Source organism: Nonomuraea sp. NPDC049695 (assembly GCF_040674955.1).
GTDB lineage: Bacteria > Actinomycetota > Actinomycetes > Streptosporangiales > Streptosporangiaceae > Nonomuraea > Nonomuraea helvata.
The window spans coordinates 1-55,148 of the sequence record NZ_JBFANV010000074.1; the positions used below are offsets into that span (position 1 = coordinate 1).

Consider the following 55,148-nt stretch of genomic DNA (forward strand, 5'->3'; position numbering starts at 1 on the left):
GGGAAACTCCAGACCTGGCCCCGGTTCGGGGCCGAGCAGTTCGGGGCCGAGCAGTTCGGGGCCGAGCAGTTCGGGGCCGAGCAGTTCGGGGCCGAGCAGTTCGGGGCCGAGCAGTTCGGGGCCGAGCGGCAACGACCTTTCGGGCCGGAAGACGGGGCGGCGGCGGGGAAAGCGGGTCGCGGACCCGGCGGATCAGGCGTCGCGGTCGAAGCGAAGGCGGACCTCGGCGGCCAGGGTCTCGTCCTCGTGCCCCAGCCCGTACGACCACACCCGCTCCGCGTCGTCGTCGCGCCCCCGTAGCGGCAGGATCCGGGCCAGGAGCTCGATGGCCAGGGCGCTGGTCTGCGGGTCCGCGCCGGACTCGACGCTCTCCGCGAGCTCCGCGCAGGCCAGATCCAGGTGCGCGATCCCGAGCTGGACCCGCAGCCCCGGCACCTCCTCGGCCGGAGCGACCTCGAGGGCGTCCATCAGCACGTCGGCCGCCGCCCCGGGCTCCCCCTGCTCCAGCAGCAGGCCGGCCAGTTGCTGGGCGGCGTGGGCGCCGACGTGCGGGTCGCGGCCCTCCATGGCGGCGCGCAGCTCGTCCTCGGCCTCGGCCGGGTTGCCGGAGTCCGCGGCCAGCCGGGCCAGCGCGAGGTGGGCCAGCGGCACGTACGTGGGCGTACCGACCCCCAGAACGGCCTGCCAGGCGGCCCTGGCCTGCTCGGCCCGGCCCTCCCGTTCGAACCCCTGAGCGAGGTGGCAGGCGGCCTGCGCGGCGTACTCGGGGTGTCCGGTGGCCAGCGCGGTCCTGGCAGCGGTCCTGGCGGCCTCCACGTCGCCGCGCTCCTCCAGCACCACGGCGAGCCCGACGGCCGCCTGCGCCCTGTCGGGTCCGTCGGGGTCGGCGGCCAGCTCGGCGAGTATGGCGGCGGCGCCGTCGAGGTCGCCGCTCTCGGCCAGGCGGCGGGCGGTGTCGAGAGGCGGGGTCTCCAGCTCTGAGGACGTCAAGGGAGCTCCTTGTGGCGACGGTCGCACCGAGCCTAACGACTTCTGGCGATCATGTCTGCTCAGTTGACGCGGAAGGATTGACCGGCTTCGTACCTTGACGCAACAGCAGGCGCGGCAGCCCCGTCAACACAACGGGACTGCCGCGCCTGAGGGCTGCCTGGTCCTCGTACGCGAAGCGACGAGGACCAGGCAGGCCACTAGTCCTCGTAGGCCTCGAGGGGCGGGCAGGAGCACACCAGGTTCCGGTCCCCGTACGCCTGGTCGATCCGCCGCACCGGCACCCAGTACTTCCCGTCCCGCAGCGACGGCACCGGATAGGCCGCCTCGCTCCGCGAGTAGGGGTGCGGCCACTCGTCCGCGCTGACCGACTCGGCCGTGTGTGGGGCGTTGCGCAGAGGATTGTCCGTCTTGTCGTACTCCCCGGACGCCACCTTGGAGATCTCCCCGCGGATGGCGATCATCGCGTCCACGAACCGGTCGAGCTCCCCGAGGTCCTCGCTCTCGGTCGGCTCGATCATCAGCGTCCCGGCGACGGGGAACGACATGGTGGGCGCGTGGAAGCCGTAGTCGATGAGCCGCTTGGCCACGTCGTCCACGGTGACCCCGGTCTCCTTGGTGATCTGCCGCAGGTCGATGATGCACTCGTGGGCCACCAGCCCGCCGCGGCCGGTGTAGAGCACGGGGTAGTGCGGGGCGAGCCGCCTGGCCAGGTAGTTCGCCGACAGGATGGCCTGCTCGGTGGCCGCCGTGAGCCCTTCCGAGCCCATCATCCTGACGTACGCCCACGAGATCGGCAGGATCCCCGCCGACCCGTACGGCGCCGCCGAGACCGGCCCGACCGGAGTCCCGTTGTGCAGGGGGTGACCGGGCAGGTAGGCCGCCAGGTGGCCGCGTACCGCGACGGGACCGACGCCGGGACCGCCGCCCCCGTGCGGGATGCAGAACGTCTTGTGCAGGTTGAGGTGGGACACGTCGGCCCCGAACTCGCCCGGCTTGGCCAGCCCGACGAGCGCGTTGAGGTTGGCCCCGTCCACGTACACCTGGCCGCCGGCCTCGTGCACCTTGGCGCAGACCTCGGTGATCGACTCCTCGTACACGCCGTGCGTCGAGGGATACGTGACCATGATCGCGGCCAGGCGGTCACGGTGCTTGTCGATCTTGGCGTCGAGGTCGGCCAGGTCGATGTTGCCGTCGGAGTCGCAGGCCACGACCACGACCCGCATGCCGGCCATGACGGCGCTGGCCGCGTTGGTGCCGTGGGCGGAGGACGGGATGAGGCAGACGTCGCGGCTGTCCTGGCCGCCCGCGCGGTGGTAGGCGCGGATGGCCAGCAGCCCGGCGAACTCACCCTGCGAGCCCGCGTTCGGCTGGATGGAGACGCGGTCGTAGCCGGTCACCTCGGCCAGCCAGTCCTCCAGCGTCCCGATCAGCTCCCGGTAGCCCGCGACCTGGTCGTCGGGCGCGTACGGGTGGATCCCGGCGAACTCGGGCCAGGTGATCGGCTCCATCTCGGTGGTCGCGTTCAGCTTCATCGTGCAGGAGCCGAGCGGGATCATCGAGCGGTCGAGCGCGATGTCCTTGTCCTGGAGCTTGCGCAGGTAGCGCAGCATCGCGGTCTCGGAGCGGTGGCTGTGGAAGACCGGGTGGGTCAGGTACGCCGACTCGCGCAGCAGCGAGGCGGGCAGCGCGTCGGAGTCGAGCTCCGCGCCGGTGCGGTCGATCCCGAACGCGGCCCACACCTTGGCCAGCTCGGCGGCCCCGGTCTTCTCGTCGCAGGAGACGGAGACGTGGTCCTCGTCGGCCTGCCAGAGGTTGACGCCCCGCTCGGCGGCGGCGCTCACCACGTCGGCGGCCCCACCGGGAACGCGGACGAGCACGGTGTCGAAGAACTCCCGGTGCACGACCTCCAGCCCCGCCTCGCGCAGCCCGTCGGCGAGGGCCACGGCGTGCCGGTGGATCCGGTGGGCGATCCGGCGCAGCCCCTCGGGGCCGTGGTAGACGGCGTACATGCCGGCGATGACGGCGAGCAGGACCTGCGCGGTGCAGATGTTGCTGGTGGCCTTCTCGCGGCGGATGTGCTGCTCGCGGGTCTGCAGGGCCAGCCGGTACGCGGGGTCGCCGTCGGCGTCCACCGACACGCCGACGAGCCGCCCGGGGAGCTGGCGCTGCAGGCCCTCGCGTACGGACATGTACGCGGCGTGCGGCCCGCCGAACCCGAACGGCACGCCCAGCCGCTGTGAGGACCCGATCGCGATGTCGGCGCCCAGCTCGCCGGGGGCGGCCACGAGCGTCAGGGCCAGCAGGTCGGCGGCGGCCACGACGAGCGCGCCCGCCTCGTGCGCGGCGGCGGCCACGGCGCGGAAGTCACGCAGCCGGCCGGACGCGCCCGGGTACTGCACCAGCAGGCCGAAGCACTCGGGCAGCTCGCCGTCGAGGGAGTGCTCCACGAGCTCGATGCCGAGGGGCTCGGCGCGGGTGGCGAGCACGGCCTTGGTCTGCGGCAGCGCGTCGGCGTCGACCACGAACACATTGCTCTTGGACCTGCCCGCCCGGCGGGCCAGCGTCATCGCCTCGGCGGCGGCCGTGGCCTCGTCGAGGAGAGAGGCGCCCGCGACGGGCAGACCGGTCAGGTCGGTGACGACGGTCTGGAAGTTCAGCAGCGCCTCGAGGCGGCCCTGCGAGATCTCCGGCTGGTACGGGGTGTAGGCGGTGTACCAGCCCGGGTTCTCCAGCAGGTTGCGGCGGATGACCGCGGGCGTGATCGTGTCGTGGTAGCCCAGGCCGATCATCGAGGTGAGCACGCGGTTGCGCCCGGCCAGGGCGCGCAGCTCGGCGATGGCCTCGTCCTCCCCGACGGCTGCGGGCAGCTTGAGCCGGTCCTTGGCCCTGATGGCCTCGGGGACGGCCACCGCCACCAGGTCAGCCACGGACTCGAAGCCCACGGCCTCGAGCATGCGCTGCTGCTCAGCCTCCGACGGGCCGATGTGCCTGGACGAGAACGGCGGAGCTGACAGGTCGGTCATGGAAAGTGCCTCCCGAGGCTATGGAGACCGGCGCCAGGGCGCGGGCGAGTGCCGGATCTCCCCCTCTGTCAGCGCGGCGGGACCGCGACCTGAGAGCTTCACCCCGGTAACGGGGCTTGCACCGTCGGTGAGACGCGCCTGGCGGGCGCGCCTGCTTTCCAGAGTTGCCTCGCCCGAGCGGTACGGGGTGCCTGAGAGATTCCGGGGAGGGTTGCTCCTTCGGCGCCCGGGGGCCCGTGGGCCCCAGGGACTCTCCCGCACGGGGTCGTCAGCCTTGCTGTCCTAGGGTACAACCCTATCCGTTACGGGCGAATTTCCACGACACGGGGCAAAGAGAACTTTCCCGGTATGTTTCCCGGGCCCACCACAAGCGGCGGCGGGCCACTCAGGCAACGGGGCGTGTGAGTCAGCCCATGCGCCGGGCGCGGCGACGGCGGGCCAGTTCGTCAGCGGGGTGGTCGGCCGGGACGCTGTCCTCGACCGCCGCTCGTTCCCCCGGCAGCTCCGCGAGGGAGCCCTCGACCTCGCGCCAGACCCGGCCGAGCGCGATGCCGAACACGCCCTGGCCGCCCTGGAGCAGGTCGATCACCTCATCGGCCGAGGTGCACTCGTAGACACTGACACCGTCGCTCATCAGCGTGATCTGCGCGAGGTCGGCCACCCCGCGGTCACGCAGGTGCTGCACGGCCGTGCGGATCTGCTGGAGCGAGACCCCGGTGTCGAGGAGCCGCTTGACGACTTTGAGCACCAGGATGTCGCGGAAGCTGTAGAGCCGCTGGGAGCCGGAGCCCTGCGCGGCTCTTATCGTGGGCTCCACGAGGCCCGTGCGCGCCCAGTAGTCGAGCTGCCTGTAGGTGATGCCGGCTGCCGCGCAGGCCGTCGGCCCGCGATAGCCGATGTCGGCCGGCAGCGCCGTCGGCTGCTCGTCGAAGAGCAGACCCTGCTCTCCGGCACGCTGCCGCGCACTCTCGCGCCGTACCGGATCTTCCTGGCCGGCCGTCTTTCCCTCGCCGCTGCTGACCGCCACGCGGACCTCCGGCTTTCTCTCATCCCGTGGTCTGATCTGGGGGTTCGTAAAGGGCGACCACGGGTTTCACTTGCACCGTAGGACCGTGACCATGCTCAGTCAACGATCCGGCTCGGCGCGTCGTGAAGCGTAAATGCACCGAAATACCTACCCCGCCCTGCCGAAGTCTTCGGGCGTGATCGTGTCAAGGAACTCCCTGAACTTCTCCACCTCGTCTTCCTGGTCGTCCGGGATGATGACACCGGCCTCCTGGACGACCTCCTCGCTGGCGAAGATGCGCGCTCCGGTGCGCAGGGCGAGCGCGATCGAGTCGGACGGGCGCGCGCTCACCTCCACGCCGTTGGAGAACACCAGGTCGGCGAAGAAGATGCCGTCGCGCAGGGCGACGATGTTGACCGCTCGCAGGCCCACCCCCAGAGCGCTCAGCACGTCTCGGAAGAGGTCGTGGGTGAGCGGCCGCGGTGGGGGCTCCTCCGCTTGGGCCAGGGCGATGGCTGTCGCCTCGGTCATGCCAATCCATATAGGAAGGAACCGCTCCCCGTGTGCCTCCTTGAGCAAGACGATCGGCTGATTTGTGGGCATTTCTACTCGAACGCCCACGACCTCCATCTGCAACACGGGCTGCTCCGTATTCCTGACCGGTCACCCGGCACAGCTATTTGGCTCGTCGCTTCTGCACTGGCTACTGCAATTCAACGTAACACCCGGCGGGCCTGAAGTGCTCCTCCACCTCCCGGCCCGAGGCACCCTCAGCGCCCCAGGACGGAGCGGATCCCCGACCGCACAAGGGATGCGTGCAAATCGAGCAAAAGGGTGGAAAGCTCCCGCGCGACCTCGTCGGCCTCCCCGATGGCGCCGGGGGCTCGCCGCTTGAGTATGGGGGCGACGGCCTGCTCGACCAGGCCGCACTCGCGCTCGGCCGCCGCCTTGACCGCGCGCAGGTGGCGGGCGTGCAGGCCGAAGCGGGCCAGGGAGCCGACGCTGCGGGCCACGTTGAGCGCCTCCTCGTCGTAGCGCCTGGCCACCGGGGCGAGCAGCCCGTAGTCCTCCAGCTCGGTGAGCGTCTCCTCGTCGATCCCGGCCGCCTCGAGCAGCTCGGCCCGGCTGAGCCGGACCTCCTGCTTGTCCTGCAGGGCGCGCGGGCGGCCGAAGCTCTCCGTCATCCTGTCCTTGATCACCCGCAGCGGCAGGTAGTGGTCGCGCTGCTCGGTCAGGATGAAGCGGAGCTGCTCCACGTGCAGGTGGGTGAACTTGCGGTAGCCGGACGGGCTGCGCTCGGGCTCGATCAGCCCCTCACCCTCCAAGAACCGGATCTTGGAGATCGTCACATCGGGGAACTCGCCCTGCAGCAGCGCGAGCACCTCCCCGATGCTCATGTGCGAGCGGGCCGCCTGTGCGCTCATGCGGCCTCCCTCGGGGGCCCCATGAGCTCACATGAGGCTGTGCTTGTCGGTCGCTCGCTTCGCTCGCTCATGTGCCGGCGGTGGTCCTCATCAGGAAGAGGAGGCGGAACTTGCCGATCTGCACCTCGTCTCCGGAGTGCAGGGGGACCTCCTCGATGCGCTCCCTGTTGACGTAGGTGCCGTTGAGGCTGCCCACGTCGCGCACGGAGAACTGGCCACCGCGGTGCCGGTAGAACTCGACGTGGCGGCGGGAGACCGTGATGTCGTCGAGGAAGATGTCGCTCTCCGGATGGCGCCCGGTCGTGGTGAGGTCCTTGTCGAGCCGGAATCGGCTCCCCTGGTTGGGGCCCCTGGTCACCGTGAGCAACGCCGTGCCGGGCGGCAGCTGCTCGACGAGCGCCCGCTCGGCCAGGAGCATGTCGCCTGTCTCAGCCTCGTACGCCTCGATTCCCGCGATGGAGATCGTCGATGTGGTGTCCCCGGAGACCTCGGGTCTGGTCAGCGGTGACCCACAACGGGAACAGAAACGGGCATCCTCGGGGTTGGCGTGCCCGCACTGCGTGCAGTAGACGCTCGGCATCGATCGGCTCGGCCTCCTACCGCGAAGACGCGGCGACGGTGCTCATGGGCGCGCCTCGCTTCGCTTTTTCAAGTTTGCGAATGCCGCAACATACGCTGATCAGCGGCAAAGGTCAAGGCGGGGCACTGGACTGTTGGTTTGGACGCAGACAAAGTTACCGCCGCCCCCGCCCCGTGGTCCATGCCGCCGCGCGTTTCTACATTACGATCTTGCGGCACTCTGTGCGCAAACCGAAAGACGTATTCGGGGACTGACTGTGAGCAGCGGGCGCCCGCACCCGTCATCCCACCACCTCCCTCACCCTGCGTGAGCGCTGGTGACAGCACTGATCCACTGGGCCGATCAACCGGCGGCCTGCTCGACGATGCGGGCCCACCGCTCGAGCAGCGCCTGGGCGCTGTCCATGTCGTTCGCCTCGGCCCACAGGTCCGTGACGGGCTCGGCGGCGGCCGGCAGCACCAGCACCCAGCTCCCGTCCTGATGGGCCAGGCGGACGCCGTCGGTGGTGTCGATGCGGCCGCCGTCCTGCTCGGCCTCGGCCGCCTCGATGACCGAGCGCATGACGGCGCCCTTGGCCGCCCACGGGGTGGGCACGGTGCGCTTGAGCATCTTCACCTCGGGGATCCTGGCGTCGATCTGGCTGAGCGACAGGCGGGTCCGCGCCACCAGGCCGAGCATGCGCATGAACGCGGCCAGCCCGTCGATGGCCGGGCTGAACTCCGGCACGACGAAGCCGCCGCGCCCGTCGGCCGCGAAGATCATGTCGGCGCCCGCGGCGGCCGAGGTGAGGGCGTCGAGCGCGGTGGAGGTCCACTGCACCTCCACGCCGTGGAAGCGGCAGACCTGCTCGGCGACCCTGGTCGTGGTGACCGGCAGCGCCACCTGGCCGCCCCTGCGCTCGGCGGCGACGAGGTCCAGCACGACGAGCAGGGCGCGTTCCTCGCTGATGAGGTGGCCCATCTCGTCCACCAGCGCGATGCGCTCCCCGACCGGGTCGAACCGGACCCCGAACGCCGCCCGCGACGAGCTGACCAGCTCCGACAGGCGCTGCAGGTCGCGGCGGCGCTCGGCGAGCGTCTCGGTGGGCGAGACGTCGTCGAGGCGGGCGTTGACGGTGAGCACCTCGACGCCGACCCGGCCGAGCAGCTTGGGCAGCACCAGTGAGGACGTGCCGCCGGCGCAGTCCACGACGACCTTCATGTCCCTGACGTCGTCCACGTCGATGTGGCGCAGCAGCTCGTTGGTGTAGTCCTCGACGGTCCTGGCCGGGTAGGTCAGCGAGGCGATCTCGCCGGGGAAGGCCCGGCGGTACTCCTGGCGGGAGACGACCCGCTCCAGCTTGCGCTGGGCGGCCGGGGGCAGGTCGGCGCCGCGGCCATCCATGATCACGATGTCCACGCTCTGCGGGTCGCCCGGCGTGGTGCGCAGCGCGATGCCGCCCGCGGCCGACTCCCGTGCCGCGTGGAAGCGGGCGACGGGCAGCGGGGCGGCCTCGAGGTCCAGTACGTTGATCGCGCCCGCGGTGAGCGCGCCGATGACGGCCCGCTTCAGCGCCCTGGCCGCCAGGGAGCAGTCCCGGGAGGTGACGACGTACTCGCCCTTCTTGAGCGTGGTGGCGTACGCGCTGGCCAGTCGGACGCAGAGCTCGGCGGTGATCTCGACGTTGACCAGGCCGCTGACGCCTCTGGGGCCGAACAGGCTGCGCTGGCCGCGCGACTCCCAGATGACGCTGGTGTTGACGACCGCGCCGGCCTCGATGGTCTTGAACGGGTAGACCTTGACGCCGCTGGAGACGTACGCCTCGGCCTCGATGACGCACTCGTCGCCGATGACGGCGTTCTCCTCGATGCGGGCGCCCGCCATGATGTCGGTGCTCTTGCCGATGACGCAGCCGCGCAGGTGGGCGCCGGGGCCGAGGTAGACGTTGTCGTGAACGACCGCGCGGTGCAGGACGGCGCCCTCGCGGACGACGGCGTTGTTGCCGAGCACGGTGTACTCGCGCAGCTCGGCGCCGGCCTCGACCTTGGCGTAGTCGCCGATGAGCAGCGGGCCCTTGAGCACGGCCTCGGGGTCCACGGAGGCCGAGTCGGCGACCCAGACGCCCGGCGAGAGCTCGAAGCCGTCGATGTCCAGGTCCACCTTGCCCGACAGGGCGTCGGCCTGGGCCTTGAGATAGCTGTCGTGGGTGCCGACGTCCTCCCAGTAGCCGTCGGCCACGTAGCCGTAGATGGCGGCGCCGCGGTCGAGGAGGGCGGGGAAGACGTCGGAGGACCAGTCGACGGGCTCGTCCGGGGCCACCTCGTCGAGGACCTCGGGCTCCATGACGTAGATGCCGGTGTTGACGGTGTCGGAGAAGACCTGGCCCCAGGTGGGCTTCTCGAGGAACCGCTGAACGCGCCCCTCGTCGTCCACGATGATGATCCCGAACTCGAGGGGGTTCGGCACGCGCTTCAGGCCGATGGTCACAAGCGCCGAATTTTCACGATGAAATCGGATCATGTCCGATAAATCGATATCCGTCAGGGCATCGCCGGAGATGACCAGGAAGCGGTCGTCGCGGAGGCGGTCGGCGGCGTTCTTGACACTGCCCGCCGTGCCGAGGGGCAGTTCCTCGGTGGCGTACTCGAGGCTCATGCCCAGCTCGTCGCCGTCGCCGAAGTAGTTGCGCACCAGGGCGGCCAGGAACTGCAGCGTGACCACCGTCTCGGTGACGCCGTGCCGCTTGAGCAGGCGCAGCACGTGCTCCATGATCGGGCGGTTGGCCACGGGAAGCAATGGTTTGGGCTGGTTGGCGGTCATGGGACGCAGCCGCGTGCCCTCTCCCCCTGCCATGACGACCGCCTTCACCCGATCACTCCTTTTTGGCCGAGGTTACGAGTTGGAGCACCTGCACCACGTACAGCACGCCCGCCCACCAGTACAGGCCCGTTCCCCACAGCGCGAACGCCCACCCGACAATTCGCGCTATATCGGCATACCACCCCGTGTGGGAGGCAAGGAAGAGGAGGGGGAAGGCGTACATGAGGTTGAACATGGCGGCCTTGCCCAGGAAATGCACCTGAAGTGCCTTGTAGCCATGTTTGCGTAGTACTGGGATGAAACTTCCGACGAAGAGCTCGCGCCCCAGGATGATCAGCACCAGCCACCACGGGATGACCTCACGGAGCAGCAGGCCGACGATGGTGGCGAAGACGTAGAGCTTGTCCGCCGCGGGGTCGATGATCCGGCCGAGCCTGCTGGTCTGGTTGAACGCCCGAGCGATCTTCCCGTCGAGCCAGTCGGTGAACCCGGCCACCGCGAGAATCCCGATGGCCCACCCGTCGGCCTTGGGTCCGAGAACCAGCCAGAGGAACACGGGGACGCCCAGGAGGCGCAGGAAGCTCAGGACGTTGGGAACCGTCCAGATTCGGTCCTCGGCGGAAGTTTCGCTCACGGAGCAGACCCTACTGCGTGGAACTCCAACACAGCGGCCCCGCAGGTGCCCACCTGTTCACCCCCGCCCCGGCGCGGCATACGGCCACCCCTGCCGGACGCGGCCGTCCCTCCGCTGGAGGCCCGCCTGTGCCGGACGCGGCCGCCCCTCCGACGGTGGCCGCCCCTCCCCCGGAGGTAGCCGTCCCGTGCGCCTTGCCCCGGGCCGCACGAGCGCCGGGTCGGCGAGACGCCCGACGGCGCGACCCGGCGCAAAGCGTACGGCGGCGCGCCCCATCCACGTGGCACGGGGCGGCGGATCGGCGCACCGCAAGGGCCAACGTCCCGTCGCCCGCGGGTCGAGACTCGGCCGACGCTCGTCAAGCGGCGGGCGCCATGCCCCACCAGAGCCGACACGTCTCCCCATGGTGCGGGGCGTGGCCGGACGTGACTGTGGCGCCCATGACGGCGACCCGGCCGGGCGCGGCGGGCGAGGCCGCCCACGTGGAGGACCGCAGCAGCGTGGCAGCCCGCCGTCCATGGAGCGCGGGGTCCGAGGGACAGCGCGCCACGCCCAGCGGACACGCAGTGGCCAGGTCCGAGGGACAGCGCGCCACGCCCCGCGGGCGCATGGCGGTCAGGTGCGGAGGAAGGCGTGGGTACGGCCCAGCTCCACGAAGCCGAGCTTGGCGTAGAAGTCCTTGGGCCAGTCGGACGCGTCGGCCACCAGGAAGATCAGCTCGGCCTCGGCCGCCTGAGCGAGCAGTGCCGTCATCAAGGCGCGCGCATAGCCCATGCCCCGATGCTGTTCGCCGGTGAAGACGCTCTCGATCTGGGCGACGCCTCCGTGCACGTACAGGTCGGCCCTGGCGGCGATCTCCCCGTCCGGGGCGCGTACCCCCCAGAAGCTCACCGCGTCGGCGCCGTGCAGCCGGACCTCCACCCGCCGGGCGAGCCGGTCGATCGCCTCCTCCGGCGCCTGGGGCAGCGTCGCCCGCCAGTCACGCCGCACCACGGGCAGCAGCTCAGCCAGCGAGAGCCGCTCAGCCTCGGGCAAGCCGGGCAGGCCGGGTGGGAACTCGCCGTGGAAGGCCATGATCAGGTTGATCTCCTGCTCGTAGCCCGCGGCGGCGAACGCAGGCGCGAGAGCGGTCCCGAGCCGGTCGTCGTCCACGCACACCAGCCGGTGGTCCCGCCCCTCGAGCACCTCGTCCGCCGCCCGCAGCAGCCTCGAGGCCGCCTCCGGCGCAGCACCGGACGCCCCCAGCGCGGCAGCACCGCCGGAAGGCTCCAGCGCAGCACCGCCGGACGCCTCAGGGCCGGGGCCGACGATCAGCTTGTTGTCGTCGTACGAGCCGGGAAACCGATCGTCCAGCACCGCGAACCCGCCGGGCACCGCCACCACCCGGGGCGCCTTGCGGCGGGCGAAGGCGTGCTGGAAGTCCACCGCGCGACCCAGGTCCCCCACTGCCGCGGCCGCCCGGTGCGGCGGAAGATCAGCCGGCATCGCGGACGGCCCGCAGGAAGTCACGGATGAGGGCCGAGTCCTTCGCCCCGGGCGAGGTCTCGACGCCGCTGGACACGTCGACCCCCCAGGGGCCGGCGGCCGCGATCGCCTCCGTCACGTTCGCGGGCGTGAGTCCGCCGGCCAGCAGCCACTGGCCGGAAGGGCGGCCGCGGACGGCCGCCCAGTCCCACGCCTGGCCCGAGCCGGCGTGCGGCGCGTCCACGAGGAGCAGGTCCTCGTCATAGGCCCCGCACCGCAGGTCGGCCTCCGCGTCGACGGCCCTGATCAGCCGGAGCCCGAGGTCCTTGAGTGCGGTGAAGTCGCCGTGCGGGTGCCTGCCGTGGAGCTGGATGGCCCGCACCCCGGACGCCAGCGCCGCCGCCCGCACCGTGTCCGGGTCCTCCCCGCGGAACACCCCGACGGTCAGCACGTGGCCGGGCACCGCCGCGGCCAGTTCCGCCGCCCGCTCGGGCGTGATCCTGCGGGGGCTCCGGGTCATGACGAACCCGATCGCGTCCGCGCCCGCCTCGACGGCGGTGGCCACGTGCTCGGGCTCGCTCAACCCGCAGATCTTCACATACACCACACCCATGACCCTAGCGGCGGCGGGAGGCTGCCGGTGACCATGCCCAGACGAGTACGGCGACGATCAGCCCGAACAGGAGCACCCCGTTGGGCAGGTGCGCCCCCAGCCACGGCCAGGTGAAGTGCTGGGCGAGCCCCACGACCAACAGCGCGACGCTGGCCAGCGCGGGCCAGCCCGCCCCGCGGCCGGGGCGCCAGACGAGGACGGCCAGGACGATCTGGACGAGGGCCACGAGGTGGACGACCATGCCGGCCATGACATGGGTCTCGATCATGGAGTCGGACTCCACGGCCTGGCCGGCGAACGAGGCGGCCACGAGCAGCGCGGCGGCCTGGGCGGTGGCGGCGACGCGCAGGCTGTAGAGCAGGCCCGGTGAGGTCCGGCCGGCCGTCTTGGGGGGCTGGACCATGGTTTCCCGCATGGTGATCAGAGGTCCTTCCTGGAGAGGGAGCGAGTTGAAGGACCCATGTTCGGGGCGGAGATGGTGAGTGGTCGTCAGCCTGCGGGATGACCCGGGTCCGCCGCCGGGCGGACCCGGGCACCGCTCAGGAGGGCGGGCGCGGCTGGCGTACCGGGCGGAAGGAGGCGTCGACCAGCCCCGTGCGGTGGGCCACGACCGCGGCCTGGATGCGGTTGCGCAGCCCCAGCTTGTCCATGGCCGCCGCGATGTGGGTCTTGACCGTCGTCACCCCCACGTGCAGCTCATCGGCGATCTCCGCGTTGGACAGCCCCGTGCCGACCAGGGCGAGCACCTCGAGCTCGCGTTCGGTCAGCCCGGCGGGCGGGGGCGCGGCGGCCTGCTCCTCGGCCGACAGGAACCGCTCCACGACCCGCCGCAGCACGGACGGCGCCAGGAGCTGTTCCCCCGTGGCCGCCCGGCGGACGGCGTCCACCATGCGTTCGGGCTCGTCGTCCTTGACCAGGAAGCCGACCGCGCCGGCCCGCAGCGCGGCGTAGACGTCGGCGTCCTCGGCGAACGTCGTCAGCACCACGATCCGGATGCCCGGCCGGGCGGCGAGCACGCGCTTGATCGCCTCCAGCCCGTCCACCCTGGGCATGCGCAGGTCCATGAGGATCACGTCGGGCAGGTGGCGCTCGGCCAGGCGCACCGCCTCGGCTCCGTCCTCGGCCTCGCCCACGACCTCCATGTCGCCCGCGGCCTGCAGCAGCATCCGCACGCCTGCCCGTACGAGCGCCTGGTCGTCGGCCACCAGCACCCGGATCACGCGGCGCTCCTCGACGGCAGGCTGGCGGCCAGCAGCCAGCCGCCCTCGCCGTCCGGCCCGGCGCTGAGAGTGCCTCCGAGGGTGCGGACGCGTTCGCGCATGCCGGCCAGGCCGCGCCCGGACGAGGGCAGGCGTTCGACGACGCTGGGCGGGCGGCCGTTGCGGATCTGCACCGACAGCCCCTGCTCCGATGGGGTGACGCTGACGCGGACCCGGGTTCCGGGGCCGGCGTGTTTGAGCACGTTGGTGAGTCCTTCCTGGACGATGCGGGCGGCGGAGGCCCGGGCGATGAGCGGAGCCTGGTCGGTGGCGGGATCGAGGTCGAGGTCCACGACGAGTCCGGCGGCGGCCATGCGTTCGGCGGACTCGCGGACCACGTCGGAGGGGTTGGCCAGCAGGTCGGGCTGGCGTTCGGGGTCGCGCATCAGGTCGAGCAGGTCGCGCAGGTCCTGCAGCACCTGGTGGCCCGTCTCGCGGATGTCGGTGAGGGCGTCGGCGACGGGGCCGTCGGACGCGGTGAAGCGGGCGGCGGAGGCCCGCAGCACCATCGCCCCCACGTGGTGGGCCACGATGTCGTGCACGTCGCGGGCGATACGCTCGCGCTCGGCGAGCTGGTCGGCACGCACCTGGGCGACGGCCGCCCGGGCGGACTCCTCGGCGCGCAGCCGCTCCGCGGCGGCCGCCGCCTGCCGCATCCCCAGGTAGCGGCCGATCGCGATGGGCGTGGCCACCAGCGTCATGAGGATCCCCACGCGGATCTCGGTCACCTGGACGCCGGGGCCGACGACGGCGATCGCGGTCAGCATGCAGCCCGCGAAGTACGCGACCACCGTCCACGCCCACGAGTTCACCCGCATGGCGAACACGCCGATCGCGATCAGCGTGAGGATCACGCAGGTGTTGACGGCCTCGTTCAGGTAGGTGTCGGTGACGACGAGCAGGACGCCCTGCGCCAGGAACACGAGCCCCGGCAGCCGCCTGGCGACGCCCAGCGACAGGCCGCCGACCACGGCGAGCAGCCCGACCACCCAGACGGGCTGGCTGCCCAGGTGCCAGCTGGTCCAGGTGCTGAGCACGGTGATCGCCACCCCGCCGGCCGCCAGCAGGGCGTCCGGTGTGACGTCCGGCTCCTCCAGCCGCCCCGCGGAGCTGCGCAGGTAGGCCCCGAGCAGGACGGGGAAGACCGGCAGGAAGACCGAGTACATCCAGGAGTTCGTGGTGAACGCGATGCCGGGATCGGCCAGGTTGACCGATGTCGCCGTGATCGTGGCGGCGACGGCGACCGCGACGGCCCGCCACCCGGATCGGTAGGCCGCCGCCCCGAGCGCCACGCAGACGAGCATCTGCGCCGTGTTGGCGGTGAACGAGCCGAGCTGGTCGGTCACGATCAGGAACCCGGCCAGGTAGAGGGTGACCGGCACCGGCCAGCGCCGGACGAACCCCATGGGCAGGCCCACCAGGAGCGCCATCGGGATGTTCATCTCGGCGGGCAGGTATTCGGTGTCACCGGCATGTGCCGTCGTCAACAGATCCAGGCCCACGCCCGAGGCCGCAAGCAGGACATCCAGCGGCAAACCACGCCAACGCATGCCCCTCACGGTATCCGTCCAGGCCGGCGACCTGATCCTCCGCGCGGAGGACCCCGCCTCCTCCATCTGGCCGGAGGTCCGCCCCGATGACGGAGCGCCCGGAGGCGATACCGGCCCTAACTTTCCGGACATGTCCCACGACACCGCACTTTTCCTCGGCCAATTTCTCCGCACCCCGGCCACGATCGGGGCGGTCGCGCCCAGCTCGCGGCGGCTCGCCTCGGCCGTCTGCGCGCCCATCCCCGAGCGCGGCGAGCCTACGGTGGTGGAGCTCGGCCCCGGCACCGGCCCGTTCACGGCGGAGATCCAGCAGCGGCTGGGCGGGCGCGGTCACCACCTGGCCGTGGAGGTCAACGAGCCGATGGCGCGGCTGCTGGCGGCCCGCTTCCCGGCCGTGGACGTGGTGCACGCCGACGCCGCCCGGCTGGGCGAGCTGCTCGGCGAGCGCGGGCTGCTGCAGGCGGACGTGGTGGTGAGCGGACTGCCGTGGGCGGCGTTCCCTCAGACGTTGCAGCACTCGCTGCTGGACGCGGTGACGTCGGCGATGAGCCCGGGAGCGGCGTTCACGACGTTCTCCTACATTCACGCCATCCCGCTGAGCTCGGCCCGGCGTTTCCGCGCGCTGCTGGCCGAGCGGTTCGAGGAGGTCGTGCCGGGACGTACGGTGTGGCGCAACGCTCCCCCGGCCTTCGTCTTCCATGCGCGCAGGCCGCGGACTTAAAGTGAGGGGAGGCGGCCATGGTGCGCGCAGGCCGGGGTGAGTCTCTGCCTCGTCCCCGGAGCAACGTTCTCGGCCTCGGTGAACAGGCCCTCGACATCCGCGCGACCACAGGCCGCCCCGTCCTCCCCCCGCTACCCGAGCCTGGGGGAAGCACACCCCCGATTCAGCCGAACGACGGGGGCCGCTTCTCCCGCAGCGCGCGCACGCCCTCGGCCACGTCCGGTCCGGTGAACCCGAGGAACTCCATGGCCAGGGAGGCGTCGAAGGTCGGCCCGGCCAGGCGCAGCCAGTTGTTGAGCGAGTACTTGGTCAGCCTGATCGCCTCCTGGGCGCCCGAGGCGAGCCTGACCGCGATCTCCATGGCCTTGTCGTGCACCTGGTCGTCGTCCACGCAGAGGCTGACCAGGCCCATCCGCTCGGCCTGCTCGCCCGTGACGGGCTCGCACAGCAGCAGGTGGTATTTCGCCTTGGCCAGGCCGCACAGCAGCGGCCACACGATCGCCGCGTGGTCGCCCGCGGCGACGCCGAGCCTGGTGTGCCCGTCGATGATGCGCGCGGTGCGGCCCGCGACGGAGATGTCGGCCAGCAGCGCCACGGCCAGGCCGGCTCCGACCGCCGGGCCCTGGATGGCCGAGACGATCGGCTTGGAGCAGTTGAGCACGTTGTAGACGATGTCGCGGGCCTCGGCGAACACGCGCAGCCTGGTGGCGTGGTCGCGGGTCATCTCCTCGATCATGGACAGGTCGCCGCCGGCGGAGAACGCCTCACCCTCTCCCCTGACGAGCACGGCCCTGACGCCGTCGTCCCGGTCGGCGTCGCGCCAGATCTCGCCCAGCTCACGGTGGGCGGTCGTGTTGACGGCGTTGAGCCTGGACGGCTCGCTGATCGTGACCCGCAGCACGCCGTCGGCCGGGGTGTCGATCTTGAGTTTGGCGTACGTCAAAAGGACTCCCCCAGCGTCAGAACGACTCCCGCAGCCGCTCGGCAACGTATTCGCGGGCCTCGAGCGCCTGGTCGAACAGGCCCGGCAGGACGAAGAAGCCGTGCACCGCGCCGTCGAACCTGCGCAGCTCGGCCGGCACGCCCGCGTCCGCCAAGCGGTACGCGTACCGCTCGCCCTCGTCCCTGAGCACGTCGCACTCGGCGGTCACCACCGTCGCGGGCGCGAGGCCGGTCACGTCGGGCAGGCGCAGCGGCGACAGCCGCGGGTCCTCCGGGTCGGCGCCCGGCGCGTACTGCTGGACGAACCACGCCATCTCCTCGGCGTCCAGCCCGAACCCCCTGGCGAACTCGCGATAGCTCGGCGTGTCCATGCCCACGTCGAGGATGGGATAGAACAGCGCCTGGTGGGTGAGGGTCAGCCCGGCGTCGCGGGCCTGCCAGGCGGCGACGGCCGCGAGGTTGCCGCCCGCGCTGTCGCCGACGACGGCCACGCTGCCGTTGCTCTGGTAGAAGGCGGGGCGGGCGAAGATGTCGCGCACCACCGTCCAGGCGTCCTCTGCGGCGGCCGGGAACGGATGCTCCGGCGCCAGGCGGTAGTCGACGGAGACCACCACGGCGCCGGTGCGGATGGCCAGGTCGCGCCCGGTCGCGTCGTTGCGCCTGACGCTGCCGAAGACCCAGCCGCCGCCGTGGAAGTAGACCACGACCGGCAGCAGGCCGTCGCCCGGGTCCGCGCGGTAGATCCGGATGGGCACGCCCTCGGCCAGCTCGTCCCGGACGAACGGCAGTTTCGTCAGCGGCCCCCGGTGGGCGGCCAGGCCGTCGTGTGCGCGCAGCTCCTGGATGCCGGCCAGGTCGAGCGAGGCCGGATCGGTGTTCAGATCCGAGGGGTAGAGGGCGACGTACTCCCGGGCCTGGGGGTGCAGCGGCATGATCGCAGCCTAGCGGGCTGCCTCGATGAACGCATCGAAGAGCCGGCCGTCGCCGTCGCGTTCGGGGTGCCACTGGACGCCCACGCCGAACCTGTGGCCCTGCAGCTCGATGCCTTCGACGATCTGGTCCTCGGCCCAGGCCACGGCCAGCAGGCCGCTGCCGAGGCGGCGTACGGACTGCTGGTGGGGCGCGGAGACCTCGACCCGGTCGCCCACGGCCTTGCCGAGCTTGCTGGAGACGCTGACCTGGATCGTGTGGCCGGCGCCCGGCTCGCCGTGGCGGTCGTTGTCGAGCACCTCGGGCAGCCAGGGGATCAGCGTGCCGCCCTGGGCGACGTTGAGCACGTGCATGCCCCTGGCGATGGCGAGGACGGGCAGGTCGGCCCGGACGGCGGCCCTGGCCAGGGCCAGCTCGAACCGGTCGCGGTGCTGCTGCGGCTCGGCGACGCGCTCGTCGTGCTCGCCGCCGTAGGTGTCCGCGCCGAGCTCCGCGCCCCCGGCCAGCACGATGCCCTGGAGGCCGCGTACGTAGTCGTCGACGGCGGGTGTGCCGATCGGCGGCAGCATCACGGGCGCGCCCCCGGCCCGTCCGACCGCCCTGGCGTAGGAGGGAGGCGACAGCACGGCCTCGCGCACGTAGTCACTCCAGCGGGCGGCCTCGAAGTAGGAGGTGATACCGATCAGCGGTCGGGACATGCGATCTCCAGGGGGCATGGGAGCCGTGCCGCCGTCAGCCTGTCGAGGTGACGGCCACATGGCCCCATCATGGCGCAGACTCTTTCCGATATGTCACCTCTCCCAAAGATCTACTCCTTCTGTCCCGGCGGAGTGACGCGCCGCCCTCGTCCCAGGATCTTCAGGCGGCACGGCGTCAGGGCATGCGGCACTGGCGACCTGGCCACCGGTGGCGCTGTGCCGGGGGTGACAGGGCCGTCGACACCGCCGCCCGCACGATCGGCGGGGCTCAGGCCAGCGCGGGCGTGACGTAGACCTCGGCGCCCGGGGGCAGGGCGCAGTCGAGGTCGCCGAACCCCGTGGCGTTCTCACTGCACACGATCATGCTGATGTGCCTGCGGATGCGCCCGTACTCGTCGCGCAGCCGCTCCTCCAGCAGCGGGTGCGTGCGCCGGAGCATGTCGAGCGCGGACCCCAGGGTGGGCGCGGAGCCGCGCTCGGCGGCGACGGCGAAGACCTTGACCTCCGCTCGCCCGCTCACCCACCGCCGCAGCATGACCGGGAGCACGAAGACCACCATCGTCACCATCATCTAGAGCACCGCCGCGCGCACCGTGAGCACGTCGGGCAGGTGGCGGCCGACCAGTGACCAGGTCTCGCCGTCGTCGCGGGAGCAGTAGACCTCGCCGTCGCGCGTGCCGAAGAACAGCCCGGCCTCCGACGCGGTCATCGCGTCACGCAGCACGCTGCCGTGCACGGGCCCCTCGGGCAGCCCCTCGCCGAACGGCCGCCACGTCTGGCCCGCGTCGTCGCTGCGGAAGACGCGGTAGCGGTGATCGACCGGGGTGCGGTCCATGTCGGCCGTCAGCGGCAGCACGAAGACCGTGCCGGACCGCGACGGGTGCGCCGCGATCGGGAAGCCGAAGTCCGACGGCAGCTCCGAGCCGATGTCGTGCCAGCTCCCGCCGAAGTCGTCGCTGCGGTAGACGCCGAAGTGGTGCTGCAGGTAGAGCCGCTCCGGCCGGGACGGGTCCATGGTGACCTTGTGCACGCACTGCCCGAACTCCGGGTACTGCTGCCCCTCCGGCATGAACGGGGCCCGGATGTTCTGGTTGGCGGCCTCCCATGACAGGCCGCCGTCGGTGGAGCGGTAGAAGCCGCCGGTGGAGATCGCGACGCCGATGCGCTGGGGGTCGCTCGGGTGCAGGACGATCGTGTGCAGGCACAGCCCGCCGCCGCCCGGCTGCCACTGCGGCCGGTGCGGGTGCTCCCACAGCCCCTCGACCAGCCGGTAGGTGATGCCGCCGTCCTCGGAGCGGAACAGCGCGCCCGGCTCGACGCCCGCCCACACTACGCCGGGCTCGGACGGCGAGGTCGCGAGCTGCCACACCTTGGTCAGGGTCGTCTCCGTCTTTTCCGGGAAGGCGATGGGCGGCTGCTCGGCTTCGCCCCACGTCTTTCCGAGGTCGTCCGAATAGACAACGGACGGACCGAAATGACCGTATTCGATGCCGGCCAGGAGCCGGGGCGTGGCGCCGCGGGTGTCGATCGCCACCGAGGGCACCGCGACCGTGGAGAACTGGATCGGCTCGATCTCGAACGGGCCGCCGCCGGTCGAGCGGGCGAGGAACAGGCCCTTACGGGTGCCGATCGCGAGGACTGCGTCACTCATGGCTACGCTCCTTGTCGTCGTGCGGCCATCGTGCCACGCGAGACCGACAGGTTCTGAGGACTGGGAGTTTTCCTCCTACAGGAGCCGCATTACCTGGGAGGTAATCGAGACGCTTCCCTCCAGGCGATAGCGTGCCGGACATGGGAGCCGTAGCCATATATGAGGAGTCTTTTGGTGATCTGTTGCGTTCGTGGCGGCAGCGCCGGCGGGTGAGCCAGCTGGACCTGGCCATCGAGGCCGACGTTTCGGCCCGCCACATCAGCTTCCTGGAGACCGGGCGCGCCCGGCCGAGCCGCGAGATGGTGATCAAACTGGCCGAGGAGCTGGAGGTGCCGCTGCGGCACCGTAACAGGCTGCTGGTTTCTGCTGGGTTCGCGCCGATCTATCCCGAAAGAGAGGTACGCGCCCCGGAGTTCGGGCTGGTACGCCAGGCGCTGGACAAGATCCTGGCCGGGCACGAGCCGTACCCGGCGGTCGTGGTGGACGCGGCGTGGAACCTGGTGGCGGCCAACTCGGCGGCCTCGATGTTCATGGAGGGGGTGCCGGACGAGCTGCTGAAGGAGCCGATCAACGTGATGCGGCTGTCGCTGCACCCGCGGGCGATGGGCGGCCGGCTGCTGAACCTGGCCGAGGTCCGGGCCCACCTGCTGCACCAGCTGCGCAGGCAGGCCGAGGTGTCCGGCGACGGGCGGCTGGCCGAGCTGCACGACGAGCTGGCCTCGTACACGTACGAGGGCGTGGACCTGAACGTGGCGCACGTGCCCGGCCCCGCGGACATCCTGGTCCCGCTGCGGATCGCGGCCGGTGACCGGGTGCTGTCGATGTTCACCACGATCGCGACGTTCGGGACGCCGGTGGACGTGACGGTCTCCGAACTGGCCATCGAGACGTTCTGGCCGAACGACGAGGAGACGGCGGCCGCGTTCCAGGCCGGTTAGCTCGGCTGGGCCCCTTCAGGAGGGTGCGGTCAGCGGGCCGTGGCGGGCAGGTCGGGCGCCGGCTCGCCCGCCGCGACGGGCGCCTCGATCGCGAGCGTGGCGCGGCCGCCGCCGGTGATCGGCAGGCCGCCCGTGACGGTGTAGGTGCGCACGTCGTACGCGCCTCCCGAGGGGGCGGCCGCGGCCGTGAAGGCCACGTAGGCGTTGCCCCCGGGGATGATCGAGGTGGAGAGATAGTCGCCCGCCATGCGGCCGTGCGCGCTGTTGGCGAACCAGCCGAGGTCCATCGGCCCCTGCAGCTCGGCGGGGCGCGACCAGCTCCCGCCGCCGTTGCCCGAGGAGGTGTAGCCGACCGTCAGGCGGCAGGTGGCGGCCGTGCAGTCGGCGGAGGGGTAGCGGTAGTAGGCGAGCGCCAGCCGGGCGGCGCCGCCCGAGCTGTCGCGGTCGACGCCGAGGCCGGGGATGAAGTGGTCGCCGCCGTCGTCCGTGACGCGCGTGACGTGGCCCCACTCCTCGCCGGTGGCCGAGGTGCTCATGACGATGTCGTTGCCGCCGCAGCTGAGCTGGAAGCGGCAGTCGTGCCAGGCCACGTACACGGTGCCGCGCGCGTCGCTCTCCGCCGACGGCAGCGGTAAGGCCCGCAGGCCGCCGGCGACCAGGTGCCGCCGCACGGTCGCGACGAGCACATCGTCGTCCCAGCTCGCGCCGCCGTCGCCGGAGCGCATGGAGCGGATCTGCTGCTGCCTGCTCAGGTACGCCACCACGACGGCGCCGTCGGGCCGCACGACCGGCTGCGCGCCGAGGCCGGTCGCGGGCGTGGCGCTCTCCTGCCAGGTCAGGCCGCCGTCGGAGGAGCGGGACACCTTGATCGCGTTGCCCGCGGCGGCGTCGTCGTAGACCGTGTAGCAGCGGCCGTAGAAGGGGCTGCGCGGGGCGTTGTCGCAGGCGGTCCAGCTCTTGTCCAGGTCGCCCCCGTCCGCGACGGCGGTCGTGACCGGCTCTGCCCAGGTCAGGCCGCCGTCGGTGGAGCGGCTGATGACCACGGCCGCCCCGACGATCCCGCCCGTGTCGGTGAGCGCCAGCGAGGAGATCAGCCAGACGCCGTGCCTGGCGTCGAAGGCCACCGAGGGGTCGCTCACGCGGTTGAAGGGCCCGCCGCCGAACGTGGTGATCCCCGGCAGGACGCCCTTGGTCCACGTGACGCCGTTGTCGGTGGAGGTGGCGAACGCGATGCCGGACGCCCCTCCGTCGAAGAACCGGCCCGCCTGCTGCGCGGCCACGACGGTCGTGCCCGCCTGGAAGGTGTCGGGGCCGGCCTGGGTGCCGTGCTGGCTGGTGGCGTTCGCGTACGAGTCGGCTCCGAGCTCCGTCAGCGGGACGGTCTCGGACGCCAGGGCCGGGACGGGGGTCAGGAGAAGCGTGATGATCAGCAGCCCGCCGATTCCTCGGCGCCTGGCGGGGGATGGCACAGTCCACCTCCACGTTGGCGTGTCATCCCCTACCTCGCACGTTTCGACCCGAACTGTCAAGATCTGTCAGCGTTCGGCCTGGATGACATCCCGGTGGATGCGCGACAGGGGCACGCCGTCGATCTGGAGGCGGCGGACCGTCTCGTTGACCATGGAGGTCGGGCCGCACACGTACACGTCGTGCTCGGCCCAGGAGTGGAAGCGCTGCGTGACCTCGGGCAGGTGGCCCCGCATCCCGTCGTACGAGGGTTCGTCCGACACCACGGGCAGCACCCGCAGCCAGGGGAACGACGACTCCATCCTGATCAGGTCCGGCAGGTCGTACAGCTCCTCGGACGTGCGCGCGCCGTACAGCAGGTGGATGTTGGGGCGGCGGCCCGAGGCGATGATGTGCTCGATGATCGCCTTCAGCGGCGCCAGCCCGGTGCCGCCCGCCACGCAGAGCACGTCACGGGTGCTGCGCTCGCACGGGGCCATCGTGCCCATCGGCGGGCCGAGCATGAGCGTGTCCCCGATGCGGGTGTGCCTGGCGAGCGTGGTGGACACCCAGCCGCCGGGGACCGAGCGGACGTGGAGCCTGATCGTGTTGTCGGGGCGCGGCGCGTTCGCGATGGAGAAGGTCCGCCAGACGCGGGGCCAGCGCGCGGTCTGCACGGTGACGTACTGCCCCGGCGTGAACGGCAGCCGCTCCGTCGGCCGCAGCGTGAGGACCGCGATGTCGCGATGGCGCTGCTCGTGGTCGATCACGTCGGCCAGCCACCAGGCGGGCGCGGCTCCCGCGTCCGACCCGGCCGCCTCGATCATGAGATCCGCGGCCGCCGTGTACGCCGCCACCCAGGCGGCCTCGATCTCGTGGTTCCAGACGTCGGCCGCGAAACGGCGGACGGTGGCGAGCAGCGCGTTGCCGACGGCGGTGTAGTGCTCGGCGAGCACGCCGTACTTGCGGTGGTCCCTGCCCAGCTGGCCCAGGTAGGCCGCGAGGCTGTCCGGGCTGTCCAGGCTCCACACGATCCGTGTCAACGCGCTGAACAGGCGGTCCCGCTGGACGTCCATGGCGGGCGGGAACATGCCGCGCAAGTGCGGGCTTTCGGCGAACAGCCGGCCGTAGAAGTAGGCCGTGGCCTTGTCGGCCTGCGGTTCGATGACGGAGAAACTCTCTTTTACCAGGCGCGGATTCAACGACATTTACCAACCCCACCTAGGGACCGGAAAGGTATTCCGGTCGTGTCGTTCACCTCCTTGACGGCTCCGGGTCTTGAGCGCCCGGTCCCTCCCCGGCACTCCGATGCGCTCGAAATTGAGTCTTACACCACCGATGACCCGCCACAACCGTTTCTCCCCAATACGGTGCGATGCGAGCTATCCGTAGCCGTCTGGTGATTTTCCGTGCCTGTTTTTCGGTCGGTTAATGCGAGTAAAAATCACATTCAATGCCCGGCTGGTGGAAGCTGAGCGGGCGGGCGTACCATCCGGCCATGGCAGCCCTCCATCCCAGACGGGTGGCCTGGGAAGGCGCGCGGATCTTCGTCTGCGCCGCGAACACGGACGCCTACTGGTGGCTCAGCGACACGATCGGCCGCTATCTGGGGATCATCTACCAGCTGCAGCTGTGCGAGACGCGGCTGCGGTTGCAGGCGGAGGCGGAGGCGGTCCACGCGGAGGCGGGCGTCTGGCGCGCCCGGTTGGACGAGCTCCTCGACACCCACCCCACGGCGGCGGAGATCCTCACCCAGATGATCAGCGAGACCACCTCCCGGCTGCCCTGACAGCCGATCAGCGCCTGGTTCAGGGACAGACCCGCCCGTTGGCCTCGAACGCCTCATGGGTGAGCGGCATGAGCTCCGCCCACAACGCCTCCATCTTCTCGGCGACCATCTCGATCTCGCGCTGCGGGAACGACGGGAACGTGGAGTCCTCCCGTTTCACCCGCAGCGACAGGAAATTCATCAGGGCACGGGCGTTGCAGGTGGCGTACATCGAGGAATAGAGACCCACGGGCAGGACGGTGCGGGCCACCTCGCGCGCCACCCCCGCTTCGAGCATTTCCAGATAGGCCCGGTAGGACTGCCGGCAGCTTTCCTGGGTCGCCTCCGTCACCAGCTTGTGCTGCTCGGCCGTGCCGTCCAGGAACACATACTTGCCGGGCTTTCCCTCTTGCACCAGCTTCCGGTCGGGCCCCGGCACATAGAAAACCGGCGTCAACTTCCGGTATCTCCCGGACTCCTCGTTATAGGAAAAGGTGCGGTGCCGCATGAACTCCCGGAAAACGAAGATCGGCGCGCTGATGTAGAAGGTCATGGAAGAGTGCTCGAACGGCGTGCCGTGCCGGTCGCGCATCAGGAAGTTGATGAGGCCCTTGGAACGCTGGGGATCGGCTTCGATCTCCGCCAGAGAGCTCTCACCCTTCGTGGAGACGCGGGCGGCCCACAGCACGTCGGCGTCGGACGCGGCGGCCTTCACCAGCTCCACGTCCACATCGCTGCGGAACTTGATCTCGGTCTCGGGTTCGGCGTTGCCCATGGAGCCCCCGCTCAGGTTGGGTGTTGTGACGGCCTCAAGCAAACCAGGTCGGGGCCACTCGGCGCGAGTCGGCGGTGGCCGGCCCCCTGATCATGCCCGCGAGGGCGGTTCACAAGCGGTAGACGCGGCGGGCGTTGCCTGAGCCGATCATGTGGGCGACCCGGGCCGCGTCGGCGGGGCTCCACTCCCCCGACGCCAGCCGCGACGCGAGCGCCGCGCCCAGCGCCCGCCGGAACGAGAGCGCGCCCAGGTAGCCCGTCTCGGCCACGCTGTGACAGCCGGAGCCGAACAGCTGCTTGTGGAAGGGGGCCAGCTCGAGCAGCTCGTCCACGACCCTGGCGGAGGCGGCGGCGGTGTGCGGGAGGGCGAGGCCGACGTCCACGTACACGTGCGGGTAGACGCCGGCGAGGTAGGCGGCCTGGCGGTGGTACGGGTAGCAGTGCAGCAGGATGAGCGGCACGCTGAGCGGCTGCAGCATCCCGGCGAACTCGCCCAGCCTGCCCGGGTCGGTGCGGTGCAGGTCGAGCCCCGAGCCGCCGAAGCCCGTGTGGAACTGCACGGGCAGCCCCCGCTCCCTGGCCACGTCGACCGCGCTCCACAGCAGGTGACGCAGCATGACCTCGTCGGTCAGCGGCCGCTTCGGGTCCGACAGCCGCCGGTTGGCCGCCGCGATCACCGATCCCCTGCTCGGCCTGGACGGGTCGAAGTCGAGGCCGCACAGCGCGCCGATGACGGTCTTGAGCCCGACCGCCCTGGCCGCCCTGGCGGCCAGCTCCTCGTCGAGCGCGTCCAGGTAGTCCACGGCGAGCTGGGCCGTCTCGGCCACGTCCCGTTCGATCTGCTCGATCCGTACGAGCTCGTCGGCGGCGGCCCCGCCGTGGCGGCCCATCTCGGTGGCCGTCAGCACCTCCATGTCCTCCGCCCCGGGGGCGGTGTCCACGAGGAACGCCACCACCCCGGCCCCGGCCAGCAGCCGCCGGTTGACCTCGGCCGCGCCCAGCTCCTCACGGCGGGAGAGGTAGACGGCGGGCGGCGCGTGCGGCTCCAGGTCGAGCACCGGGGCGCACCAGCGGCGCACGGCCGCGCCGAACGGCGTGTCGAAGTGGGTGGTGCCGGGCGGCGCCGGGCTGCCGCCCTCGTTGATGAGCAGCTCGAACCGGGCTCTGCTGAGGTCGTCTCGCCGTACCCCGTGACAGTGGTGGTCGACGAGCGGGGCGAGCAGCGCGTCACGCACCGTGGAGGGTAGATCTACGGGGAGCATGCGGAGACTCTAGGGGAGCCCCGCATGCCCCCGCGGCGGTTTTACCTACGGCGGGTCTGCCTATAGGGGCCGCTCACCTGCGGCACAGGCGCAGCACGTTCGCGATGATCTTCGCGCCCGCGCCGCCCTCCTGCGTGAGGATCGACTCGGGGTGGAACTGCACGGCGAAGCGCCGCCGCTCGACGTCCTCGATGGCCATGACGTTGCCGTCGGGCGTGAGCGCGGTCGCCGTGAATCCGACGACGCCCGGCTGCTTGGCGTGCAGCGAGTGGTAGCGGGCCGCGGTGAACTCCTCGGGCAGCCCCTCCAGCAGCGCGCTGCCGCCCAGCCGGGAGACCTGGCCGCGCTTGCCGTGCTCGGGGTAGTCGAGCAGCTCCAGCGAGCCGCCGGCCTGCTCGACCATGGCCTGCAGCCCCAGGCAGACACCGAAGACGGGCAGGTCGCGGGCGTAGATCTGGTCGATCAGCGCCGACATGCCGAAGTCGGAGGGCCAGCCGGGCCCGGGCGAGAGCACCACCAGGTCGGGGGCGATCTCGTCGATCATGTGGGCGGGGAAGCCGTGGCGCAGCGTCACCACGTCGGCGCCTTCCTGCCGGAAGTAGTCGGCCAGCGTGTTGACGAAGGAGTCCTCGTGGTCGACGAGCAGCACCTTCATGCCCTGGCCCGGCTGCGGCCTGACCTCGGGCGCCGGCACGGAGTCCGGCCGGTTGACCGCGGCCAGGGCGCCGAGCAGGGCGCTGGCCTTGAGCTCGGTCTCGCGCTCCTCCGACTCGGGGTCGGAGTCGAACAGCAGCGTGGCCCCGGCCCGCACGGTCGCCACGCCGTGCTTGACCTGTGCGGTACGCAGCGTCAGGCCGGTGTTCATGGAGCCGTCGAAGCCGATGAAGCCGATGGCGCCGCCGTACCACCTGCGGGTGGTGGCCTCGTGGTCCTCGATGAACTGCATGGCCCACGTCTTGGGCGCGCCGGTCACCGTGACGGCCCACATGTGGGTGAGGAAGGCGTCGAGCGCGTCGAACTCGGGGCGCAGCCGCCCCTCGATGTGGTCCACCGTGTGGATCAGCCGGGAGTAGAGCTCGATCTGGCGGCGGCCGATGACCTTGACGGTGCCCGGGACGCAGATGCGCGACTTGTCGTTGCGGTCGACGTCGGTGCACATGGTCAGCTCCGACTCCTCCTTGACGCTGGACAGGAGGGTGCGGATGGCCTCGGCGTCCTCGACCGGGTTGCTGCCGCGGGCGATGGTGCCGGAGATGGGGCAGGTCTCCACGCGGTCGCCGCTGACCCTGACGTACATCTCGGGCGAGGCGCCGACCAGGTGCTCGCCCTCGCCGAGGCTGATGATGAACTCGTACGGCGCGGGGTTGCTGTGCCGCAGGCCGCGGTAGAAGGCGGACGGGTCGGCGCAGACGGCGTGGAAGACCTGGCCGGGCACGACCTCGAACAGGTCGCCGCGCTTGAACCGCTCCTTCGCGGCGGCCACGACCTTGGCGTATTCGCCCTTCTCCGGGTCCTTGGGCAGCTCGCGGGGGATCACGGGCTCGGCGGTGGCGCCGGTGCGCTCGAGGCCGCGGGTGGTGGCCCCGTCGACGGTGAACTCGTAGCGGTATTCGACGCTGGTCTCGCGCTGCCGGTCGATCACGACGAGCCGGTCGGGCAGGTGGAGGACGAGGTCGCGCTGGTCGTCGGGGCGGACGAGCTCCTGCCTGATGGGCTCGAACTGGAAGGCCAGGTCGTAGCCGAACGCGCCGTACAGGCCCAGGTGCGGGTCGTCGCCCTTGAAGGCGGCGATGACCTCGCGGATCGCGGTGAACACGGTCGGCCGGCGGCTGCGCAGCTCCTCCGGCAGCAGATCCTCGGATTCCGGTACGTGCACCGCGACGTGGTCGGGCGTGGGCTCGGAGACCGGCTTGCCCGCGGCCAGCAGGCAGGAGGCGACGGCGGGGAGCACGACCCGGCCGCGGTCGTTGAGCGCGGTGGCCGAGATGACGCGGCCCCTGGCGACCAGCTCGACGCAGGGGTCGACGTAGCCGAAGGCCCATCGGCTGTAGCGGCCCGGGTAGTCCATGCCCGAGGAGAACGCGCCGCCGCGCCTGGTCCCGAGCGCGGTCACGATCTCTTCCAGCGCGGCCTCGTCCACCTCGCGCGCTTCGCGCTCGACCCCGATGCCCCCGGCGGTGGTATATCCGCTCGTCTCCACTTCGTGCCCCTTCACCAGGTCAAATGATCGAGCCCCGGGGGCGGGCACAAGAAAGGCCGCCATCCGGGGCGGCCGTCCGTTCAGAAATGCGAAACACAACGCCGCCTAGGAGCGGCGCCACCACTGCAGCTGGGCGTGATTTCGCATGAGGACAGAGTAACCGCCGGACCATGATCGCGCAACGCGAACCCGGTTCCGCTATTTTCAATACAGAGCTGTACTGTATTCATAGGAAGGAGATCCGACATGACCGAGACCGAGGCGATCACGTTCCCCACCGAGCGGCCCACCCCGTTCGACCCGCCGGACGACCTCGCCAAGCTGCGCGAGACCCGGCCCATAGCCCGCCTGGCCTACCCCGACGGCCACCTGGGCTGGCTCGTCACCAGCCACGCGCTGGTGCGCGAGGTGCTGGCCGACCGCCGCTTCAGCACCCGCTCCGAGCTGCGGCACACCCCCATCGAGAGCACGAGCGAGGCCCGGCCCGCGCCTCCCGGGATGTTCATCGGGATGGACCCGCCCCAGCACACCCGCTACCGCCAGCTGCTCACCGGCGAGTTCACCGTGCGCCGGATGCGCCTGCTCACCGAGCGCATAGAGGAGATCACCAAGGAGCGGCTGGACCTCATGGAGCGGCAGGGCCCGCCGGCCGACCTGGTGCAGGCGTTCGCGGCGCCGGTCCCGGCGGTGGTGATCTGCGAGCTGCTCGGCGTGCCCGATGGGGACAGGGCCCACTTCATGACCGGGGCCGCCGCGCTCATGCGGCCGGACCTCCCGCAGGAGGAGAAGGTCTCCGCGTTCCTGTCCATGCAGGCGCAGATGCGCGAGCTGGTGACGGCCAAGCGGGCGGCGCCCACCGACGACATGCTGAGCGGCCTCACCAAGAGCGACCTGACCGACGAGGAACTGGCCAACATCGGGTTCATGCTGGTGGGCTCCGGCCTCGACACGACGGCGAACATGCTCGCCCTGGGCACGTTCGCGCTGCTGCGCCACCCCGATCAACTGGCCGTCCTGCGCGACGAGCCCGAGCGGGTGGACCAGGTGGTGGAGGAGCTGCTGCGCTACCTCAGCATCGTCCCCTTCCTGGTGCGTACGGCGCTGGAGGACGTCGAGCTGGGCGGCGAGCTGGTCAGGAAGGGTGAGACGGTCACCGTCTCCATCCCGTCCGCCAACCGTGACCCGCGCCGCTTCCCCGCTCCCGACACCCTCGACCTGCGGCGGGACACCGGCGGGCACGTGGGCTTCGGTCACGGCGTGCACCAGTGCCTCGGCCAGCAGCTGTCCAGGGTGGAGATGCGGGCGGGCTATCCCGCGCTGTTCCGGAGGTTCCCGTCGCTGCGGCTGGCGGTCGAGCCGGACGAGGTGCCGCTCCATACCGACCTGCTCATCCACGGGGTGCACAGCCTCCCGGTGACCTGGGACACGGCACGATGAGCGGCAAGGTGTGTCTTGTCACCGGCGCGTCGTCCGGCATCGGCCGGGCCACCGCGCTGGAGCTGCTGCGCGCCGGCCACACCGTCTACGGCCTGGCGCGCCGGGTGGAGAAGATGGACGTCATCCGGGACGCCGGCGGCCACGCGATCGGCGCCGACGTCACCAGCGAAGCCGACCTCGACCGCGCCGTGCAGACCGTCCTCGACCAGCACCAGCGCATCGACGTGCTGGTGAACAACGCGGGCACCGCCGTGCACGGCGCCGTCGAGGAGGTGCCGATGGAGCGCGCCAGGCAGGTGTTCGAGGTCAACCTCTTCGGCCTGGCCCGGCTGACCCAGCTCGTGCTGCCGCAGATGCGCGAGCGGCGCTCTGGCACGATCGTCAACATCTCCTCGATCGCGGGCGAGATCTCGCTGCCGCTGGGCGCCTGGTACCACGCCTCCAAGCACGCGCTGGAGGCGTACTCGGACTCGCTCAGGCAGGAGGTCTCCCGGTTCGGCGTCCGCGTGGTGGTGGTGCAGCCGGGGATCATCAAGACCGGGTTCGAGGACGAAACGCCGCGCCAGCTGAGGGAGATCTCGGGGCACGGGCCGTACGCGGAGATCGCGGAGTGGATGGCGCGGCAGGCCGAGGAGGGGTTCGGGCCGGGCAGCAAGGCGTCCGACCCCCGCGTGGTGGGCCGGGCCGTGGCCCGGATCGTGGCCGCGCGCGCCCCGAAGCCCCGCTACGCCGTCGGCTACCTGGCCGATCTGCTGCTGTGGGTCAATAGAATCCTGCCGGACCGCCTCTACGACAAGATGGTGACCCGCCAGGCATGATGACCACCGACGACCTCGCCGCGCGAGCTCCGCGGCCCGCCGGCCGGCCGCGCAGCCAGGAGGCCGACCTGGCCATCCTCACGGCCGCGCTCGACCTGCTCATCGAGCAGGGCGCGACCCAGACCAGCATCGAGCAGGTCGCCAAGCGGGCCGGGGTGACGAGAGCGACGGTCTACCGCCGGTACGCCGACAAGACCGCGCTGCTCGTGCAAGCCCTGCAGTTGGCACACCACGACGACGACCCCGCTCTCACCGGCTGGCGCGACCTCGACCACATGTTCGCAGACTGGGCGGGGCACATATCCGTGCCGCGCAACCGGGTCCTGCTGCGCCGGGTCTTCGGCACGGTCGACGACTATCCCGAGCTGATCAGGGCGTACCACGAGGCCAACACCGGGCGGCGGGCGGCGGTCGTGCGCGAGGCGCTCCGCCTCGCCCGCGACCGCGGGGAGCTCCCGGCGCACGTCGACGTCGACGTGGTGCAGGACGTCCTGAGCAGCGCGGTGATAGGCCATCTCGTCGGCCGTCCCGACGACCAGAGCACCGAGCAGATCAAGGCGTACTTCCTGACGATCATGAAACAGTTCGGCTACCGGCCGGCAACAAAGGGGACCTAGCCCACCAAGAACGACATTTCTGCTGACCAGATTACATTTCTGCCAGTCACGTTACATTTCGCGGCACCTCTTGCTTTCCCGACAAGATCTCTTCACGCTTCTCGACAGAGGCGTGAAGATCACCTCTTGTCTCGAAAGTCTCGAAAGTCTCGAAGGAGAGGCGCGGTGCCCCACACCCCCCGCTGGCGGGCGATTCTCACCGGGATCGTCGTCGTCGCAGGCTTATCCGTTCCGCAGGCCGCGGCCCACGCGGCGCCGGATCCCGCGAAAATAGACGCAAGCGTCCAGGCGAAACTGGCTCGGGACGACAAGGCCACTTTCTGGGTCCGGATGAAAGGGGCCGCCGACCTGAGCGGCGCCCGCCGGGCCGTCACCAAGGACGCGAAGGCCGAGCTGGTCTTCGAGGCGAAGACCGACCGGGCCGAGAACTCGCAGCAGAACCTGCGCAAGCTGCTCGACTCCCGCCACGCCGACTACACCCCGTACTGGATCGTCGACGCGGTGCGGGTGACCGCCGACGAGAAGCTGGCGGGCGAGATCGCCAAGCTGCCCGAGGTCGAGAGTCTCGAGCCGGTCCGCACCTACACCCTCCCCGAGCCTGTCGCGGGGAGGGCGGAGGCCAAGGTGAAGGTCGCGGACTCGGCGACATCAGAAGTCGTCGAGTGGAACATCGACCGGATCAACGCGCCGCGTGTCTGGAGCGAGCTGGGCAACCGTGGCGAGGGCATCGTCGTCGCCCACATCGACTCCGGCGCCCAATTCGACCACCCCGAGCTGGTCCAGAGCTACCGGGGCAGGAACCAGGACGGCACGTTCACGCACGACTACAACTGGTTCGACCCGGCGCACGTGTGCCCGACGGCCGCGCCGTGCGACAACAACGGCCACGGCACCCACACCATGGGCACGATGGTCGGCGCGAACGGCATCGGCGTCGCGCCCGGCGCCAAGTGGATCGCCGCCAAGGGCTGCGAGGTCAACACCTGCACCGACGCCTCCCTGCTGGCGGCCGGCCAGTGGATCCTGGCGCCCACGGACCTGAACGGCCGTAACCCGCGCCCCGACCTGGCGCCCGACATCGTCAACAACTCCTGGGGCGGGCCGGGGAACGACTTCTGGTACAAGGAGATCGTCGAAGCGTGGGTCGCGGCCGGGATCTTCCCGGCGTTCGCCAACGGCAACGAGGGCCCCGCCTGCCGCACCAGCGGCTCGCCGGGCGACTACGTGAGCAGCTACAGCGCGGGCGGTTTCGACGTCAACAACACGCTGTACAGCCGGTCGAGCAAGGGCGAGGGCGAGAACGGCGAGATCAAGCCGAACATCGCGGCCCCGGCCGTCAACGTGCGCTCCTCGACCCCCGGCAACACCTACAGCAGCTACACCGGCACGTCGATGGCCTCGCCGCACGTGGCGGCCACGGTCGCGCTGATCTGGTCGGGCTCGCCGGGGCTGCAGGGCAACGTGGCGGCCACCCGGCCGCTGCTCGACAGCACCGCGATCGACGTCAGCGACACCAGCTGCGGCGGCACCGCCACCGACAACAACGTCTGGGGCGAGGGCAGGCTCGACACGTACGCCGCCGTGCAGGCCGCGCCCCACGAGGGGATCGGCGACCTGCGCGGCACGGTCACCGCGGGCGGCGCGCCCGTGGCCGGGGCGACGGTCACGGTCTCCGGGCCGCTGAGCCGCACCGTGACGACCGGCCAGGACGGCACGTACGCCATCCCGCGCCTGCTGCCCGGTGACTACCAGGTCAGCGCGGAGAAGTTCGGCTACGACAAGGCCACCGCGCCGGCCACGATCACGGCCGGGCAGTCCACGACCGCGGACGTGAGCATGACCAGGCAGGCGGCGGGCACGGTCTCCGGCACGGTCAGCACGGCGGGCACGCCCGAGCAGGGCGCGACGGTGCAGGCCACCGGCACGCCGGTGAGCGCCGTGACCGACGCGGCGGGCCGCTACAGCCTGACGCTGCCGCACGGCGACTACGAGCTGAAGGTCACGCCGGTCTCCCGCTGCTCCAGCGGCACGACGGCGTCCGTCTCGGTGACCGGCGACGTGGCCAAGGACATCGAGCTGCCGCTGCGCGGCGACAACTTCGGCTACACCTGCAAGAGCGGCGCGCAGGCGTACGTGGCGGGCACCGAGAAGCTGGCGCTGACCGGTGACGACGACGCCCAGCAGGTGACGCTGCCGTTCCCGGTCCCGTTCTACGGCACGGGGTACGGCAAGGCGTGGATCGGCACGAACGGCAACATCTCGTTCGCCACCGACAAGGCCACCACCGGCAGCAACGGCCGGCTCCCGACGACGACCACGCCCAACAACGCGGTCTACGCGTACTGGGACGACCTCACGGTGGACGCCCAGGCCGGCGTCTACACCGCGGTGACGGGCACGGCGCCGCACCGCACGTTCGTGGTGGAGTGGCGCAACGTCGGTTTCTACAACGCCAGCGACCAGCGGCTGTCGTTCTCGGCGCTGCTGGGCGAGGACGGCTCGATCGGGTTCCGGTACAAGGACATCGACAGCGAGCGCGAGCAGGGCTCCAGCGCGACCGTCGGCATCGAGAACGCGGCGGGCGACGACGCCATGCTGTACGCGTTCGAGGAGCCCGTGCTCTCCACCGGGCAGGGCCTGACGTTCACGGCCAGCAGGCACGGCCTGGTCATCGGCGCGGTCACCGACGCCAACGACGGTCAGCCGCTGGCCGGGGCGACGGTGAAGGTGGGCGACGTGGCCACGTTCACGACCGGCGCGGACGGCTCGTTCTACGGGCAGGTGCCGGCCGGCGACTACGAGGTCGTGGTCTCCAAGGAGCACTACGGCACCTTCACCAAGGCCGTCACGGTGGCGGCCGCCACGGTGACGCGGATCGACACGGCGCTGGTCACCGGGCGGGTGAGCGCGTCGGCCGCCGAGCTGACCGTGGTGATGCCGGCCGAGTCCACCCGTACGCGGACCCTGGAGCTGACGAACCTGGGCTCGCCCACGCCGTACACGGTGGTCTCGGAGCCGTGGTTCGCCACGACGCCGGCCTCGGGCAACCTGGCCAAGGACCAGAAGGTGACGCTGAAGGCGACGCTCTCCAGCGCCGGCGTCGCGCCGGGCACGGTGAAGACGGGCAAGCTGCTCGTCCAGTCGGCCAGCGGCCGGCAGCCGACCATCGAGATCAAGGTGACGGTCGTGGTGCCCAAGCTGCAGGTGGCCGTCGACGTGGGCGCCGGCAAGAACGTGGTCGACAGCGCCGGTGACACCTGGACGCCCGACAAGAAGTACGCGGCCGGGAGCTACGGTTACGTGGCCACCTCGACAAGCACGTCGAGCACGTCCAAGACCATCGCGGGGACCGCCGACCAGTCGCTCTTCAAGACCGCGAGGGAGAAGATGCTGGAGTACCGGTTCGACAACGTGCCCGCCGGCACGTACACCGTCGAGCTGGACTTCGCCGATCTCAAGAGCACGCAGCCGGGCAAGCGCGTCTTCGACGTGCTGGTCGAGGGGCAGCTGGCGATCCCGGCGCTCGACCTGGCCCTGGAGGCGGGCACGTACACGGCCGTGAGCCGGCAGTACACGGTGAAGGTCACCGACGGCCAGCTCAACGTGCGCTTCGCCACCCGGCAGGGCTCGACGATCGTGAACGCCGTCCGCATCTCGGAGCGCCCGGACAAGGCGCTCTCGTAGCGGGACCCGGGTAAGGGCTCCCCCGGGGCAAGCCCTTACCCGGAACGGACGCCCCCGGGATACCACGGACCGGGCGGCGTATGTTACTGGTAAGTACATGAGACGCGTTCGGCTCCAGCGGGATCTTCCCGTGCCGATGCCCGACGGCGTGACGCTGCTGGCCGACCACTACGCGCCGGCCGGCGGCGGTCGGGCGCCCGTCATCCTGATGCGCTCCCCGTACGGCCGGCGCGGCCTGTTCGGCTGGTACTACGGCCGCGGCTTCGCCCGGCAGGGCTTCCACGTCGTCATCCAGAGCTGCCGCGGCGGCTTCGGCTCCGGCGGGCTGCTCGACCCGCTCGGCGACGAGCACGACGACGGGCTGGCCACCGTGGCGTGGCTGCGCGAGCAGCCGTGGTACGGCGGCTCGTTCGCGATGTTCGGCCCCTCCTACCTCGGCTACACGCAGTGGGCCGTCGCGCCCTACGCGGGGCCGGAGCTGAAGGCCATGGCCACGCAGATCACCGCCTCCCAGTTCAGGGACGCGGCGTACGTGGGCGGCGCGTTCGCGCTGGAGTCGACGCTGAGCTGGACCACGCTCACCGACACCATGTCGCGCCGCTTCGGCGGCGCCGCCGTGCTGACCGCGCCGCGACTGGCCCGCAGGGCGGTCCTGTCGGGCCGTCCCGTGGCCGAGCTGGACCTGGCCTCGGTCGGGCGGCCGCTCCGGTTCTACCAGGACCTGCTCACGCACCACGCCGATCCGGCCGTCGCCTATTGGGACAGGCGTGACTTCTCCCTGAAAGTGGGCGAGGTGGACGCGGCGGTCACCATGCTGGGCGGCTGGTACGACGTGTTCCTGCCGTGGCAGCTCAAGGACTACACGGCGATGCGGGCCGCGGGACGGCGGCCGTACCTGACGATCGGGCCCTGGTACCACGTCGACACCCGGCACGGGCGGCCCGCCATGGCGGAGGCGTCGGCCTGGTTCCGCGCGCACCTGCTGGGCGACCGCTCGTGGCTGCGGGCCGAGCCCGTGCGGCTCTACGTGACCGGGGCCGAGGAGTGGCGCGACTACCCCGACTGGCCGGTGCCGGGGATGCGGGAGCAGCGCTGGCACCTGCAGCGCGGATTCGGCCTGGGGGCCGACGGGCCGCTGGAGTCCCCGCCCGACCGGTTCCGGTACCACCCCGCCCATCCGACGCCCGTGATCGGTGGCCCCGTGCTGCTCGGGGACTCCAGGCCGCGCGACCAGCGTCGGCTGGAGGAGCGGCGCGACGTGCTGGTGTACAGTTCAGCGGCGTTGGAGTCGGACGTGGAGATGATCGGACCGGTGCGGGCTGAGCTTTTCGTGCGGTCGAGCACGCCACATGTGGACGTGGTGGTACGGGTCTGCGACGTGCACCCGGACGGGCGCTCGCTCAACGTGTGCGAGGGCGTGCGCCGGTTGGCGGACGCCGGTCCCGGGACGCGCCGGGTCTCCGTCGATCTCTGGCCGATCGCGCACCGCTTCAGGCGCGACCACCGGATCAGGGTGCACGTGGCGGCGGGGGCGTACCCGACGATCGCCCGCAACCACGGCACCGGCGATCCCCTGAACAACGGCGACGGCGCGATGGTCCCCGCCGACGTCGAGGTGTTCCACTCCCCCGACCGTCCCTCCGCCGTGGTGCTGCCGCTGTGCGTGCCTCGCGGTTGATGTCGCTGGTCCTGCTGCTGCAGGGCCGGGGCGGGATGACGGCGGCCGAGCTGGCCAAGGAGCTGGAGGTCTCGGAGCGCACGGTGCACCGGGACGTGCTGGCGCTGTCGGAGGCGGGCGTGCCCGTGTACGCCGACCGGGGGCGCGGCGGCGGGTACCGGCTGCTGGACGGGTACCGGACGCGGCTGACGGGGCTGGACCGGGCCGAGGCGGAGGCGCTGTTCCTGTCGGGGGTGCCGGCGGCGCTGCGGGAGATGGGGCTGGAGGAGGTGGCGGCCACGGCCCGGCTGAAGGCCGCCGCCGCGCTCTCCCCCGCGCTGCGGGACGCGCCCGCCGTCGCGGCGCAGCGCTTCCACCTGGACGCGCCCGGCTGGTTCGCGAGCGGCGACCCGCCGCCGGCGGCCCTCGCCCCGCTGGCCAGGGCCGTGTGGAACGACCGCCGCGTCTCGGCCGTCTACAAGGAGCGGGTGCGCACGCTTGAGCCGTACGGGCTGGTGCTCAAGGCGGGCACCTGGTACCTGGCCGCGCGACTCGGGACCCGGTTCCTGATCTTCCGGGTGCCCCGGTTCGGCGCGGTGTCCGTGCTCCCGGACTCCTTCGACCGGGACCCCGCCTTCGACCTGGCGGCCTTCTGGGCGGGGCAGTCGGCGCAGTTCAGCCGGTCGCTGCTGCGGGCCGTGGTCACGTTGCGGCTCAGCGAGCAGGGGGTGCGGATGCTGCGGCACATCGCCGACCCGGCCGCGCTCGATGAGGCCCTCGCCTCGCTCCGGCCGGACGGGACGGTGCGGCTGGGGGTGGAGTCGGTGGAGGTGGCCTACTCGCAGGTGCTCCGGTTCGGGCCGGAGGCGGAGGTGCTGGATCCGCCGGAGCTGCGGGCGATGCTCGCCGACGCCGCCGCCCGCATGTCCGCGCTCTACCGGTAGGTCACCGGTAGTCCGCCGGGTCGAGGTCCTTGCCGGGCTCGAGTGCCTCCGTGATGAAGCTCCACACCCGTGGCCGGCTGCCGTCCACGTCCGTGAGGCCGTACGCCTCGGCCAGTTCCTCGCTCGTCACCGACCTGCCGGACCAGCGCTGCCGCTCCGGGTCCGTGGCGATGGCCGCCACGCCCCTGCCGACGTACGCCGGTGTCTCGGAGACCTGCCAGGCCTTGTCCGCCTTCGCCTCCCGCCAGTTGTCCTCGGTGACGCCGAAGTTGTCGAGCATGGCCTCCGAGCGCAGGAAGCCCGGCGTGACCGCCACCCCGGTGCCGCCGTACGGGCGCAGCTCGTTCGCCCAGGCGAAGCCGAGCCGGTTCACCGACACCTTGGCCAGGTCGTAGTAGACGTTCCCCCGGTAGCGGGTCTCGTTGAAGGCCCACGTGCCGTCGGTGACCTCCACGACCAGGCCGCCCTCGTTCCTGATCATCAGCGGGAGCAGGTGGCGGCCGGTGACGATGTGGGTGTCGATCGCCAGCCTGAGCAGCCGGAACCCCTTCTCCATGTCCTGCTTCCAGACGGGCGTCTCCCACTCCCACAGGTGGTCGCCGCCCCACACGTCGTTGACCAGCACGTCCAGCCTGCCCTGCTCGCGCTCCACCCGCTCGGCCAGCGCCTCCACCTGGGCGGGGTCCAGGTGGTCGACCTGGACCGCGATGCCGGTGCCGCCCGCCGCGGTCACCAGTTCCGCCGTCTCCTCGATGGTCTCCGGCCGGTTCATCTCGGAGCGCCGCTGCCGGGTGCTCCTGCCGGTGCAGTAAACCGTCGCGCCGGCCGCGCCCAGCGCGACCGCGATGCCTCGTCCCGTTCCGCGGGTCGCTCCCGCTACCACAGCAATCATGCGAGCGATCGTCCACCGGAAACCCGACACCTCCTGTCATCTTTTCCGCGCCCGGCTCGGTGACCGTTCGGCGCGGGGAAACGACCATTCGGCGAGTGGGACGGGATGGTGACGGCGGGCGTGTATAAGGTTTGCCCAGGTGAGAGACGGTACTCATGGGGCGGACGTGGCATTTTAGGCCAAACCGTAATACTACCGACATTGGGTTTAATACCCCCGCAAAGTAATCTCCCTCCATTGACTAACCGTCAGGATCCGGTAACAACACCGCTCCTGATCCACTCATCGGAGGGTTCGATGACTACCGGGGAACCCGGGCAGCCGCGCACCGACCGCAGCCCATGGAACTGGCTGCTGGTCCTGCCTATCGTGCTGCCGCTGCTGACGTTCCTGTTCAACGCCGACGAGCCACGCCTGCTGGGCTTCCCGCTCTTCTACTGGCTGCAGCTCGCCTTCATCATCGTGGGCGTCGTGTCCACGACCATCGTCTACAGGATGACCAAATGAACGGCCACACGACCGAGCTGGTCGTCTTCATCCTGCTGTTCGTGCTGGTCAGCGGCATGGGTTTCGTGGCCGCGCGATGGCGGCGGCCGAACGACCTGGCGAGCCTGAACGAGTGGGGCCTCGGCGGGCGCAGCTTCGGGTCGTGGATCACGTGGTTCCTGGTCGGCGGTGACCTCTACACCGCCTACACGTTCGTGGCGGTGCCGGCGCTGGTGTTCGCCTCCGGCGCGATCGGGTTCTACGCGCTGCCGTACACGGTGGTGGTGTATCCGCTGGTGTTCCTGGTGCTGGCGCGGATGTGGTCGGTCTCGCACGTGCACGGGTTCGTCACCCCGGCCGACTTCGTACGGGCCCGCTTCGGATCGCCGACCCTGGCGCTGGTGATCGCGATCACCGGGCTGGTGGCGACGATGCCGTACATCGCGCTCCAGCTCGTCGGCATCGAGGCGGTGCTGAAGTCCATGGGCATCACCGGGCACCTGCCGATCATCATCGCGTTCGCGATCCTGGCCGCGTACACCTACCAGTCGGGCCTGCGGGCGCCCGCGCTCATCGCGTTCGTCAAGGACGCGCTGATCTACATCGTGATCCTGGCGGCGGTCATCTACATCCCGGCCAAGCTGGGCGGCTGGGGCTCGATCTTCGACGCGGCCAAGGCCAAGTTCGACGCCACCCCGGCACCGGCCGACGGCATCATCCTGAACGCCAACAACCAGCTCCAGTACGTGACGCTGGCGTTCGGCTCGGCGCTGGCGCTGTTCCTCTACCCGCACAGCCTCACCGGCGTGCTGGCCTCGAAGAACCGCAACGTCATCAAGCGGAACATGTCGGCGCTGCCCGCCTACAGCTTCGTGCTCGGCCTGATCGCGCTGCTCGGCTTCATGGCCATCGCGGCGGGCACCAAGCCCGTGATCAACGCCGCCACCGGCAAGGGCGACAACAACACGATCGTGCCCATGCTGTTCGACCAGATGTTCCCGAGCTGGTTCGCGGGCGTCGCGTACGCGGCCATCGGCATCGGCGCGCTCGTCCCCGCGGCGATCATGTCGATCGCGGCGGCGAACCTGTTCACCCGCAACATCTACCGCGAGTACATCAACAAGAACGCCTCCGACGCCCAGGAGGCCAACGTCTCCAAGATCGTGTCGCTGGTCGTCAAGGTGGGCGCGGTGCTCTGCATCCTGCTGCTCGACCCGCAGTTCTCGATCGACCTGCAGCTCATCGGCGGCGTGATCATCCTGCAGACGCTGCCGTCGGTGGCCCTGGGCCTCTACACGCGCTGGTTCCACAAGGGCGGCCTGATCGCGGGCTGGGCGGCCGGTCTGGTGGCGGGCCTGTGGATGCTGTACCTCATCCCGAACCCGGCCACCGGCAAGGCGCACTTCGGCGGCTCGGCGTTCGGGCTGGCGAACCTGGGCTTCGACACCAAGATGACGATCTACGCCGGGTTCCTGGCGGTGATCGTGAACCTGGTGGTGGCGGCGCTGGGCACGCTGCTGTTCCGGGCCGCCAAGGTGGCGGACGGCGAGGACGCGACGGCTCGCGGCGACTACTTCGCCGACGAAGGCGATCCGAAGGTGAAGGACCTGGATCTGACCGGCTCCCACTGATCCGCCCAACCTGATCCGTTCAGCCACTGATCCGACTGACGGCCCGCCCCACCGCGAGGGGGCGGGCCGTCAGTCTTTCAGGTAGGCCGGGTTGGCGACCTCCAGCTTCGCCCGTACGGCCTGCTCCAGGGCCGCGACGAGGGCGTGGTCGTCCTCGAGGCGGCCCTCGCGGACGGCGGCGGCCAGCTCGGCGTCGTCGGCCATGCCCAGGCCGGCCAGCCGCGCCGCGTGCTCCCGCGCCTGCTCGGGCCCGAGCGCGATCTCCCGCTCCACCATGCCGAGCACATTGATCGCCACCCGCGCGTGGAAGCGCACCCGCCCGTCCACGGCCGGGAGCACGTCGGTCTCCAGGAAGTCGCGGACGGCGGCCACGAGTTCGGCCGCGGTGGGCACGTCGTGCGGACCGTGTGTCATCCGAAGTCCTTCAATTTCGCGTTTATCCTGATCCGATCAGTGAACGGCTACTCTTCGGCCATGCGCACTGAGTCTCCCACCGCGCCGCCCCCGGTGCTCGCGCCGAAGCTCATCCGGGCCGAGCTCTTCGTCGTGTTCTCGGTCTCGCTCGGCGCCAGCGGCCTCGTGGCGCTCGTCCGGCTGATCGGCGCGCTCACGGCGCCCAAGGAGCTGAAGGGCCAGCAGGCGGTCCTCGTCGGGTCGATGGCCCCCGGGCGGCCGTGGCTGGACCTGACGCTGCAGCTCGTCGACATCGCGATCACGGTGGCGCCGGTCGGGCTGGTGGCGTACCTGATGGTGCGCTCCGGGGAGTCGCTGCGCACGATCGGCGCGGACTTCGGGCAGAAGACGCGCGACGTGGCGCGCGGGGCGGTGCTGGCGGCGGTGATCGGCGGCACCGGGCTGGCGTTCTACCTCGCCGTGTGGGCCCTCGGCGTCAACCTGACCGTGGTCCCCGGGCAGCTCCCGCAGGTGTGGTGGCAGGTGCCCGTGCTGCTGCTCGCGGCCGCGCAGAACGGGGTGCTGGAGGAGGTGCTCGTCGCCGGATACCTGCTGCACCGCCTGGGGCAGGCCGGATGGAGCCCGTGGAAGGCCGTCGTCGTGTCGTCGGTGCTGCGCGGGTCGTACCACCTCTACCAGGGGTTCGGGGGATTCGTGGGGAACGTCGTGATGGGGCTGGTGTTCGGGCGGCTCTACCAGCGATGGGGCCGGGCCATGCCGCTGGTCGTGGCGCACACGCTGATCGACACCGTCGCCTTCGTCGGGTACGCCTTCCTGCACGGCCGGGTGAGCTGGCTGCCCTGAAACCGTTGACCTGACCACCGGTTTCGGGTGTGATCCGGAACATGAGCTTCGCCGTGCCCGACAGCGTCCGGCCGATCCGCGACGCCGTCCATGCGTTCATGACCGAGCGGGTGGAGCCCGCCGAGCCGGTGCTGCACGCGGGCGGGGCCGGCGCGGCGACGGCGCTGGACGGGCTGCGGGCCGAGGCCAAGAAGGAGGGGCTGTGGGCGCTCGGCCACCCGCGCGAGCTGGGCGGCGGCGGGCTGCCGTTCCTCGACTACGTATACGTCAACGAGGTGCAGGGGCGCAGCGAGTTCGGGCAGCTCGCGCTGGGCACGTTCACGCTGCAGGACTCGCTGATGCTGCACGAGCACGCCTCGCCCGAGCAGCGCGAGCGCTACCTCGAGCCGCTGGTGCGGGGTGACATCTGGCCCAGCTTCGCCATGACCGAGCCGGCCGTCTCCAGCAGCGACCCCACGCAGATCAGGACGTCCGCGACGCTCGACGGGGACGAATGGGTGATCAACGGGCACAAGTGGTTCACGACCGGGGCGTCGCGGGCGGCGTACACGACCGTGATGTGCCGGACCGAGCCGGACGCGCCGCCGCATCTGGCGTTCTCCATGATCCTTGTGCCGACGGACACGCCCGGCTACCGCATCGTCCGCGAGACGCCCGTGCTGGGGCTCGACGGGGCGCACTGCGAGGTCCGGTACGAGGACGTCCGCGTGCCCGCCGCCAACCTGCTCGGCCCGCGCGGCCACGGGTTCGTCATCGCGCAGCAGCGGCTCGGGCCCGGCCGGATCTTCCACTGCATGCGCTGGCTGGGGCAGGCCCAGCGGGCGTTCGACCTGATGTGCCGCAGGTTGCAGGACCGGACCGCGTTCGGGGAGCCGCTGGCGAACAAGCAGCTCATGCGGCAGCACGTGTTCGACTCCTACGCCGAGATCCAGGCCGCCAGGCTGCTCACCCTCAGCGCCGCCCAGTCCATGGACGCGGGTTCGCGAGCTGGGGTGGAGATCGGCGCGATCAAGGTGGTGGGGGCGCGCATGCTGCACAACGTGATCGACCGCGCCATCCAGGTGTACGGCGCCGCCGGGCTCACCCCCGACACGCCGCTGGATCGCATGTACCGGCACGCGCGGGCCGCGCGGATCTACGACGGGCCCGACGAGGTGCACATCGACTCGGTGGGCCGGCGCATCCTGGGCGCGTACTCGGCCGGCGGCAACTGGGAGTTCGGGCTGCGATGAGCGAGCTCCGGGCCGTCGTCGATGAGGTGTTCGGGGCCGGCGCGTCGATCCCCTTCAGCGCCCGGCTGCCCGGCGGGGCGTCGCGCGAGACGTGGGCGCTCGACGTCGTCGCCGGTTCCGAGCGGCACGAGCTGATCCTGCGGCTCGACTCCCCCGCCGCCGCCCCTGTCGCCGCCCTCGGGGCCGGGGCCGGCCTGGCCGCGGAGGCCACGCTGATGCGGGCCGCCGCCGACGCCGGGGTGCCGGTGCCCCGGGTGGTCGCCGGCGGTGGGTCGTACATCCTCATGGCGCGCGTGCCCGGCGAGAGCATCCCGCGCAAGATCCTGCGCGACGACGCCTACGCGGTCGCCAGGCCCCGGCTGGCGGCGCAGTGCGGGCAGGCGCTCGCCGCGATCCACCGGATGCCGCCGTCCTGCCTGCCGCAGGAGGTGGTGGAGGAGGACCGCTGCGGCGCTGGCGGGACGTGCTCGACCTGCTCGGCCAGCCGCACCCGGTGTTCGAGCTGGCGCTGCGCCGGCTGGCCGCCGACCGGCCGGGCGGCACACGGCGTACGGTCGTGCACGGCGACTTCCGCAACGGCAACCTCATCGTCGGGCCCGAGGGGATCAGGGCGGTGCTCGACTGGGAGCTCGCCCACCTCGGCGACCCCCTCGAGGACCTCGGGTGGCTGTGCGTGAAGGCGTGGCGGTTCGGCTCGCCGCTGCCGGTCGGCGGCTTCGGGGACTACGACGAGCTGATCTCCTCGTACGAGCGGGCCGGCGGCCACCCCGTCGACCGGGACGCGCTGCGCTGGTGGGAGACGTTCGGGGTGCTCAAATGGGGCGTCATCTGCGTCATGCAGACCATGCGGCACCTGCGCGGCGGCGCGCGGTCGGTGGAGCTGGCCGCCATCGGGCGGCGCGTGTGCGAGAACGAGTGGGACCTGCTGCGGATGCTCGGGGAAAATCCGTTGCCGCGATAGAACTATTCTACTGAGATGGTAAATCGGGGGCGGTCTGCGGCGCGGGAGCTGCGCATCTTGCGGGCCAACGCACGGTTCCAGCAGTGGCAGGCGCTGCTGGGGAACCGTACCAAGCGGCAGCGGGCCGGGGAGTTCCTCGTTCAGGGGGTGCGCCCGATCAGCCTGGCCGTCGAGCTCGGCTGGCCCGTGCGCGCGCTGATCCATGACGCCGATCGGCCGCCGTCCCAGTGGGCGGCTCAGATGCTGAAGGCCGCCGGTGGCGAGCGGGTGGCCATGGCCTCCGACCTGTTGCGGGAGCTGGGCGGCAAGGACGAGGACGTGCCCGAGCTGGTGGCGGTCCTCGAACTGCCGGACGATGAGCTGGCCCGGATCGCGGTGGGGCCGTCGTTTCTGGGAGCGGTGTTCGACCGGCCGAACAGCCCCGGCAACATCGGGACGATGGCGCGGTCGCTGGACGCGTTCGGCGGCGCCGGCCTGATCGTCACCGGGCACGCCGCAGACCCGTACGATCCCCGATCGGTGCGCGCCTCCACCGGATCGTTGCTGGCGCTGCCGGTGGTCCGGGCTCCCTCCCACCGGGAGGTGCTGGCCTGGGTCTCGGAGCTACGCGGCCGGGGCCTGGCGCTGACGGTGGTGGGCACCGACGAGAACGGCGCCACCGACATCGCCGACCTGGATTTGACCGGCCCTACCCTGCTGGTCATCGGGAACGAGACCACCGGGTTGAGCGCGGGATGGCGGGAAAGCTGCGACATGATGGCGCGCATCCCGATCGCCGGCTCGGCCAGCTCATTGAACGCCGCCAACGCGGCGACCGTGGTGTTGTACGAGGCCGCCCGCCAACGCGGTCGCGGGACGGGCGGGGCTCGCTGAGCTCGTCACGCGGTCGTCCGGGACAACCATGAGCACCTGGCCTGCGGCGCGGTGCCGCACCCGGCCCCACGGTTCCCCGCGTTCCAGGTCTGGCGCTCAGGTACGCCCGGCGGCGTGGGGAGCTGTCCCGCTTCGGGGGCTGACGGCGGCGCCCCGGGAGCCGAGGGCGGCGGCGCTTCGGGGGCCGAGAGCGGCGGCGACCACGTCCACCAGGCCCTCCACCACCTCCGCGCGGTCCACCTCGGGATGCTCCAGCCACCAGTCGCAGGTCGTCTGCACCATGCCGACGAACGCGTGCCCGAGCACCTGCGCCTTCGTCGGCTCCGGCACCACGCGTTCGGCGACGAGCAGACCGCCGAGCTCCTCCCCCAGGCCCCTGACCAGGGCCGTCATGTGCGAGCGGATCCTGTGGTCCTCGGAGCTGGCCCGGTGGAACAGGAACCGGTAGAGGTCGCGGTTGGCCGAGATCAGGTCGAGGTAGACGCCGATGGTGCGCCGCGCCCTGCTCCGCAGGTCCGCTCCGGGCGCGGCGAGCACCGGGCGCAGCTGGGCGATCACGGTGCGGACGTGGCGGTCCGCCAGCGCCTGGTAGAGGCCGCTCTTGTCGCCGAAGTGGCGGTAGAGGATGGGCTTGGTGATGCCGGCCTCGGCGGCGATGGCCGCCATCGAGACCTCGGGGCCCTGGGCCAGGATGGCCCGGTCGGCGGCGTCGAGCAGCACCCTGCGCCGGTCCGGGTCCCGTCCACTCACCCGCCCAGGATAGGCCGCCGCCGATCGCGCGCCGTCACCCGCCCGGTGCGCACCCGGTCGGGACGACGGGCTGGGGCGGTCACTTGCCCAAGAGGGACCGCAGCCGGCCGGGGAGCAGTGCCGAGAGCACCAGCAGCGCGCCGATGAGCGTGTACAGGCCGGTCATGCCCGCCATGGTGCCGGGCGGCTCGGCCAGCTCGGCCCACGGCGCGGTGTCAGGTGGCGACCACGGCAGGCCGCCCGCCGCCGCCCAGGGCAGGCTCCCCGCCACACCGAGCGCGGCGGGGAGGTCGAGCGCGAACACGGCGCCCGCGGCGACCAGCGGGATGCCGCAGCCGAGGGCGGCCGCGGGCCAGGCGGTCAGGAGGGTGACGATGACGGCCACCGCCGCCAGGTAGGCCAGCGCCGCCGGGGCGGGGCCGAAGGTGGCGTTGCCTGTCCGCAGCGCCCGGGCGGCCGCCTCGGTCAGGTAGTAAACGGGCACGAGGGCGACCACGCCCGCGACGCCTCCCACCATAAGACGAGTCTCACGAGTCACATGGCTTTTCGTCCCCGTCTGACGCCTTGGTTACGCACGGTGTTCGCGAATCGCCGGCGCCCGCCTTTACAGTGTAGATCACATATTGGCTGCTATATCGCGAAATTACTGGAAAATACTGGGACTGTTGATACGCTCGCCACCATGAGTGACCGGCTGGACGATCTCGAACGGCGGATCGACGAGCTGCGGGCGGGGGTGCGCAAGGCGATGCGGGTCAAGGACGGCGGCACCGCCCGCGCGCTGCGCGCCGAGCTCCGTACCGCCGAGCGGGAATGGGACGCCCTCGTGAGCGGCGAGCAGCCCCAGGCCAAGCCCGAGCCGCCCCGCCTGGTCACCGTGCGCGAGCAGGTGCACCAGGGGCTGCGGCTGCTCGGGGCGAGCGCCCAGCCGCGGCTCATCGTGGCCGTCAGCGCCGCGTTCTTCGACGGCACGATCCGCAGCGCCCAGCTCACCAGCCTGCGCAGGGACGAGGAGCGCTCGTTCAGGTCCTCGCCGCACGGGCGCCCGTACTATCTGTGCGCCGCGCTCACCGACCGCCTCTCCCCCGCCCGCGGGCTGCTCACGCTCAGCACCTGGCCGCTGGAGCGGCGCGTGGTCGGCCCGCTCAGCCCGCGCGTCGACTTCCTCACCTGCGCCATCGCGGTGGCCTCGCACGAGTCGGCCGACGGGCGGGCCGACCGGTTACTCGTCCGGATGGCCAGGAACATCCCCGGCGCCACCGACGGCACGCTGGGGCCGCCCGACCCCGATCGGGTCATCGAGGCGGCCCGCGCCGAGCTGCGCGTGCACGGCGACCGCGACACGCGGGATCGCGCCGAGCTGGCCCAACGCGCCGCGGCGCAGCTCGGTGACGTGGCTCGCCTGTTCGGCGCCGCTACGCTGAGCACGATCAAGAAGGAGAAGGCGGAGTGAGCGGCTTGAAGCGCGAAGGCGACCACATACAGCGGCTCGACGCGTTGCGGGGCACGACGCCGCCGCGCCCGCACGACGCCCGCGCCATCGCGGCCCTGGCCGCCAACCCCGGCTGCACCCGCCGGGCCCTCCTCGACGGCGCCGGCATCGACAAGGACGCCGCTGCCCGGCATCTGGGCTTTCCCGCGCCGTTCGGGCAGTCGCCGTTCGCGATCACGCGCGGCAACGTGTTCGAGGGGCTGGTCAAGGCCGACGGGTGCGCGGAGCTGCTGCGCATGCTGCGCGAGCTGCTGGACCTGCCGGTCGCCGAGGTCGCCTACCACGACGTCGAGAACGTCGGCGCCCACCTGCGCCACGCCCACACCCGCACGCTGATCGACCGGGCGGCGCGCGAGGGCCAGGACGCGGGCACGCTGTACGACCATCCGCTGCTCAGCCTGGAGATCGCCGGCCACACCGCCTACCTGGAGCCCGACGTGGTGGCCTTCCAGCTGGGCGGCCGCTTCCACATCGTGGAGATCAAGTCGTTCTCGGTGATCGACGGGCAGGCCGATCCGTCGGCGGTGGCGGCGGCGGCGCGGCAGGCGGCGGTGTACGTGCTGGCGCTGCGCACGCTCCTCGAGGAGCTCGGCCACGACCCGCTGAAGGTCTCCCACGACGTGGTGCTGGTCTGCCCCGAGAACTTCGCCAACCGGCCCGTCGCGACCCTGGTCGACGTGCGCAAGCAGCTGGCCGTGCTGCGCCGCCAGCTGACCCGGATGACGACGCTCGACCGGCTGCTCGAAGGGCTGCCCGACGACCTCACGTTCGACCTGCGGCCCGGCGAGGACGGCCGGCCCACCAGGCCCGTGGCCGAGCTGGCCGACGCGCTGCGCAGGACGACCGCCCGCTACGCGCCCGACTGCCTGTCCACGTGCGACATGTGTTTCTTCTGCCGGGACGAGGCCCGCCAGGAGGGCGCGTCCGACCTGCTCGGCAGGCAGGTACGCGACGAGCTGGGCGGGGTGGCCTCGGTGGCGGAGGCACTCGGGCTGGCCGACGGCGCCCGCGACCCCGCGGCCGGGCAGGAGGAGATCGCCCGGCTGCTCCGCAACGCCGAACGCCTGCGCAGGGAGTGCCTAACGTGAGTCTGCTGACCTCGCTCGCGCGGCTGCGGGCCCTGGACGAGGGCATCGCGCAGCCCGTCGCGACCGTCAGACACTGTCATCTGTCGGACCGGCCGATGGTGTTCATCCCGCTCAAGCTGTCCGGCGAGGCCGCCGCTCCCCTGGCCGCCATGCTCGGCACCGACAGGGAACGGCCGCACCTGCTCGTGGTGGCCCAGCCGCGCAACCGCGACCTGCGCTTCGCCTGGGCCGCCGACCTGGCCGGGGTGCTGCTGCCGTACATCGAGAGCTTCATCGCCGACACCGAGACGGTGGAGCGCAAGAACGCCGACCCCTACGAGCGGGTGCTGGACGCGCCGCAGATCGTCGTCCCCAACCCGGGCGGTGTCGCCTTCGCCAGGCTGCTCGGCCGCTCGACGCGGTTCCGCCGCACCGACGGGCCCTATCCGGTGCCCGAGGGGGTGCCGCTGCTGGGGCGGTGGCTGACCTATTTCGGGGAGCGGGCGGCCTACCCTGGCTCGTCGCTGATGACGGCGGCGACCGAGGAGCTGGCGCGGCACTGGGCGAGCGGGCAGAGCTCCCTGGAGGACGCCAATCTGGCCGCGCTGCTCGCCTGGATCACCACGGGGCCGAGCGACGAGGCCGAGGACCCGCTGATCTGGCCGCCCGCCGGGCCCGCGACCGATCCGGGGTTCGACGCGGAGGTACTGGCGCCGGCGATCGAGAGCGGCGCGGCCGAGCGGATCACCGAGGCGCTGCGCACGCAGCTGGAGCCCACGTGGCGGCTCATGTGGCAGGCCATCGACCTGCTCGCCGGGCTGCCCGAGGGGGCCGGCGTGGCGGGGCGGTGGGAGCAGGACCGCGGCTCGTTCAGCGGCATGGCGGCCCACATCGCCGAGGGCACGGCGCCGCAGCCGAGGCGTGACGGCGCGGTCGCCGCCGCGGCCAAGCTGGCCCGCATGGAACGCGCCCAGGCCGCCTACGACGTGCAGCGGGCCTACGACGATCCTCTGGTCATGGCCGAGTACCGGCTCACCGGGGAGGCGTTCGCGGGCGAGGTCGTCGAGACCGTCTCCGACAACACCGAGGGCGAGGGCCGCTCACGCAAGCTCCGCCCGCTGGTGGTGATCAAAACCGACGACCCGGTACGCCTGGCGCCCGGCACCTCCCTGGGCACCCCGCAACGCCGCGGCCAGGGCGCCGAGCTGGTCTCGGCCGACCAGGGCCTGGTCACCTTGAAGATCACCAAAGGCATGGGCAGGGGCAGGACGGCGGCGCCCGGAGCCGTGCCCGAGATCGGGGAGCGCGTCTGCTACACCTCGCTGACGGACGACTTCCAGGGCTCCCCCGCCCTCCCCGACACCGAGGCGACGCCGTGGACGCACGGCGGGCCGCCGCAGGAGTACGTACCCGACGACGAGGACGCGCAGGAGGAGTGGTCGTGACCGGCAGCCCAGAGCCCGGCAGCCCGGAGCAGGTCATCAGGAACGTCCTCGCCGACCTGCCCCGGCACCGCGGCGTGGTGGTCGACTCGCCGCCGGGGGCGGGCAAGTCCACGCTGGTGGTACGGGCGGCGGCGCACATCGCGGCGACCGGCGAGCCACTGATGATCGTCGCCCAGACGAACGAGCAGGTCGACGACCTGGTGACCCGCATCTCCGTGAAGCACCCCCACCTGACCGTGGGACGGCTGTCGGCCGGCGGGTACGTGCCGCCGCTGCGGCTGCTGGAGCTGCCCGGCGTCCGGGTCGGCACCCGGATCCAGGATCTCAGCGATCCGGACATCGTCATCGCCACCGCCGACAAGTGGGCCTGGATCGGCGGCCGGGTGTGGCCGTGGGCGATCGTAGACGAGGCGTACCAGATGCGCTCGGACAAGCTGCTGCGGATCGCGGGGCTGTTCGAGCGGGCGCTGTTCGTGGGCGACCCCGGGCAGCTCGACCCGTTCTCGATCGTGGACGGGGACCGGTGGTCGGGGCTGTCGTGGGATCCGCTGCAGAGCGCGGTGTCGGTGCTGCTGCGGCACAACCCGGACCTGCCGGTGCACCGGCTGCCGGTCTCGTGGCGGCTGCCCGCCTCGGCCGCGCCGGTGGTGTCGCAGGCGTTCTACCCGTTCACCGGGTTCCGGTCGGGGACCGGTTTCGAGGATCGGCGGCTGGAGCTGATGACCGGCGGCATGGGGACCGTGCACGACCGTGCCCTGGAGGAGGCGGCCCGGTCGGGCTGGGCGCTGCTGGAGCTGCCCAACCGGCACACGGTCCGTACGGACGGGGAGGCCGTGCAGGCGGTGGCCCAGCTGGCGGCCCGGCTGCTGCAGCGGGGCGCCGTGGCCTCCTCCGAGCAGGGCGAGCGCCCGGTGACTGCGGACCGCATCGCCGTCGGCGCCGCCCACCGCGACCAGGTCGCCGCGATCCGGGCCGCCGGAGTGCCCGCGGACATCACCGTGGACACGGCCAACCGCCTGCAGGGACGCGAGTACGACGTGACCGTCGTCCTCCACCCGCTCTCGGGGCGCCGGGACGCCACGGCCTTCCACCTGGAGTCGGGGCGGCTGTGCGTGCTGGCGTCCCGGCACCGGCACGCGTGCGTGGTGGTGGCCCGCGCGGGGATCGCCGAACTCCTGGACGCCCACCCGTCGGCTGAGCCGGTGCAGCTGGGGGTGCCGGTCAAGTTCCCGGACGGGTGGGAGGCCAACCAGTCGGTCCTCGACCACCTGTCCCGCCACCGCGTCTGACGCCCCAGAAGGTGGGGTGGGGTATCAGGCGGATGGTGGCCGTCTGAGCGTTACAGGCGGCGGCGCCAGACGTCGATGACGAGGACCGGGTGCATGCCCGCCGACTCGTACAGGCCCAGCGCGGGCGTCGTGTTGTTGGAGTCCACGTGAAGAATCGTGCCCCGACGGCCCCGCGCCGCGTCGGCGGCGAAGGCGTGGCGCAGGAGGAAGCGGCCGAGGCCCCTGCCCCGGAACCCCGGCAGGACCGCCAGGATGGCCACGTAGCCGCACTCCTCGTCCGGGAGGAACTGGTTGTTGCCGATCACCACCCCGGCGGGGCGGCCGTCGACGCGGGCGAGCGTGAGCTGGGACCAGTCGTTGACCGACTGCGCCTGCCGGCGCGCGTACCAGGAGTCGTAGTCGACCGGCACGAACCCGAAGTGCTCGGCGAAGCCCGCCTGCTGCACCCCGTGCGCCTCGCGCCGCACCTGCTCGCTCTCCCCCGTGTGCAGCGTCACCCCGTCAGGCGGGGCGGGCGCGTCCACGGGGCCGGAGTGGTCGACGCGCATGCGGTGGAAGCTCGTGCCGGGCTCGAAGCCGAGCTCCTTGGCCAGGGTCTGCTTGGCCTCGTCGGAGCGGTAGACGTCGAGGTCCACGGTGACGTGGTCGTGGCCCCGCTCGGCGCCCAGCTCGCGGGCCCGGCCGATCACCAGCCGCCACAGCTCGGCGGCCAGCTCGTCCGCCTCCTCGACCCCGGGACGTACGATCACCTGGACGTTCACCAGGTCGCCGTCGCCGATGCGGTGCGCCCAGGCCCAGGCGGTGAGGCGGCCGCCCGCGTCGCGGGCCAGCCAGCCGTCCTGGCCGAGGTCGAAGCCCGGCTCGGCCAGCTCGTCTGCGACGTCGTCGAGCGTGACGTCGGGGGCACCGATCACCGCGGTGTCGTAGGCGGCGATGAGCTCGTGGATGGCCGGGGCATCGTCCACGCGTGGGCGGCCGAGGGTGTGGTGCATAGCGGCGATTGTCCACAAAACGCCCGCCGCTCGCCTCCTGTTTTCCGCGGGCGCCGGCGCCGGCGCCCGCGGAAGAGAGTCAGCCGGCCGCCGAGGTGACGGCCTGCTCGTCCGCGGCGGCCGTCGGGGCGCCCCCGCGCAGCGGGATCTCCTTGACGAACGCCGCCAGCAGCGGCACGACGACCGCGAACGCGATGGCCCACCAGAAGACGCCGGAGATGGAGGTCGCCAGCGACTCCAGCAGCCCGGTGCGCATCTGGGCAGGCATGTGCGCGACCGCCCCGGGGTCCATCCTGCCGCCGCTCTTGGCCACCCGCTCGGCCGCCTGCGCGCCGAACCGGTCGGTCAGCTCGGACAGGAAGTGGTTGTTGAAGATCGCCCCGAACAGCGAGACGCCGAACGAGCCGCCGATGGACCGGAAGAACGTGGTCGCGCTGCTGGAGACGCCCAGGTCCTTCTGCTCGACGCTGTTCTGCGCGATTAGCATCGTGGTCTGCATGAGGAAGCCCATGCCGAGGCCGAGCACGGCGATGTAGACGCCGGTCTGCCAGGCGGGCGTGGTGACGTCCATCGTGGACAGCAGCCACATGCCCACGGCCATGCCGATGCCGCCGAGTACCGGGTAGATCTTGTACTTGCCCGTCGAGGTGATGGCCTTGCCGACGAACAGCGACACGACCATCGCGGCCGCCATCATCGGCAGCATGAGCAGGCCGGAGTTGGTGGCCGTGGCACCCTGCACCATCTGCTGGAACAGCGGCAGGAAGTTGATCGCGCCGAACATCGCGAAGCCCAGCAGGAAGCCGATGGCCGAGATGAGGGTGAAGTTGCGGTTGCCGAAGAGCTGCAGCGGCATGATCGGCTCGACGGCCTTGCGCTCGACCGCGATGAAGGCGACCAGGGTGACCACGGCGACCGCGATCAGGCTGAGGATCTGCCAGGAGTCCCACGCGTATTCGTTGCCGCCCCAGGTCGTGATGAGCACCATCGCGGTGATGCTGATCGACAGCAGGATCGCGCCCGCCCAGTCGATGCGCACCTTGCTGTGCAGCTTGGGCAGGTGCAGCTGGAGCACGATGACGGCCAGGGCGACGGCGCCGATCGGCAGGTTCACGTAGAAGGCCCAGCGCCAGTCGAGGTGGTCGGTGATGAAGCCGCCGACCAGCGGGCCCGCGATCATCGCCAGCGACATGACGCCGGCCATGATGCCCTGGTACTGGCCGCGCTCGCGGGGCGGCACCAGGTCGCCGATGATCGCCATGACGTTGACCATCAGGCCGCCCGCGCCGAGCCCCTGGATCGCGCGGAACGCGATCAGCTCACCCATGCCGCCGTCCGGGCCGCCGAGCATCGACGAGCCCGCCATGCCGCAGAGTACGGAGCCGATGAGAAAGATGACGATCGAGATGATGAAGATGTTCTTGCGCCCGTACAGGTCGCCGATCTTGCCCCAGATCGGCGTCGAGACGGTGGTGCCCAGCACGTACGCCGTGACGACCCAGGACAGGTGAGTCAGACCGCCGAGCTCTCCGACGATGCGCGGCATGGCCGTGCCGACGATCATGTTGTCGAGCATCGCCAGGACCATCGCTAACATCAGCCCCGGCAGGACGACCATGACCTCGCGACGCCGTCCGGCTGTCTCCGCCACCACATACCCCCCAGTGAGTTTCCAGACTTGCTTACTTGCCGCCCGGCAAGCATAGAATAAGGTAGATACTTACTTGCCGGCCGTCAAGTCGAAAAGGTGTGAAGTGCGGGAAGACACGCGAAGCCGGATTCAGGAGGTCGCGCTCAGGCTGTTCACCGAGCAGGGCTACGAGGCGACCTCGCTGCGGGAGATCGCCGAGGAGCTCGGGGTGACGAAGGCCGCCCTGTACTACCACTTCAAGACCAAGGACGACATCGTGGCGAGCCTGGTCGACAGCCGGCTGGCGGAGCTCGACGAGTTGCTCGAATGGTTCAGGGGCCGGCCGAAGACCACGGAAACACGGCGCGAGCTGGTCGAACGCTACGCCGACCTGCTGAGAGGGACCCGGCACATCGAGGTGGCGAGGTTCCTGGAGCGCAACCAGACCGCGATGCGGGACCACCCGACGCTCATCAAGATCCGCGACAGGATGATGGATCTCGCGACCGAGATGAGCGGCCCCGACGCCACGCCCGTCGAGCGCATCAGCCGCTCGCTGGCGATGTTCGCCGTGCACGCGGGCAAGTGGCTGCTGAAGGAGGGCGAGCTCTCCGAGGACGAGGTCCACAAGGCCGCCCTGGAGGTGGCCAGGCGCCTGCTGGAGATCTGACCCTTGGGACGTCGAACGTCTAAAGAGACGATTGACTCATCAGATGGAGGGCAGAGGATCCCTGCACGCATCCGATTGGGAGGAGGAGTCGGCGGTGGAGGCCACGATAGCGCTCCGGCTGCCCAGGGATGCGGCGAGCGTCCCATTGACCAGGCAGATGTTGGACGGCACGCTGCGATCACTCGGCGTCGAACCACAAGTACGCGACGACATCGAGCTCATGCTCACCGAGGCCTGTTCCAATGTGATCAGGCACGCTGCGCCGAGCGACGACTACACGGTCAGCGCGACCGTTCACGATCATCTGTGCATCATCAAGGTGATCGACACCGGGAACGGGTTCGACAAGGACCCGAACAAGATGGCGGCTCCCGAGCCCGGCTCGGAGCACGGACGCGGGATGCAGATCATGCATGCGCTCGCCGATGACATCCGCTTCACCAACAGGCGCGAGAACGGGGCAGTGGTCTGCCTGGAGAAGCGCCTGCGGTACGCCCCCGGAGCGGCTGGACAGTCCCTCATGGCCACCTAGATCAACTACCTGCAAGCGGCGATCTTAGGGCGGCCATCTCAGATGGCGGCCCCCAAGAACCCCCCCCAAAGGACTAGGACACAAAGAAAAAACACAAAAAAACAAAAAAAAAAAACAAAA

49 protein-coding genes, 1 pseudogene and 1 riboswitch are annotated in these 55,148 nt (G+C 71.3%); of the genes and pseudogenes, 21 read left to right on the forward strand and 29 right to left on the reverse strand.

The genetic code is table 11. The annotated features are described in order from the left end of the window. Positions 1-192: 192 nt before the first annotated feature. From AB0J64_RS42370 to AB0J64_RS42430, 13 genes are all read right to left on the reverse strand, one after another. The gene (locus tag AB0J64_RS42370; protein WP_364040900.1) at positions 193-990 is read right to left on the reverse strand and encodes a tetratricopeptide repeat protein; all 798 of its coding nucleotides are present in this window, start codon (positions 988-990) and stop codon (positions 193-195) included. Between the two features lie 197 nt (positions 991-1,187). After that, positions 1,188-4,013, reverse strand: a complete 2,826-nt coding sequence (gene gcvP, locus AB0J64_RS42375) for an aminomethyl-transferring glycine dehydrogenase (RefSeq protein ID WP_364040903.1) — start codon at positions 4,011-4,013, stop codon at positions 1,188-1,190. A 168-nt stretch (positions 4,014-4,181) separates the two neighbouring features. Next, positions 4,182-4,281: riboswitch (glycine riboswitch) on the reverse strand. Positions 4,282-4,419: 138 nt separating this feature from the next. After that, complete coding sequence (locus tag AB0J64_RS42380; RefSeq protein ID WP_345002793.1) at positions 4,420-5,040, reverse strand: MerR family transcriptional regulator; 621 nt, start codon at positions 5,038-5,040, stop codon at positions 4,420-4,422. A gap of 147 nt (positions 5,041-5,187) precedes the next feature. After that, positions 5,188-5,658 (reverse strand): bifunctional nuclease family protein, encoded by a 471-nt coding sequence (locus AB0J64_RS42385; protein ID WP_090771501.1) that lies wholly within the window; start codon positions 5,656-5,658, stop codon positions 5,188-5,190. A 131-nt stretch (positions 5,659-5,789) separates the two neighbouring features. Then, positions 5,790-6,443: a MerR family transcriptional regulator gene (locus AB0J64_RS42390; protein WP_364040907.1), complete on the reverse strand. Its 654-nt coding sequence runs from the start codon at positions 6,441-6,443 to the stop codon at positions 5,790-5,792. 67 nt (positions 6,444-6,510) lie between these two features. Next, positions 6,511-7,023, reverse strand: a complete 513-nt coding sequence (locus AB0J64_RS42395) for an FHA domain-containing protein (RefSeq protein WP_345002791.1) — start codon at positions 7,021-7,023, stop codon at positions 6,511-6,513. A gap of 342 nt (positions 7,024-7,365) precedes the next feature. After that, positions 7,366-9,870 carry a mannose-1-phosphate guanyltransferase gene (locus AB0J64_RS42400; RefSeq protein ID WP_364040911.1) on the reverse strand — a complete coding sequence of 835 codons (2,505 nt, stop codon included), beginning with the start codon at positions 9,868-9,870 and terminating at the stop codon, positions 7,366-7,368. A 4-nt stretch (positions 9,871-9,874) separates the two neighbouring features. Next, a complete protein-coding gene (locus AB0J64_RS42405) occupies positions 9,875-10,456 on the reverse strand; it encodes a CDP-alcohol phosphatidyltransferase family protein (RefSeq protein WP_364040914.1) in 582 nt (193 codons plus the stop codon). A gap of 615 nt (positions 10,457-11,071) precedes the next feature. Further along, a complete protein-coding gene (locus AB0J64_RS42410) occupies positions 11,072-11,941 on the reverse strand; it encodes a GNAT family N-acetyltransferase (protein WP_364040917.1) in 870 nt (289 codons plus the stop codon). Beyond that, entirely contained in the window at positions 11,931-12,533 is a 603-nt protein-coding gene (locus AB0J64_RS42415) for a phosphoribosylanthranilate isomerase (RefSeq protein ID WP_364040920.1), read from the reverse strand. Before AB0J64_RS42415 ends, AB0J64_RS42410 begins: the two co-directional genes overlap by 11 nt. Before the next feature lie 4 nt (positions 12,534-12,537). Next, a complete protein-coding gene (locus tag AB0J64_RS42420) occupies positions 12,538-12,948 on the reverse strand; it encodes a hypothetical protein (RefSeq protein WP_364040923.1) in 411 nt (136 codons plus the stop codon). 124 nt (positions 12,949-13,072) lie between these two features. Further along, positions 13,073-13,753 carry a response regulator transcription factor gene (locus AB0J64_RS42425; protein ID WP_364040926.1) on the reverse strand — a complete coding sequence of 227 codons (681 nt, stop codon included), beginning with the start codon at positions 13,751-13,753 and terminating at the stop codon, positions 13,073-13,075. Next, entirely contained in the window at positions 13,750-15,342 is a 1,593-nt protein-coding gene (locus tag AB0J64_RS42430) for a histidine kinase (RefSeq protein WP_364040929.1), read from the reverse strand. Before AB0J64_RS42430 ends, AB0J64_RS42425 begins: the two co-directional genes overlap by 4 nt. A gap of 130 nt (positions 15,343-15,472) precedes the next feature. Between AB0J64_RS42430 and AB0J64_RS42435 the strand changes: the two genes are divergently transcribed. Continuing rightward, positions 15,473-16,063, forward strand: a complete 591-nt coding sequence (locus tag AB0J64_RS42435) for a methyltransferase domain-containing protein (RefSeq protein WP_364040932.1) — start codon at positions 15,473-15,475, stop codon at positions 16,061-16,063. A 163-nt stretch (positions 16,064-16,226) separates the two neighbouring features. On the opposite strand, the gene AB0J64_RS42440 is transcribed toward AB0J64_RS42435, so the two are convergent. The 5 genes from AB0J64_RS42440 to AB0J64_RS42460 all read right to left on the reverse strand — a co-directional run bounded on the left by AB0J64_RS42440 (position 16,227) and on the right by AB0J64_RS42460 (position 20,284). Continuing rightward, entirely contained in the window at positions 16,227-17,006 is a 780-nt protein-coding gene (locus AB0J64_RS42440; protein WP_364040935.1) for an enoyl-CoA hydratase/isomerase family protein, read from the reverse strand. A 16-nt stretch (positions 17,007-17,022) separates the two neighbouring features. Next, complete coding sequence (locus AB0J64_RS42445; protein ID WP_364040938.1) at positions 17,023-17,937, reverse strand: alpha/beta hydrolase; 915 nt, start codon at positions 17,935-17,937, stop codon at positions 17,023-17,025. A 9-nt stretch (positions 17,938-17,946) separates the two neighbouring features. Further along, complete coding sequence (locus AB0J64_RS42450) at positions 17,947-18,633, reverse strand: gamma-glutamyl-gamma-aminobutyrate hydrolase family protein (RefSeq protein ID WP_364040941.1); 687 nt, start codon at positions 18,631-18,633, stop codon at positions 17,947-17,949. A gap of 268 nt (positions 18,634-18,901) precedes the next feature. After that, on the reverse strand, positions 18,902-19,204 hold the full coding sequence (locus AB0J64_RS42455) for a hypothetical protein (RefSeq protein WP_364040944.1): 303 nt from the start codon (positions 19,202-19,204) through the stop codon (positions 18,902-18,904). Beyond that, a complete protein-coding gene (locus tag AB0J64_RS42460) occupies positions 19,205-20,284 on the reverse strand; it encodes an exo-alpha-sialidase (protein WP_364040947.1) in 1,080 nt (359 codons plus the stop codon). A 140-nt stretch (positions 20,285-20,424) separates the two neighbouring features. Here AB0J64_RS42460 and AB0J64_RS42465 point away from each other — a divergent pair, with 140 nt between their 5' ends. Beyond that, the gene (locus AB0J64_RS42465; RefSeq protein ID WP_364040950.1) at positions 20,425-21,222 is read left to right on the forward strand and encodes a helix-turn-helix transcriptional regulator; all 798 of its coding nucleotides are present in this window, start codon (positions 20,425-20,427) and stop codon (positions 21,220-21,222) included. Between the two features lie 29 nt (positions 21,223-21,251). Here AB0J64_RS42465 and AB0J64_RS42470 read toward each other — a convergent pair whose 3' ends face one another. Both AB0J64_RS42470 and AB0J64_RS42475 read right to left on the reverse strand, forming a co-directional pair. Beyond that, positions 21,252-22,691 (reverse strand): sialidase family protein, encoded by a 1,440-nt coding sequence (locus tag AB0J64_RS42470; protein ID WP_364040953.1) that lies wholly within the window; start codon positions 22,689-22,691, stop codon positions 21,252-21,254. A 66-nt stretch (positions 22,692-22,757) separates the two neighbouring features. Continuing rightward, positions 22,758-23,876, reverse strand: coding sequence for a globin domain-containing protein (locus AB0J64_RS42475; RefSeq protein ID WP_364040956.1), 1,119 nt, complete (start codon positions 23,874-23,876; stop codon positions 22,758-22,760). A gap of 290 nt (positions 23,877-24,166) precedes the next feature. Here AB0J64_RS42475 and AB0J64_RS42480 point away from each other — a divergent pair, with 290 nt between their 5' ends. Then, positions 24,167-24,457 carry a hypothetical protein gene (locus tag AB0J64_RS42480; RefSeq protein WP_364040959.1) on the forward strand — a complete coding sequence of 97 codons (291 nt, stop codon included), beginning with the start codon at positions 24,167-24,169 and terminating at the stop codon, positions 24,455-24,457. 19 nt (positions 24,458-24,476) lie between these two features. Here the strand turns inward: AB0J64_RS42480 and thyX are convergent, their stop codons facing one another. The 3 genes from thyX to AB0J64_RS42495 all read right to left on the reverse strand — a co-directional run bounded on the left by thyX (position 24,477) and on the right by AB0J64_RS42495 (position 28,672). Beyond that, the gene (gene thyX / locus AB0J64_RS42485) at positions 24,477-25,211 is read right to left on the reverse strand and encodes an FAD-dependent thymidylate synthase (RefSeq protein WP_345002772.1); all 735 of its coding nucleotides are present in this window, start codon (positions 25,209-25,211) and stop codon (positions 24,477-24,479) included. Positions 25,212-25,320: 109 nt separating this feature from the next. Next, a complete protein-coding gene (locus tag AB0J64_RS42490; RefSeq protein WP_364040963.1) occupies positions 25,321-26,472 on the reverse strand; it encodes an amidohydrolase family protein in 1,152 nt (383 codons plus the stop codon). A gap of 73 nt (positions 26,473-26,545) precedes the next feature. Continuing rightward, on the reverse strand, positions 26,546-28,672 hold the full coding sequence (locus tag AB0J64_RS42495) for an anthranilate synthase component I (RefSeq protein WP_364041032.1): 2,127 nt from the start codon (positions 28,670-28,672) through the stop codon (positions 26,546-26,548). A gap of 246 nt (positions 28,673-28,918) precedes the next feature. Between AB0J64_RS42495 and AB0J64_RS42500 the strand changes: the two genes are divergently transcribed. From AB0J64_RS42500 to AB0J64_RS42525, 6 genes are all read left to right on the forward strand, one after another. Continuing rightward, positions 28,919-30,109, forward strand: coding sequence for a cytochrome P450 (locus tag AB0J64_RS42500; RefSeq protein WP_364040966.1), 1,191 nt, complete (start codon positions 28,919-28,921; stop codon positions 30,107-30,109). Continuing rightward, a complete protein-coding gene (locus AB0J64_RS42505; RefSeq protein WP_364040969.1) occupies positions 30,106-30,927 on the forward strand; it encodes an oxidoreductase in 822 nt (273 codons plus the stop codon). The genes AB0J64_RS42500 and AB0J64_RS42505 overlap by 4 nt, the downstream gene beginning before the upstream one ends. Continuing rightward, positions 30,924-31,544, forward strand: a complete 621-nt coding sequence (locus AB0J64_RS42510) for a TetR/AcrR family transcriptional regulator (protein WP_364040971.1) — start codon at positions 30,924-30,926, stop codon at positions 31,542-31,544. Before AB0J64_RS42505 ends, AB0J64_RS42510 begins: the two co-directional genes overlap by 4 nt. A gap of 165 nt (positions 31,545-31,709) precedes the next feature. Next, positions 31,710-35,228, forward strand: a complete 3,519-nt coding sequence (locus AB0J64_RS42515) for a carboxypeptidase regulatory-like domain-containing protein (RefSeq protein WP_364040974.1) — start codon at positions 31,710-31,712, stop codon at positions 35,226-35,228. Positions 35,229-35,325: 97 nt separating this feature from the next. After that, positions 35,326-36,906, forward strand: coding sequence for a CocE/NonD family hydrolase (locus AB0J64_RS42520; RefSeq protein ID WP_364040977.1), 1,581 nt, complete (start codon positions 35,326-35,328; stop codon positions 36,904-36,906). Beyond that, positions 36,888-37,829: a WYL domain-containing protein gene (locus tag AB0J64_RS42525; protein WP_364040980.1), complete on the forward strand. Its 942-nt coding sequence runs from the start codon at positions 36,888-36,890 to the stop codon at positions 37,827-37,829. The genes AB0J64_RS42520 and AB0J64_RS42525 overlap by 19 nt, the downstream gene beginning before the upstream one ends. A 1-nt stretch (position 37,830) precedes the next feature. On the opposite strand, the gene AB0J64_RS42530 is transcribed toward AB0J64_RS42525, so the two are convergent. After that, positions 37,831-38,721: an SDR family oxidoreductase gene (locus AB0J64_RS42530; RefSeq protein ID WP_364040983.1), complete on the reverse strand. Its 891-nt coding sequence runs from the start codon at positions 38,719-38,721 to the stop codon at positions 37,831-37,833. Positions 38,722-39,018: 297 nt separating this feature from the next. Between AB0J64_RS42530 and AB0J64_RS42535 the strand changes: the two genes are divergently transcribed. Next, positions 39,019-39,228: a DUF3311 domain-containing protein gene (locus tag AB0J64_RS42535; RefSeq protein WP_345002762.1), complete on the forward strand. Its 210-nt coding sequence runs from the start codon at positions 39,019-39,021 to the stop codon at positions 39,226-39,228. Next, a complete protein-coding gene (gene mctP / locus AB0J64_RS42540; protein ID WP_364040987.1) occupies positions 39,225-40,838 on the forward strand; it encodes a monocarboxylate uptake permease MctP in 1,614 nt (537 codons plus the stop codon). Before AB0J64_RS42535 ends, mctP begins: the two co-directional genes overlap by 4 nt. A gap of 69 nt (positions 40,839-40,907) precedes the next feature. Here the strand turns inward: mctP and AB0J64_RS42545 are convergent, their stop codons facing one another. Further along, complete coding sequence (locus tag AB0J64_RS42545; RefSeq protein WP_364040990.1) at positions 40,908-41,252, reverse strand: DUF6285 domain-containing protein; 345 nt, start codon at positions 41,250-41,252, stop codon at positions 40,908-40,910. Between the two features lie 60 nt (positions 41,253-41,312). On the opposite strand from AB0J64_RS42545, the gene AB0J64_RS42550 reads away from it, so the two are divergent. The 4 genes and pseudogenes from AB0J64_RS42550 (at position 41,313) to AB0J64_RS42565 (ending at position 45,161) form a co-directional block, all read left to right on the forward strand. After that, a complete protein-coding gene (locus AB0J64_RS42550) occupies positions 41,313-42,095 on the forward strand; it encodes a CPBP family intramembrane glutamic endopeptidase (protein WP_364040993.1) in 783 nt (260 codons plus the stop codon). A gap of 41 nt (positions 42,096-42,136) precedes the next feature. Further along, entirely contained in the window at positions 42,137-43,327 is a 1,191-nt protein-coding gene (locus AB0J64_RS42555; protein ID WP_364040996.1) for an acyl-CoA dehydrogenase family protein, read from the forward strand. Further along, positions 43,324-44,288 (forward strand): annotated as a pseudogene (locus tag AB0J64_RS42560) (phosphotransferase family protein). Before AB0J64_RS42555 ends, AB0J64_RS42560 begins: the two are co-directional and overlap by 4 nt. A gap of 15 nt (positions 44,289-44,303) precedes the next feature. Further along, entirely contained in the window at positions 44,304-45,161 is an 858-nt protein-coding gene (locus AB0J64_RS42565) for a TrmH family RNA methyltransferase (RefSeq protein WP_364040999.1), read from the forward strand. 96 nt (positions 45,162-45,257) lie between these two features. On the opposite strand, the gene AB0J64_RS42570 is transcribed toward AB0J64_RS42565, so the two are convergent. Both AB0J64_RS42570 and AB0J64_RS42575 read right to left on the reverse strand, forming a co-directional pair. Further along, positions 45,258-45,911 (reverse strand): TetR/AcrR family transcriptional regulator, encoded by a 654-nt coding sequence (locus AB0J64_RS42570; protein ID WP_364041002.1) that lies wholly within the window; start codon positions 45,909-45,911, stop codon positions 45,258-45,260. A gap of 79 nt (positions 45,912-45,990) precedes the next feature. After that, positions 45,991-46,428, reverse strand: coding sequence for a hypothetical protein (locus AB0J64_RS42575; RefSeq protein ID WP_364041005.1), 438 nt, complete (start codon positions 46,426-46,428; stop codon positions 45,991-45,993). A gap of 165 nt (positions 46,429-46,593) precedes the next feature. On the opposite strand from AB0J64_RS42575, the gene AB0J64_RS42580 reads away from it, so the two are divergent. Genes AB0J64_RS42580 through AB0J64_RS42595 form a run of 4 tightly spaced genes read left to right on the forward strand, consistent with a single transcriptional unit; the run spans position 46,594 to position 51,204 of the window. Then, entirely contained in the window at positions 46,594-47,364 is a 771-nt protein-coding gene (locus tag AB0J64_RS42580) for a hypothetical protein (RefSeq protein ID WP_364041008.1), read from the forward strand. Further along, a complete protein-coding gene (locus AB0J64_RS42585; RefSeq protein WP_364041011.1) occupies positions 47,361-48,491 on the forward strand; it encodes a hypothetical protein in 1,131 nt (376 codons plus the stop codon). The genes AB0J64_RS42580 and AB0J64_RS42585 overlap by 4 nt, the downstream gene beginning before the upstream one ends. After that, complete coding sequence (locus AB0J64_RS42590; RefSeq protein ID WP_364041014.1) at positions 48,488-49,915, forward strand: hypothetical protein; 1,428 nt, start codon at positions 48,488-48,490, stop codon at positions 49,913-49,915. The genes AB0J64_RS42585 and AB0J64_RS42590 overlap by 4 nt, the downstream gene beginning before the upstream one ends. Beyond that, complete coding sequence (locus AB0J64_RS42595; protein WP_364041017.1) at positions 49,912-51,204, forward strand: AAA family ATPase; 1,293 nt, start codon at positions 49,912-49,914, stop codon at positions 51,202-51,204. The genes AB0J64_RS42590 and AB0J64_RS42595 overlap by 4 nt, the downstream gene beginning before the upstream one ends. A 50-nt stretch (positions 51,205-51,254) precedes the next feature. Here AB0J64_RS42595 and AB0J64_RS42600 read toward each other — a convergent pair whose 3' ends face one another. Together AB0J64_RS42600 and AB0J64_RS42605 are read right to left on the reverse strand one after the other, a co-directional pair. After that, positions 51,255-52,196 carry a GNAT family N-acetyltransferase gene (locus AB0J64_RS42600; RefSeq protein WP_364041020.1) on the reverse strand — a complete coding sequence of 314 codons (942 nt, stop codon included), beginning with the start codon at positions 52,194-52,196 and terminating at the stop codon, positions 51,255-51,257. Between the two features lie 79 nt (positions 52,197-52,275). After that, complete coding sequence (locus AB0J64_RS42605; RefSeq protein ID WP_364041023.1) at positions 52,276-53,847, reverse strand: MDR family MFS transporter; 1,572 nt, start codon at positions 53,845-53,847, stop codon at positions 52,276-52,278. Between the two features lie 103 nt (positions 53,848-53,950). Between AB0J64_RS42605 and AB0J64_RS42610 the strand changes: the two genes are divergently transcribed. Continuing rightward, positions 53,951-54,496, forward strand: a complete 546-nt coding sequence (locus AB0J64_RS42610; protein WP_364041026.1) for a helix-turn-helix domain-containing protein — start codon at positions 53,951-53,953, stop codon at positions 54,494-54,496. A gap of 94 nt (positions 54,497-54,590) precedes the next feature. Further along, complete coding sequence (locus AB0J64_RS42615) at positions 54,591-55,028, forward strand: ATP-binding protein (protein ID WP_364041029.1); 438 nt, start codon at positions 54,591-54,593, stop codon at positions 55,026-55,028. Positions 55,029-55,148 lie beyond the last annotated feature (120 nt).

Coding starts and splice junctions, on each gene's coding strand:
- AB0J64_RS42545 (WP_364040990.1), bottom strand. CDS start 41,252: ATGACACACGGTCCGCACGACGTGCCCACCGCGGCCGAACTCGTGGCC.
- AB0J64_RS42575 (WP_364041005.1), bottom strand. CDS start 46,428: ATGGTGGGAGGCGTCGCGGGCGTGGTCGCCCTCGTGCCCGTTTACTAC.
- gcvP (WP_364040903.1), bottom strand. CDS start 4,013: ATGACCGACCTGTCAGCTCCGCCGTTCTCGTCCAGGCACATCGGCCCG.
- AB0J64_RS42535 (WP_345002762.1), top strand. CDS start 39,019: ATGACTACCGGGGAACCCGGGCAGCCGCGCACCGACCGCAGCCCATGG.
- AB0J64_RS42580 (WP_364041008.1), top strand. CDS start 46,594: ATGAGTGACCGGCTGGACGATCTCGAACGGCGGATCGACGAGCTGCGG.
- AB0J64_RS42435 (WP_364040932.1), top strand. CDS start 15,473: ATGTCCCACGACACCGCACTTTTCCTCGGCCAATTTCTCCGCACCCCG.
- AB0J64_RS42430 (WP_364040929.1), bottom strand. CDS start 15,342: ATGCGTTGGCGTGGTTTGCCGCTGGATGTCCTGCTTGCGGCCTCGGGC.
- AB0J64_RS42455 (WP_364040944.1), bottom strand. CDS start 19,204: ATGATGGTGACGATGGTGGTCTTCGTGCTCCCGGTCATGCTGCGGCGG.
- AB0J64_RS42520 (WP_364040977.1), top strand. CDS start 35,326: ATGAGACGCGTTCGGCTCCAGCGGGATCTTCCCGTGCCGATGCCCGAC.
- AB0J64_RS42530 (WP_364040983.1), bottom strand. CDS start 38,721: ATGATTGCTGTGGTAGCGGGAGCGACCCGCGGAACGGGACGAGGCATC.
- AB0J64_RS42450 (WP_364040941.1), bottom strand. CDS start 18,633: ATGTCCCGACCGCTGATCGGTATCACCTCCTACTTCGAGGCCGCCCGC.
- AB0J64_RS42565 (WP_364040999.1), top strand. CDS start 44,304: ATGGTAAATCGGGGGCGGTCTGCGGCGCGGGAGCTGCGCATCTTGCGG.
- AB0J64_RS42460 (WP_364040947.1), bottom strand. CDS start 20,284: ATGAGTGACGCAGTCCTCGCGATCGGCACCCGTAAGGGCCTGTTCCTC.
- AB0J64_RS42410 (WP_364040917.1), bottom strand. CDS start 11,941: ATGCCGGCTGATCTTCCGCCGCACCGGGCGGCCGCGGCAGTGGGGGAC.
- AB0J64_RS42490 (WP_364040963.1), bottom strand. CDS start 26,472: ATGCTCCCCGTAGATCTACCCTCCACGGTGCGTGACGCGCTGCTCGCC.
- mctP (WP_364040987.1), top strand. CDS start 39,225: ATGAACGGCCACACGACCGAGCTGGTCGTCTTCATCCTGCTGTTCGTG.
- AB0J64_RS42445 (WP_364040938.1), bottom strand. CDS start 17,937: ATGCCGCTGCACCCCCAGGCCCGGGAGTACGTCGCCCTCTACCCCTCG.
- thyX (WP_345002772.1), bottom strand. CDS start 25,211: ATGGGCAACGCCGAACCCGAGACCGAGATCAAGTTCCGCAGCGATGTG.
- AB0J64_RS42505 (WP_364040969.1), top strand. CDS start 30,106: ATGAGCGGCAAGGTGTGTCTTGTCACCGGCGCGTCGTCCGGCATCGGC.
- AB0J64_RS42510 (WP_364040971.1), top strand. CDS start 30,924: ATGATGACCACCGACGACCTCGCCGCGCGAGCTCCGCGGCCCGCCGGC.
- AB0J64_RS42465 (WP_364040950.1), top strand. CDS start 20,425: ATGGGAGCCGTAGCCATATATGAGGAGTCTTTTGGTGATCTGTTGCGT.
- AB0J64_RS42550 (WP_364040993.1), top strand. CDS start 41,313: ATGCGCACTGAGTCTCCCACCGCGCCGCCCCCGGTGCTCGCGCCGAAG.
- AB0J64_RS42555 (WP_364040996.1), top strand. CDS start 42,137: ATGAGCTTCGCCGTGCCCGACAGCGTCCGGCCGATCCGCGACGCCGTC.
- AB0J64_RS42415 (WP_364040920.1), bottom strand. CDS start 12,533: ATGGGTGTGGTGTATGTGAAGATCTGCGGGTTGAGCGAGCCCGAGCAC.
- AB0J64_RS42390 (WP_364040907.1), bottom strand. CDS start 6,443: ATGAGCGCACAGGCGGCCCGCTCGCACATGAGCATCGGGGAGGTGCTC.
- AB0J64_RS42480 (WP_364040959.1), top strand. CDS start 24,167: ATGGCAGCCCTCCATCCCAGACGGGTGGCCTGGGAAGGCGCGCGGATC.
- AB0J64_RS42395 (WP_345002791.1), bottom strand. CDS start 7,023: ATGCCGAGCGTCTACTGCACGCAGTGCGGGCACGCCAACCCCGAGGAT.
- AB0J64_RS42600 (WP_364041020.1), bottom strand. CDS start 52,196: ATGCACCACACCCTCGGCCGCCCACGCGTGGACGATGCCCCGGCCATC.
- AB0J64_RS42500 (WP_364040966.1), top strand. CDS start 28,919: ATGACCGAGACCGAGGCGATCACGTTCCCCACCGAGCGGCCCACCCCG.
- AB0J64_RS42475 (WP_364040956.1), bottom strand. CDS start 23,876: ATGTCGTTGAATCCGCGCCTGGTAAAAGAGAGTTTCTCCGTCATCGAA.
- AB0J64_RS42420 (WP_364040923.1), bottom strand. CDS start 12,948: ATGCGGGAAACCATGGTCCAGCCCCCCAAGACGGCCGGCCGGACCTCA.